We start from the raw sequence: 57,671 nt of genomic DNA, 5'->3' as shown, positions 1-57,671 counted from the left end.
TGGAATTTGATTATGTAGGCGTAATAATCGGTGATGATATGAGATATGAGAATGGAGAAATCGTTACAGACTATTCAAAACGTGCAAAAACAGACCAATCTATGAAGGGAATAAAAGGTTTGGCAAAAGATGATCCTGAAAAGGCAAGTCAATTAGCAGACGAAATCATAAAGAATACATATCGAACCTTAATGACCAGAGGAATGAAGGGATGCTATGTATATTGTACAGATAGTGAACTGGCGGCATATTTAAAAGAAAGATTAAAAAGTAGAGGATAAGAATGACACAGGAAACAATTAATCAGATTCTAAAATTTAGAGATGATCGTGACTGGAAACAATTTCACAATCCTAAAGATTTGGCAATTTCTATTTCTTTGGAGGCAGCAGAACTATTAGAGGTATTTCAGTGGAGCGGTTCTGATACTTCTTGCGAGCGAAAGCAGGATAAGATTAAAGAGGAGCTTGCCGATGTAATCAATTACTGCGTACTTATGGCGGATGCTTGTGGATTGGATATAGATGAAATAGTACAGGAAAAAATAAGAATTAACAACGAGAAATATCCGGTCGAAAAGGCAAAAGGGAAGAGCGATAAGTATAGTAAATTATAAATATTTCATGTGATAATGCACTTTTTATAAATGCTTCTATAAAAATGATGTGATCTTATGAAGGGTGCTAATATCCCTTAGCAACTAAGGGCGCACTTCTATACCTACCTAATGGCAGGTATGGGTGCGCCTTTTCTCATGCGAAAAGGGATTGCGGGAGTTCTCCCGGACAAGCCCTGCGGCTTGTGATTACTTTTTCTTTTTCCCACGTCCGTTCCCTTTCACCGGTTTGCAGAAATCAGAGTAGCGCTGCAGGATATCCGTGAAGGTCTTAAACTCATACGGATCCATTTTTGTGAAGTTGATTTTGAAAAGCTTGCTGTACATAACCATCTGTGCCTGGGTGGCATTATCTGCTTTTCTTAGTTCATCAAAGGTACCAAGCATATCTTCAACCGGGGTAATCTGGTCACCGGTATCTGCGTCTTTCTCATGCGCTTCTCTTAGGTCTTTTGCAATTTTTACAATATCATTTCCAAGAAGATTGTTAAAATAGTTATCTTCGTTGATGGAGGCCGCCTCCAATGTTTTCATATAGTGATCACTGTCATGGATTCCGTTATTCTGTAAACGCATTCTGGTCTGCTCAATCATTGTATTCATATTTCGAATTTGCATTCCGGCCAGATTGTCAACATAGATTTCCAAATCGGAAAGGAAATTGATAAATTCCGGATGCTTGATCATTTCGCAAATCAGCCGGACATTCAGTTTGCCGCTTTTCAACAAATCTACAGTAGCGTCATCCAATCCCAGTTCATCTACAGCAAAAGGATGTTGCTCCTGATTCTCTGTAAGTCCCAGTAAATAATCTGAAGTTACTCCATAAAAATCAGCCAGAATAACAATCGCCTTATGTGTGATTTCTTTATAGTCATCTGTTTCATAATTGCCAAGAGCTGCTCTGGATAGCCCGGTCTGTTCTGACAGTTCCTGTAAAGACAAGCCTCTTTCAATTCTTAAATCTTTTAACTTTTCCTGTATCGATAATTTGCATTTCATAAATTCATTCCCCCAATTTAGTCAATAAAGTTTTGCAAACAAGCAATGTATTCATATAACTGTTCGAATGGAAGCGCTATTTCCAAAAGCTTGGATATTTTCACTTTTGGATTGTATTTCCTACCTTTTGGATATACGGGATTAGGCCTGTGATTTTGAGAAAATCAGTTTATGACAACTGAATGAGCATTCCAAATCACTACCGTTTCGGGGAAGCTAAGCGATGATCTGTAGGTCAGGGAGCGAGCCAAGGGCGTGATAACGGCACAGTCCAAAACAGTCTATGAGGCTAAAGAACCCAGAGGTTACCTGCCAGGAATTGATTTGGGGAAATGACAAGGAACCTATGAAATATCAAAAAAATGGGAGGAACACAGATGGTAGAAAACAAGAATCTTAATGAACTTCGAGATGAACTGGAGCAAGCAAAGCAAGAAAAGCTTCAAGCAGAGCACCAGCTTCAAAGAAAGAAAAATCAGCTTTCCTATCGAGAAAGCTATAGCCGGAAAGAGCGCAGTCACAGACTGATTGTTTGCGGAGCGATTTTTGAAAAGTATTTTCCGGTAATCAAAGACTTATCGGAAAAGGAGTTGAGCGAGGCATTAAGTATGGTGGATGTTGCAAGATTTACCAAGGAACTTGGGGTAGCGATTGATCAGGTCAGAAAGGAAGTGATGGACTGATGGCACTTTATCATTTCCATGTATCACGAGTCTTACGAAGCAGAGGGCAGTCCTCTGTGGAGGCAGCTGCCTACCGAGCAGGGGAAAGATTGGAAGATCATTATTATGGAAAAATTGCAGATTACACTGCAAAGGGTGGTGTGATTTGTGCTGAGATTATGGCTCCGGACTATGTTCCGGAGTCTTTCCATAATAGAGAGTATTTATGGAATGCAGTGGAGGAAGTTGAAAAACACCCGAAAGCACAGCTTGCATATAGTTTTGATATTGCTCTTCAGAATGAATTCACGATAGAAGAGAATATTGCAATAGCAAGGCAATTTGTTATGGAGAATCTTGTGGCAAAGGGCATGATTGTGGACATGGCAGTTCATGATCCGGATAAGGGAGAAGGGATTCCAAATCCACATATTCATGTGATGTGTCCCGTTCGCCCCATGAGAGAGGATGGAACCTGGGGGGAAAAACAAAAGCGAGAATACCTGTTTGATGTAGATGGCAATCCGATTCTTGATGAAAAAGGAAAGCAGAAATTCAATGCGGTACCTACAACAGACTGGAATAGACCGGAAGTGCTGGAGCAGTGGAGAAAGGCATGGGCAGATTTGGTAAATGAAGAATTTAGGAAACGTGGAATCAAGGAACAGATTGACTATCGCAGTTATGCGGAACAAGGAATTGATTTGATTCCGCAGGTGCACGAAGGTCCTCATGTACGAAATATGGAAGCAAAGGGAATTGTCACAGAGAAGGGGAATCTGAATCGTTGGATCAAAGAAGTCAATAAGGGAATCCTAATGCTTTCAAAGCAGGTGAAGGATATTCTGGCTAATATTGCTGAACTTATGCGACTGATTGCAGAAAAAGAAGCGGAAGCGAAACAGCCGGATCTTGCAGACTATATAAATTCTTACTTCGCAAAGAGAAATGAAACAGCAGATACATTCTCACGAGGCAGGCAGAAGGCAAAAGCAACGAATCTTAAGATGCATGCCACTGTGATCAATTACCTGATGGCCAAGCATATAGCTACCTTGGAGGATTTTAAAAGCTTTCTTTCTGAAAAGCAGAGTGACATTCATGATTTGAATGAATCCATGAAAGTGAAGTCTGCCAGAATGAAGGAACTTAAGGATATGATCCGCTATGGGGAATGGTATCAGGAAGCACAACCTATTTTGAGAGATCTTTGCTCTACAAAGAATGGAAAACGAAAGGCGCAGATTAAATCTGAAAATGATGAGGTGCTTCGAAGGTATCCTATAGCAAAGCGTATCCTGTTTGAAGAGAAGAAGATTGACAGGGTGGATGTGAGTGAATGGAAATCAGAAGTTGCTTCCCTTCAGGATCCTTATCAAGAAGAATATGAAAAGTATAAGAAACTGTCGTCGGAGACGAAGTTGCTTCGTGATATCAATAAATATATTGATGATGCAATCTGTAATACTCAGCCAAGAAGAAAGGAAGCGATACGATGAATCATATGAATCAGATTATTTTGAATATGGAAAATAGTATTACCCCGAAAGCGATACCTGTTATTGTTCCCCTGGCATATCAGGCGATGCTGAATTTACAGGAGAAAATCAATCAGGCAAATGCAGTGTTGATAAAAGCGGGGAGGGGAACTTCTAAAAGGGATGAAGACGGAATCCCGTTATGGCAACGTTATTCGCTGAGTGTACCGGAAGCTGCTAAGTATTTTGGAATCGGAGAGACAAGGCTCTATCAGATTGTCTCAGAGCATCCCGGTGCAGATTTTATTTTGGAAATTGGGAGCCATGTGAAAATCAAAAGAGTCTTGTTTGAAAGATTTTTAGATGCTGCTAGTTGTGTCTAATGCTGAAAGCATTGTTCCCGAGAAGTCAATGCATGATACAATTCTGCTATGGAGAAATGGCAAAAATATTAAAAAGTGATGTGTTTTTGGACTGTTCTATGATAGAATCATATCTATCGAGGGCAGTCCTTTTGTTTTAGGAAAGGAGTGTCTATTATGTCAAGTAAAAGAAAGGATAACAAAGGCCGTGTACTACACAACGGCGAGTATCAGCAGTCAAACGGTCGCTATCGTTACAAATATTATGATGGCACCGGAAAGGCAAGATATTTATATAGCTGGAGATTGGATAAAAACGATCGAATGCCGGATGGAAAGAGACAGGGTAAATCACTTCGGGAACAGGAGAAGGAACTGCAAGCTACCCAGTTTGGGCATATTGCTTTAGACGGTGGCAATCTCACGGTACTGGAGTTGGTTCGGCGTTATACCGCAACTAAGATTGGTGTGAGAGAATCTACGAAGGCAGGCTATCAGACAACCATTAACTTTCTGGAGAAGGATCCCTTTGGTCAGAGACGTATCGATACCATCAAGATTTCCGACGCGAAGCTTTGGCTGATTACCCTGCAACAAAGACAGGGAAAAGGCTATAGCACGATCCACACCATCAGAGGGATTTTGAGACCGGCTTTTCGATTGGCTTATGATGATGACCTGATTCGAAGAAATCCCTTTGATTTTGAACTTGCTACGGTTATTGTCAATGACAGCGTGACAAGGGAAGCGATTACCAGGGATCAGGAGCGTAAATATCTTGAATTTGTCAAACAGGATAAGCATTTTAGCAGATATTATGAAGGCATCTTTATTCTGTTCAATACCGGACTGCGAATCTCAGAATTTGTAGGACTTACAACAAAAAATATTGATTTTAAGCATCACAAAATCATCGTTGATCATCAGCTGATCCGCAGTTCCAAAATGCAGTATATGATCGAGGAACCAAAGACAGAAAGCGGTGTACGAGAGATACCAATGTCTGAGGAAGTGGAGGCAGCATTTAGGGCAATTCTTGCAAAGAGAGTAAAGCCAAAGGTAGAACCCATGATTGATGGCTACAGCGGCTTCTTATATCTTGATAAAAACAATATGCCTATGGTGGCTCTCCACTGGGAGAAGTACTTTCAGCACATTCTTCAGAAGTATAACAGCATCTACAAGGTTCAGATGCCGAAAGTAACACCCCATGTATGCAGACATACCTTTTGCTCCAAGATGGCAAAGAGTGGCATGAATCCCAAGAGCCTGCAGTATATCATGGGACACTCGGATATCAGCGTTACACTGAACACTTACACTCATGTAAAATTCGAGGATGCAGAGGCGGAGATGAAGAGGGTTGCAGCAATCTAAACGGCTTGAATACTACAAAAAGTACGGGGGTACGATTGGGTATTTGTACCCCCATTTGTACCCCTGTTGTACCCCTTTTTCCTCAAAAATATAGGATTTTATGAGAAATTATGCGATGATACATGAATTTGAAAAAACGACGCAAAGCCAGTAAAATCAAGGCTTGCGGCGATATGAGAGGTTATGAGAGATTATGATAAAAGTGTTATTCATCTGCCACGGCAACATCTGTCGTTCCCCCATGGCAGAATTTGTTATGAAAAAATTGGTATCCGACGCGAATCTCGCTGATCACTTCCAGATTGCTTCCGCTGCCACCAGCACGGAGGAGATCTGGAACGGCATCGGGAACCCGGTCTATCCGCCGGCGAAGGCGGAGCTTGCCAGGCACGGGATCTCCTGCGATGGGAAGCGGGCCAGGCAGGCAACGAAGGCGGATTATGCGGAATATGATTATCTGATCGGTATGGACAGCGCGAATATCCGCAACATGCTGCGGATATTCGGCGGAGATCCGGATGGGAAAGTAGCCAGGCTTTTATCCTATGCCGGTTCGGAGCGGGATATATCGGATCCATGGTACACGGGAGAGTTTGGGACGACCTACAATGATGTCCTGGAAGGCTGTACCGCATTTCTTCGATATTTACAACAAAACGGAAGAATCGACACGTAAGTTGACACTTCCAACATAGTACACATGACAGAAATGTCATACCTGAAAAGTTCACAGAATCACCACATTTTTCTCACAATTCCTTCGCAGATGACCTTTACCATAAGAGGCAGATAAGGGGAAGTAAATATTCACAAGTTTTTTAAGGAATGAATGGAACAGGAGGAATGAGAAGATGAGAAGATGGAATTTGCCTCAGGCGAATACAAAAGTAATGTGCGCAGTGTTGACTGCTGCCATGGTGATGACCGGATTTACAGCATGCGGAGGAACAACATCCGCGGGCACGGAGAGTGCAGCAAGTGAATCGGCAGAACAGAAGGAGACGATCGTGCCGGAGAGCACGACGGAACAGAGCACGGTGGAGCAAAGTGTGGCAACAGAATCAGGTGAAGAGAAGGTGGAATCTTATCTCGGTCAGATCACTGCCATTGACGGCAATGTGATCTCCATTGCACTGGCAGAGAAGCCGGAAGCCCCGGACGGTCAGAAACCCGAGAAAGATATGTTAGATGAGATGACCTTAACCCTTAGCGGTGACACTATGACTATCACGGTCAATGATGATACGATCATCACGATTGACGGAACGGATGCCACGCCGGATGACCTCCAGGTAGGTGATACCGTATCTTTCTTCCTGGATGGCGAGGCCGTGACTTCATTAAGTGTAGGCATGCCGGAGCCGACACAGCCGGGACGGTCTATGCAGGCTCCGGAGCAAAAGTAAGCTGACGCACAAGCATGTTTCCAAGAATCCCTGCCATTTCTTCCGGAGACTGGGGAGTGGCTTCTTTCAGCCAGGTCTCTACGACACCGACACAACCGGTAATGATGAAGGAACAGAGATATTCATAGTTAGCATCGGATTGCGCACTTTCCAGAAAGCGGAGAGTGCGCTTTTTGATCTGGTCCTTTAGGCGGTTAACGAAGGTGAGATCTCCATGGGGGCCGATCATGACTCTGGCGAGATCTCTATGGCGGTCTAAGAAGCGGAAGAACTCTAACAGAAGACCGTCAGAGGACAATGTGGGAGTACCTAGCGGTTCCTGCTCCATGATCTCGTTGAACTCTCGGAACATTTCATCTTCCACCTTATGGAGCATATCGTAGATATCATCATAATGCAGATAGAAGGTTCCGCGATTGATATCTACCAGCTCTGTGAGTTCTTTGACGGAAATATCTTGAATATCGTGGGTTTCCATCATTTTGACTAATCCCTGCAGCAACAGGGCGCGGGTTTTGCGCACGCGGCGATCCATTTTTTCCATACGGCAATTCTCCATCCTTTCCGGGAAATGATCATAATATCTAATACGTATCTAATGCAAATCTGAATTTTTTCTAAAACAATGAACACACATCAATACAATGTTCAAAAACAGACATATCAACACAATTTGTGGCTTGCTTTTTCTTCCCTATTATTATATTTTGCTTGTGTTAGAAAATCAACACGAGTTCATTAGATGACAGTAATACAATTTTTCATCTTTGTAGTAAGGCTTTACAGAAGCGGGAAAAACTCTTAAACTAAGAATAGAAAAATCAGATACATAGGGGTACAAAGAGAGACACAGTAGGAGGAAACTATGGCAGCAGACAACACAGAAAAAGACAAAAAAGATAACTCCTTTATGATGAAACTTGCCACGCTTATCGTAGATAAACGAAAAGGATTCTATCTGATCTTTATTGTTTTATGCATATTTTGCGTATTATCCATGAATAAGGTCAAAGTAAATAATGACCTGACCACATATCTGCCGGATACGACAGAGACCAGAAGGGGACTGGATCTGATGGATTCGGAGTTTACGACCTACGGTTCCGCCCGGATCCTGATCTGTAATGTGACTTTTGATGAGGCACAGAAGCTGGCGGATCAGGTGGAAAAAATGGATGGTGTCAGTATGCTGGATTTCGATGACACTGAGGAGCATTATCATGACATGGAGGCTTTATTGTCTGTCACTTTTGATGAGGAAGCGGATACGGAAACCACACAGCAGCATCTCACCGAGGTACTGGATGCACTGTCTGATTATGATGTTTATTATTCTTCAGATATCGGTCAGGAAGAGCGTGATGCGGATGACCTGAATAATGATATGATCGTCATTCTGCTTCTGGCAGCTGTGGTTATCGTAGCCGTGCTGCTATTTACTTCCACAACTTACGCGGAGATCCCGGTATATCTGACCACATTTATCGTGGCAGCTATTTTAAATAAAGGAACGAACTATTGGTTCGGTACTATCAGCTTTGTGACGAACTCTATCGCAGTGGTGCTGCAGTTAGGTCTGGCAGTAGATTATGCCATCATTTTGGCACACCGTTTTATGGAGGAGCATGAGGACAAGGATGCCAGAGAGGCTGTAATAGTGGCTTTGAGTAAGGCAATCCCGGAGATTTCTTCCAGCTCCCTGACCACAATCTCAGGTATGGTAGCCATGATGTTCATGCAGTTCAGAATTGGTTACGATATGGGTATTATCCTGGCGAAATCCATTATTTTCAGTATGGTAGCGGTATTCTTCCTGATGCCGGGACTGCTGCTTACCTTTTCTAAGGCAATTGACAACACGCATCATAAGAGCTTCGTACCGAAGATCACGGCAGTGGGAAAATTCTGTGTGGCTACCCGCTACATTGTACCGCCGATTTTGATCGTGGGTGTTATTGCAGCATTTTTTCTGTCCAACAAGGCGAATTATGTATATGATGTAAATACACTGGAATCCAGCAGTATGAGTGATAATAAATTCTCAGTCAGCATGGTCAATAAGGAATTTGGCATGGTGAATCAGCTGGCGGTCATTGTGCCCAACGGTGATTATGAAAAAGAGGCACAGACCCTGAAGGCACTGGAAAAGTTGGATGTGGTAAAATCCGTTCAGGGACTTGGCAATATTGAAGCTATGGATGGTTACATGCTGACCGACAAACTGAATCCCAGACAATTTGCAGAGCTGATCGATCTGGATGTGGAAGTGGCGGATATGCTGTATTCGGCATATGCCCTGGATCAGAGTGATTACGGTGCTCTGGTCAGCGGTGTCAACGATTACGAAGTACCTTTTATCGATATGTTCCTGTTCATATATGATCAGAAAGAAAGCGGCAACATCACGCTGGATGATGATCTGGAGGAGACTTTATCGGACGCACATTCCAAGATCATGATTGCAAAGGATCAGTTGTTGGGAGAAGATAATTCTCGTTTCGTTCTGGAACTGAATGTACCTTATGAAGGAGAAGAGACCAGCGCTGCGCTGGATCAGATACGCAATACCGTGGCGAAGTTCTATAATATAGATGATATTCTGTTAGTCGGAAATGCCACCAGTGATAAAGATCTGGGAGATTCTTTCGCAACAGATAACACGATCATCACTGTACTGACGGCATTGTTCGTTATGATCATCCTGTTGTTCACTTTCCAGTCTGCCGGCTTGCCGGTATTGCTGGTAGTAACGATTCAGGGTAGTATCTGGATGAACTTTTCACTGCCGTATCTGCTGAGTGAAAATGTATACTTCCTGGGATATCTGGTAGTGTCCGCCATCCAGATGGGTGCGACGATCGACTACGCTATCGTTATCACCAGCCGTTATATGGATCTGAAGACGTACATGCCGATCAAAGAAGCTGCCATCGAGGCGCTGAACCAGGCGTTCCCCACGATTGTTACCAGTGGTTCCATGCTGGTGGCTGCTGGATTCATTATCAGTTATGTATCTTCTAATGCAGCGGTAGCAGCGATCGGACTGGCGCTGGGACGTGGTACCCTGACCTCTATTTTATTAGTGTTGCTGGCATTGCCCCAGACACTGCTGATCGGAGATATCATTATTCAGAAGACGGCATTTACTTTAAAGCGTGATCTGGCGAAGCCGCTGCCTTCTGCCGGTAGGATCCGAATGAACGGTCATATCAAGGGTTATGTCAACGGTGTGCTGGAAGGTGATTTCATCGGTGTCATCGACGGTGAGATGGGAGCGGTGGTGCGTCCCAAGGATACCGTGACCATGGAGCGGGAGGATGCAGCGGAGAATGCGTACCCCAGGTTGGAAGCACAGGAGTTGTCTGAGGATGGAGAATCCTGTCGGGATAATGAGACTGGAGACAATGCACCGGGAACCGATGAGAATCATGCAGATAAGAATACAGCAGAAAGCGAGGGAACAGAAGATGAACAGTAAGAGATTATTATGTTTCCTGCTGGGAGCGGCATTACTGCTGCAGACACCGGCAACCGCTTATGCGGAAGAGACGTTAACCTATGAACAATATAAGGGCGGCAACGGTTATAGAAGCACCGCGCAGGAGCAGGATTATGCAATTGTAGAGATCAGCACGGAGGAGGATCTTCGCAGGCTTGCGGAGAACTGTGTGCTGGACAGCTGGTCCAGAGGCATCAAAGTAGTGCTGTGCAACGACATCGTTCTGAGCATGGAAAGTGAATTCAATATCCCAACATTTGCGGGAATTTTTGATGGTAATAGTTTTACGATCTCCAATGTAAAGCTTACGGGGAATGGTTCTGCGGCAGGTTTTTTCCGTTATGTGCAGGAAGGTGCCAAAGTACGTAATCTCACGGTGAGCGGAGAAATATCTCCCTCCGGAAGCCAGAATCAGGTCGGCGGCATCGTCGGGGTGAATTACGGCAGCATTGAGAATTGTAAGTTTTCCGGTAATGTGATCGGCGATAATGAAGTCGGTGGCATTGCGGGTGTGAATGAAGAGACTGGCGAGATCCGCAGATGTGAATCCAACGCAAATGTCATTGGCAATCATTCTGCAGGTGGTATTGTCGGGAACAATCACGGTATCTTAAATAACTGCAGCAACAGTGGCTGCATCAATACCTATAGCACAGAAGTGACCTATGATCTGGATGATATTACCATGGACAATCTGGAGCAGATCAACAGTACTTCCAATGTGACTGCGCATACGGATACCGGCGGTATCGCAGGCATCTCTGATGGTAAGATCTATTACTGCTCCAATTCCGGAGCCATTGGCTATCAGCATGTGGGTTACAATACCGGAGGCATCGTAGGCAGACTGCATCAGGGCTATCTGCAGAATTGCACCAATACAGGTTTCGTGCAGGGCAGAAAAGATGTGGGCGGTATCGTAGGCCAGATGGAGCCTTTTCTGGAGATCCAGTATCTCAGTGACAGGCTGAAGGAACTGGACACAGAGACGGATAAGTTCCTGGATATGCTGGATGCGACACAGAAAGATTTCAGCAATTACAGCAGACAGGCATCCGCGCTGACCAAAAGTATCAGTACGAATCTGAAGGAAGCCAATAGCGCGGGAAATTCCCTTACCGGAACCACGAATGATTTGTGGTATATTTACAATCAGGAGCTGAACGGTGTCAGCAACGACCTGAAGGTTTTGAATAATGACCTGAACAAACAGGCCGAGGACGATAAAAATAACGGTAACAGACATGATATTACGCTAAGCGGTAATGATCTGAGCGGAGGTGACATTACGATCACCGTACCGGATGACACAGAGAGTTATAAAACAGCTCTGAAAAAGTTTGGTGAAAATGCCACGAAGCATCTGGATAATATGACCAATGCATCCACGGACCGCAGTGGTGGTATTAAGAATAATCTGGATACACTGAATCAGAGCTTGGACAAAGCATTTGACCAGCTGGGCCAGTTGGGAGATGTGCTCCAGGCAGGGTCAGACAGTACCAGCGCACATATGGATGAATTGATGGATCAGGCGAGGGTATTGCGCAGACTGGTCAGCGAGATCCGAGATGATCTCTTCCGTTACGAAGGGATTTCTGTGGAGGATACTTCGGATGAATCCGCCAGCAAAGGGGAAGTGAATCCCGGAGATCCCGATGCTGAGGCTGGTGAGGCAGAACCGGAGAGAACCGAAGAAGCATTATATGACACATCCAGCTTCCAAAAAGGTAAAGTCACACTGTGTGTAAATCGTGGTACGGTAGAGGCGGATACCAATGTCGGCGGTATCGTCGGACAGGTGGCAACGGAATATGATTTTGACCCGGAGGATGACATCACCTTGACCGGAACGGAGAGCTTCGATGTGGAGCAGACCATCAAGGCAGTCGTAAGAGACAGTCGCAATTTCGGTGATATCACCGGTAAAAAAGATAACGTGGGAGGTATCGTCGGCAAGGCGGAATACGGAGCAATTATCTCCTGTGAATCCTATGCACCCATTGAAAGTACCGGAGGCAGTGATGTGGGTGGTATTGCCGGATCTGCCAGCTATGCGATCCGCAGCTGCTATAGCATGGGCAGGATCACCGGTAAAAATAATATCGGCGGTATCGCCGGAGAAGGCTGCGATATTTTTTACAGTTATGGATACAATGATCTGGATATGTCCGGAGAAAATCAGGGCAGCATTGCAGGTAAAGTCAGTGATGACGGCAGCCTGTACGGCAATTATTATGTAGAAGGCGGTGTCGGCGGTGTAGACGGCATCGGTTACCAGGGCGGAGCGACCCCGTTGTCCTATCAGGAACTTTGCGCAAAGGATGGAGTGCCGGAAGCTTTTTCGCAGTTTACGATCACTTTCCTGGCAGATGGCGAGGAAGTGGCTTCCTATAAATGTAATTACGGAGACTATCTGTCTGCAGATCAGATTCCGGAGGTGCCGGAGAAGGAAGGCTATTACGGGGTATGGCCGGATTATGATTTCAGTTATATTACCGGCAATCGTGTACTGGAAGCGGAGTATCAGGAGTGGACCGCATCCATTGCTTCCGCAGAGAAAAATGATGCCAACAAACCTCTGGTCATGGCAGAGGGTAACTTCTATCCGAATGCTGCATTGCATCTGCAGATAGAGGGGGACACATATAAGGTCTCCATGACCAACTCCATGAAAGAGGACGCACCGGACTATACCGGAGAAGCAACCTTACGTGTCTACTGTGAGGATGCCGACAATACGGTGGTTTTGGTAGAACAGGACGGCGAATACAGAGAAGTGGAATCCACGGTGATCGGCAGTTACAGACAGTTCACCATGGAGGTACCCGGCAGCTTCCGTATCGCGGAGGCAGAAAGCAGCCATACCCGGATGATCGCAATGTGCATCATCGGAGTAGCAGTAGGGATACTGCTGATCGTATTACTTGTGAAAAAGGTGGCAAAACGCAGGAAAAAGCGTAGACAGGAAAAAGCGGAGCACGCCGGGCAGGCGGATGATACAGAGGGACAGTTATGATCCGGGCAGTAATTTTTGACATGGACGGTACGTTGATCGATACCGAAAAATATTACCGTATTTTCTGGCCGAAGGCATTGGAGGCTTACGGCTACACGATGACGGATGAGCAGGCACTGACGATGCGCAGTCTTGGAAGGCCTTTTGCCCCCAGACAGCTTGGGGACTGGTACGGCGAGGAATTTGATTATTATGCCGTACGGAAGAAACGAAAAGAATTGATGGAGGAAGCGCTGGATCGGGATGGTATCAAATGCAAGCCAGGCGCGGTGGAACTTCTTGAAGATCTGAAAAAAAGACACATTACCACAGCTGTTGCCACAGCAACGGATCTGGAGCGGACCGAAAAATATCTGACGCTTACAGGGATCAGACCTTACTTTGAAAAATTGATCTCCGCTACCATGGTAGCGGAAGGTAAGCCGTCTCCGGACATTTATCTCTACGCCTGCGGGCAGCTGGGACTCGCCCCAGAGGTGTGCATGGCGGTGGAGGATTCTCCTAACGGTGTCTTAAGTGCATACCGTGCAGGCTGCAAGGTTGTCATGGTACCGGATCAGACGCAGCCGGATGCAGAACTCAAAAAGTGTTTATATGCCTGTGTCCCGACTCTGGCAGAGATCAGCCACCTCGTTTAGAGGTGGCTTTTTGTATGTATCCGCGTATGCACTTGATTTTTATATATTACTGTGTTATTATTTTAACGATTAGAGTCACCGGCACAGATATGAACAAAAATAGCTGCAAAGCAGCGGAGAGTGCGATCGATCGCACGATTTTGCGAATGGCTGTGGCTGCTGGAAGCCTTGAGAAGGGGCAGAAAGGATATGGAAGAAATGAATTTTGATGACATCGTAGCAAAAGTAAAAGAATGTGGGAAGAAGACGGTTGCAGTCTCCGTAGCACAGGACAGTGCGGTACTGGAAGCTGTACATGAAGCCAAGAGACTGGGCATTGCAGATGCAATCCTGGTAGGTGATGAGGCGAAGATCCGTGAGATCGCAGCAGGACTGAATATGGATCTCTCCGATTATGAGATCATCAATGAGCCGGATATGATCGAAGCCTCCCTGAAAGCTGTAAAGCTGGCACATGACGGCCGTGCAGATATGTATATGAAGGGTCTGATCGACTCTAAGAATTTCTTAAAGAGTGTACTGAACAAAGAAGTAGGTCTTCGTACCGGTGGAACCCTGTCTCATGTATGTGTGTTTGAGATTCCCGGCATTGACAGACTTCTGTTCCTGACCGATGTTGCATTCATGACCTATCCTACACTGGAGGAGAAGGTTCAGATCATCAAGAACACCATTCCGGTATGTAATGCCTGCGGCGTTGCAGAGCCTAAGGTAGCACCTTTAGCAGCAGTTGAGGTTGTAAATCCCAAGATGCCTGTTACCGTAGATGCGGCAGAACTGACTAAGATGTGCGAAGAAGGACAGATCCCCGGCTGTATCGTAGACGGACCGCTGTCTCTTGACCTGGCGATCGATCCCGAGGCAGCCAAGCATAAGGGCGCAACCGACCGTAAGATTCAGGGTGATGCAGATGTATTGCTGTTCCCGGATATCCATGCCGGCAACCTGGTATACAAAGCAATCGTACATATGGTAAAAGTAAAGAACGGATGCATCCTGACCGGTACCAAGGTGCCTGTTGTCCTGACCAGCCGTTCCGATACCTTTGAGACCAAGGTATACTCCCTGGCACTGGCTGCAGTTGTAGCAGAAGAGATGAAAAAGAATCAGAAATAAGCTATGGATATCGTGATCGAAGCCGCTGCGGAAGCTGCGGGAGAACTGCTGTCGGCAGGTATAGATGCTGTAGTGGACAAAGCGGCAAAGCATAAGAGCGAATATAAGAGTGAATATAGGAGGAAACACACAATGGCAATCAAGAGTCTGATCATCAACCCCGGTTCCACATCCACCAAGATCGGTGTATTTGAGGATGAGAACTTATTATTTGAAGAAACTCTGAGACATTCTACCGAGGAGATCTCCAAATACGATACTATTTTCGAACAGAAGGATTTCCGTAAGAAGATCATCACCGATCTGCTGGCAGAGAAAAACTGCGATCTGAAGAGCTTCAACGTGATCGTAGGACGTGGCGGTCTGTTAAAGCCCATCCCCAGTGGTACCTATGCGGTAACCGATGATCTGCTGGAGGATTTAAAAGTAGGTGTACAGGGTCAGCATGCTTCTAATTTAGGCGGTATTCTGGCAAGAGAGATCGGTGATGAGATCGGAGTTCCTTCTTACATCGTAGACCCTGTTGTAGTAGATGAGCTGATGCCCATCGCAAGATATTCTGGTCTGGAAGAGATCCCCAGAGGAAGTATCTTCCATGCCCTGAACCAGAAGGCAGTTGCCAAGAGATATGCAAAAGAGGCCGGCAAGCCTTATGAGTCCCTGCGTCTGATAGTAGTGCACATGGGCGGCGGCGTATCCGTAGGCGCACATGAGGACGGCAAGGTTGTAGATGTATTCAGTGCATTTGACGGTGACGGTGCATTCTCTCCGGAACGTGCAGGCGGTGTGCCTTGTGCAGCGCTGGTAAAAATGTGCTTCTCCGGAAAATATACCGAGAAGGAGATCAGTGCAAAGCTGATCGGCAAGGGCGGCCTGAATTCTTACCTGGGTACCAATGATATGCGTGAAGTTACCAAGCGTGCCAATGAAGGCGATGCCAAGGCAGCGGAGGTGAAGCAGGCATTTCTGTTACAGGTAGCCAAAGACATCGGTGCTATGGCCTGTGTGCTGAACGGCAAGGTAGACCAGATCGTTATCACCGGAGGCATTGCATATGGTGAGGATGTAGTGGCTAAGCTGAAAGAGAGATGCGGCTGGATCGCTCCTGTGACCGTATATCCCGGAGAGGACGAGCTGTTAGCTCTGGCTCAGGGGGCTCTGCGTGTCATGAACGGCGAAGAACAGGTGAAGCAGTACTAATTTAGAGTAAAAATATAGAACTCCCGGTGGAATGATTCCATCGGGAGTTTTTTCTTTAGGGAATAGAACTAAAAATCAGCTTTGACAGAGTCCCCAGTACCAGCATGTGTACCGGATAAAAGGCATAGCAGGCAAGCTGGATCTTGCGGTTATGCGCGCCCTGGCGTCCATGGTAGCACCACAGAAGCGGCAGACACAACAGCGCCAGCCCTTGTTCTGAAATCTCGAAGGCATGACCGAAAAGCTGTAATGGAATCTGCATTCCTGCCAACAGCATGACATTGATCCAGTAGAGTCCGGCAAACTGTCCGGCAAGCTGCCACCATTTTTTCCCATGGAAGAGATAGAATACGATAACAGTCAGAACGCCTTCCCCGTAATAGTCGAACATAAGGAGGGTTGCCAGCACGTAGCCGACTACAGATAGCAGCAGGATCGCCGGAATCCACAGCCAGACCGGACATTTTTTCCGTATCGTATCCATTGCCCAGATACACAGGAAGCCTGTGAGCAGTGTCCAGATCACGTTCTGATGAAATGGGTAGAATAACAGTCCGCTGTACATCAGATTGATGGGAAGCTCAGACAGAATGGCCAGAAGAAGCAGGCGCATGCAATATTTTTTCTTATCATGGGTATGGAAGAAGCCTTCCACCAGGAAAAAGGCAAACATGGGAAATGCCAGTCTGCCGATGCCAGTCAGCCACCAGGCATCTCCGGCGAGGGTAGCCCACAGGTGATCACAGAACATGAACGCCATAGCGAGGATATGCAGCGTCAGAGCACTGAGATCCGGTGGGAAAATAGAACAATGGGATCCTTTGTTTTGCAAAATAAAACTCCTTTCAAAATTCCTTACGGAAGGATATAGTTGCATTATATCTTGTTTATGCGCTATAGTAAGGATGATTATAATTCGTCATATAAATCCATAAACAGGAAAGGACAGGAATGAAACAATGTATACAGACGGACAGATCTATATGGGTCTGGCAGATGGCCAGCGTGTGAATATGCAGCTGAATATGAGTAACCGTCATGGACTGATCGCGGGAGCCAGCGGCACCGGCAAGACCATTACGATGAAAGCTATGGCGGAATCATTTTCCGACGCGGGAGTTCCGGTATTTTTATGTGATGTCAAGGGAGATGTCTCCGGCATTGCCACAGCGGGTGTTGCTTCGGAGTCCATGGACAAGAGGATCGATAAATTCGGTATCCGCGACAGCTTTTCCTATAAGGCTTATCCGGTTTGCTTCTGGGATATCTATCAGGAGGGCGGACATCCTGTGAGAGCCACCATCTCCGATATGGGACCGGAGCTGTTATCCCGTATACTGGGGCTCACCGCCGCTCAGGAAGGTGTATTGAATATTGTCTTCCGGATCGCGGATGACAAGGGACTTTTATTGATCGACTTAAAGGATCTACGTATTCTGCTGAATTATGTGGCAGAACACAAGGATGACTATCTGACCACCTACGGAAGTATCTCCAAGCAGTCCGTGGGCGGTATTCTGCGGGCGTTACTGCCTCTGGAGAATCAGGGCGGAGACCTCTTTTTCGGAGAACCGGATCTGGATATTTATGACTGGATGCGTACGGATGTGTACGGCAAGGGTATCGTCAATGTGCTGAATTGTGTAAAGCTGGTGCAGAATCCTACGTTATATGCCGGCTTCCTGTTATGGATGATGTCGGAACTGTTCGAAAAGCTTCCCGAGGCGGGAGATCTGGAAAAGCCGAAGCTTGTATTTTTCTTCGATGAGGCACATCTGCTGTTCGCCGATGCACCGAAAGTACTGGTACAGAAGATCGAGCAGGTGGTAAAGCTGATCCGCTCCAAGGGTGTGGGCATCTATTTCGTGACCCAGAGTCCCAGTGATATCCCCGATTCCGTACTGGCACAGTTAAGCAACCGGGTACAGCATGCCCTCCGGGCGTATACCCCGGCGGAGCAGAAGGCTGTCCGGGCGGCAGCACAGTCTCTGCGGGCCAATCCGGCGTTTAAGGCAGAGGAAGTGATCATGGAGTTAGGTGTGGGAGAAGCACTGACCTCTTTCCTGGACGAGAACGGCGTGCCCGGCATTGCCCAGCGTACCTCCATCATCTGCCCTCAGAGTTTTATGGGACCGGTGGACGAGACGGAGCGCCGGAACCTGATGGCGCGGGACGGCATGGGACGCTATGATGAAGCAGTGGACAATATTTCTGCCTACGAAGTGCTGACAGACACTATAGAACACGAAGCAAAAGCACAACAGCTTGCCGCAGAGCGCGCCCAGCTGGAGAAGGACAAAGAAGCTTTGGCGAAGCAGCAGGCAAAGTTTCAGGAATCTGCTGTGAAGCAGAAACAGAAGGAATGGGAAGCCGCTCAGAAAAAGAAGGAAAAAGCAGCAGAGCGCAGACAGGCCCAGATCGAGCGTCAGCTCATCAACACCGGTGCCCAGGTCATCAAGAGAGGCATTCTGAGCACGCTGTTTGGAAAATAAATGCCGGAAGAAAGCAATATAATACTGCCTGGAAAATGGTTTTAAAAATCCAGGCAGTATTTTTATCAAGGAATTCATGAAATATTTTCTAAGATCACGGTTTCTGAAGCAAAAAACTTATTTCAAGGGTATCATATCCGAATAGGACACATTCCCCTGGGAATCATTCATGAAGAAGATGCACACGTAATTCTCCGGATGATCCAGTGGCTGTACCACGGTCCGATAGTCGGAGGTCAGATCCACCTCAAACCCCATCATCCATTTCGATGTCTCCCAGTCAAAGAAATCCAACAGATCCCCATTCTCATCCCGGGTCACGTAACTACAACGTGCTGCCACGGACATATTCGCATAATCATCCAGACGGATCAACTGCTTGCTGGCGCTTTGCACATCGTCGTCGTCATCGCTTAAAGGAATCGCATTTCGGATGATACCATCCGGATAATCTTCATTTACCGCAATCTGCAGCTTCACAGCCTGGGATTCCCAATTATCGAAATTCATCAGTACTACAAATGACAGATAACGATTCTCCACGTCACTGATATCCGATTCCGTCAGAATCATAGGAATATCGGATACCCCATCATCATCCTCCATATACAGCGCATTGTTTTTATATGCCGCATGCAGTACCCCATTTTCATCCAGTGTTACGCGTTTGCTTCCCTGAATGAACAGATACATCTCATCAGCTCTGGGATCTTCTTCGGAAGTAATGTAACCTTCTTCTTTGGCCTTGCAGAGAATGTAATAGCCACCGGAAGCAAAATTAGCCTGCTGTTCGGGAGTGAGCTGCAGCGTGATGTCGCTTTCATCATAGGTGCCGTCGTTTTCTGTGGTGACAGTAGTGTGCGCATTGGAAATCTCACGATCTGCCAACAGGGTATCACCGTCTTGAATTGCATAGAAATCCTGTAAAAAACGGGTGTAATTCGGAGCAAATCCAAGATACTCCTGCATTTTAATGCAGGCATCCCGGTAGTCTTCGTCTGTCTGATAAGGATAACAGATGGAGATACCACCGGCATTTTCCATATTGGTATCGGAATATGCAATACAGCTTTCCACTGCCCGGGTGGCAGCTTTGGCAGTGTCCGAATTATCTCCCAACAGTTCCAGCATATGTAGTACATCGACCATGCCGTAATTCATATCGGAGGAATAGCTTCCGAAGTCTCTGACTTTGGCACGATTACGAACCAGTTTCGGATAGTTTTGCACATCCAGAGAGGTATCCAGTTCCGCAAAATAGGTATTCAGAGCGTCTTCCGCTTCTGCGTAAGCGTTCAGGTCAATACATGACAGCGTAAGATCGGAATACAGATTCGGATAATAGTCAAAGACATATTCACCGTAATCCATATAAGAATCTACAATGTATTCACCCATCTCGTCTCCGGGAATCGCTCTGTCCGACAGGACGGAGAGAAAAGAGTAATTCCATCCCCAGCCGGGTTCGGTCTCCTGGGATGCAATCATATAATCTGCATAGGGAGCCAGCACGGAAGCCACTTCCAGAGAACTCATAAGGCAGGCGTCGAAGCCGATCCATTCTAATTTCGTCATGTGGGCTCCCACAGAATCTGCAAGTGCTTCGGACAGTTCATCCAAAGTCAGCAGATCTCTGTAATTTTCATCCACACCATATCCCAGTACGGGTCCGCCGCCGTGATCCCACAGAAGCAGACTGTAGGAATCTGCGGGGAAAAAGTCAAAGCAGTAATTCATAAAGCTGCTTAAAGTCAGGGGATCTCCCATATTTTCCGCAGGATAAGTATCCAGCGGAGCAAAACCGTCTTCGGTCAGGAGCAGTGTGGTACAGGCATCGCCATCCAGACTGCGATCCTGCCATTGCGAAGCACCTCCGGCATATACAATGACATTATTATGAGCGGTATCGACGCCGGCCGCTTCCATTTCGTCCATATCCAGACTGGCATTTCCGTAAGAGGATTCCAGATCGGATCCTACCATGTAGATCATGATCGTCTGCACGGTGCCAATGTCTCCGAGAGAATCATAATCTATCTGCGGCTGTGGTGTGGAAGCCGGTTCCGAATGATAAGTGCCGTGGTGAGACGATTGTGACGAGCTGCTTCCGGAAGCACTGGCGTATTCCAGAATCTGGGCGAAGACACCGAGTGGCGTCGTCTTGATCCGGCATCCTGTCAAAAAGACGGGAATCATCAGCAGACACACAAAAGTCCGTAGCTTTCTCTTTGTTTTTTCCTTCATAAGAACCTCCTCATAATTGAACTTACAAAATTTATTATTACATGAAAAAAGAGGTCCGTCAAACACTATAATCTCTTACAGCCGAAAAAAATACTAAGGAAGACTTTTTCAAAAAAACAGCATAAAAATGAAATGATCCGGGCATTCTGTGATCATAGAAACCAAGTAATTGTTCCGACAGAGCAAGGATAGGAGGATGGATATGGAACAAAAGGAAATTCCTCATATGCCGGCAGATTCGATACAGCCGGATGCGCAGCAGAAGCAGGAATACGAACAGTATGTAAAGTCGGTCACACCGACACACAATCTGTGGGCGCAGATGGGGAAAGCATTTCTGACCGGAGGAATCATCTGTTGTATCGGACAGGGAATTCTGAATTATACCGGAAATGTGCTGGGGATGGATCCGCAGACTTCCGGAAGCTGGTGTTCCCTGCTTCTGGTATTTTTGTCTGTAGTACTCACGGCGTTTCATATTTACCCCAAGATTGCAAAATGGGGAGGCGCCGGTGCATTGGTGCCGATCACCGGATTCGCCAATTCCGTGACGGCTCCGGCGGTGGAATACCAAAAGGAAGGTCAGGTATTCGGCATCGGCTGCAAGATATTTACCATTGCGGGGCCGGTGATATTGTATGGGATTTTTTCCAGCTGGGGGTTGGGGTTGATCCTTTGGGTGTTGCAGATGCTTGGAATCCGTGTGGGGTAGTCTGAAAGGCGCGGATAGATTCCGGCGGGAACGTGCACAGTGGTTGACCGGTTGAAATAGAAGAGAAAACAGTGTAAAATAATTTTATCCGGGCACGGTTTCGGGCAGAAACGGGTCAGTACGGAAAAAGATAAAGGAGAGGTTACCATGCAGATAGGAAAAGAGATGGCGATTCCGTCCATTTTGAAGATCGGAAACGGCGCATTAGGCAAAATCGGCGGTTATTTGAAGGCGGAGAATCTGGACCAGGTCGTGTTATTTTTCGGCAACGGACTGATTGACATGTTTGGGGAACTGGTGATGAATTCCCTGAAGGAAGCAGAAGTGAATGTCCTGGAATATAATGAACTGGACACAGTAGATATTGATGATATTATTACGCTGGCTTTTGCCATTCCCAATAAGGCAAAGGCTGTGATCTCCATCGGCGGAGGTAAGGTCATCGATGCCGGAAAATATGCGGCTTTTCTGCGGAATCTTCCTTTTATCAGTGTGCCGACTTCCAGCTCCAGTGACGGATTTTCCAGTGCCAGTGCCTCTCTTTTGGTACAGGGGAAGAGGACATCTGTTCCTGCGAGACTGGCATATGGTATCATCGTGGATACGCAGGTGATCCGTACCGCTCCGGAGAAGTTCATTTACTCCGGCATCGGCGATATGATCTCCAAGATCACAGCGCTCTACGACTGGATCTTTGAAGAGAAGGCAGGCTGCGGCGAAGTGAATGATTTTGCAGTCATGATTGCGAAGAAAGCGGTGAACAGCTTTGTCCGTACCCCTTACGAGAGCATCAAGGATGAACTGTTCCTGAAGGAACTACTGGATTCTCTGGCCATGAGCGGTATTGCCAATGAGATCGCCGGCAGCAGTGCTCCCACCAGCGGCAGTGAGCATCTGATCTCCCATGCACTGGATAAGATTCTGGAAGTACCGCAGTTACATGGTATCCAGGTAGGCATTGCCACCTACATTATGGCAAAGCTACAGGATCACCGCTATATCCGTGTCAGCACAGTGCTTCAGGATACCGGCTTCTGGGACTATGTGGCAACTTTACATATGAAGAGATCCGATTTCCTCAAAGCCATCGACATGGCACCCTCCATCAAACCGCACCGCCATACCTATCTCCATGAGGAAAAGTACCGCGAAGCCGCGAAAAAGCTGGTGTTGGAGGATGAAGTACTGAATCGGGTACTGGAGGATTGACGGAGTTTATAAAGAGTTTATATTTTTTTTCTTGCAAACGTAAAAGATTGCGTTATAATGTTAGATAGCTAACAAAAATAGTTAGCTATCTAACATTTTTTATTTACGTAAGTAGAGAAGCGAAAGTTGAAGATAGGGAGGCAGAATGGACGAGGAAGATGTATTGACGAACCGCCAACTTGGATTCGAGCTCAAGGCCGCCAACAACATGATCCGCCGGAAGATGGAAGTGATCTTCGCCCAGCAGGATAGTCATGAACTTAACGGAATGCAGGGACCGCTTCTGGGATATCTGTATCATAAGAGCAGGAACGGTGATGTATATCAGAAGGATGTGGAGCAGGAGTTCCGGATCCGCAGATCTACGGCGACGGTAATGCTGCAGAGCCTGGAACAGAAGGGATATCTTATCCGGGTAGCGTCGACGGAGGATGCCAGATTAAAAAGGATTCTTCTGACAGAGAAAGCAATCGAGCATCATAATATGATCGAAGAGCAGATCCGGATTTTCAACCGGGAGCTGGAGGATGGTATTACCGAAGAAGAGAAACGGACATTCTTAACTATTTTAGATAAGATGGTGCAGAATCTGGGAATGGAAGGTGAGCGCGTGGAAAGTTCCAACGTACCATGCCGAAATGAGTGATGACAGCAGTTATTCCAGACAGGCAGATCACCGAGTATTTAGCAGAGCAGAAAAAGCAGAAAGGAAATCAGCTATGATTAAAACATTAGCCAGACAGATCAAGGAATATAAGCGTGCATCCTTTGTCACACCCATATTCATGATCCTGGAAGTAGCCATGGAAATGGTGATTCCGCTCCTGATGGCATCGATCATTGATGACGGTGTGCAGGCGGGAGATATGAAACATATTTTTGTCATCGGTTGTTATATGGTCCTGGCAGCTATTGTCGGATTGTTCGCCGGTGTCATGGGTGGTAAATACGGTGCGAAAGCATCCACCGGATTTGCCAGAAACTTAAGAGAAGCCATGTATGAGAACATTCAGACCTTCTCTTTCTCCAACATTGATAAGTTCTCCACCGCAGGACTGGTCACTCGTATGACTACGGATGTTACCAATATCCAGAACGCTTACCAGATGCTCTTACGTATGTGCTTCCGTGCACCGGTCAGCCTGATCTGCGCCATGCTGATGGCGTTTCTGATCAACGCGAAAGTGGCAAGCATCTATCTGGTAGCCGTGGTATTTTTGGGAATCATCATGATTTTTATCATGAAAAAAGTATCGAAATACTTCAGTGAAGTATTCAAAAAATACGATGACTTAAATGCCAGCGTACAGGAAAACGTAGCGGCGCAGCGCGTGGTAAAGGCTTATGTGCGTGAGGACTACGAGATCGACAAGTTCCACAAGGCCAGCTACAACATCTACAAGATGTTCAAAAAGGCAGAGTGTACGATGGTCACCATCTGGCCCGTCATGCACTTTACCGTATATGGCTGTATTCTGGGCATCAGCTGGCTGGGTGCGCACATGATCGTTGCCAGTCAGTTGACCACCGGTGAACTGATGAGTCTGTTGACCTATTGTATGACGATCCTGATGAATCTGATGATGTTAGCCATGATCTTCGTTATGATGACCATGAGTGCTGCCAGTGCCAAACGTATTGCGGAAGTACTGGAAGAGAAGGCAGACATCACGAATCCCGAACAGCCTGATTATGATGTGACGGACGGAAGCATCCGTTTTGATCATGTAACCTTCCGTTATAATAAGCAGAGTGAAAAGCCGGTGTTAGATGACCTGAATTTCGAGATTAAAGCCGGTGAGACCATCGGCATCCTGGGTGGTACCGGAAGCTCCAAGACCAGTCTGGTGAACCTCATCAGCCGTCTGTATGATGTCAATGAGGGTACCGTTTATGTCGGTGGCAAGGACGTCAGAAACTATGATCTGGAAACCTTACGTAACGAGGTATCTGTGGTGTTGCAGAAAAACGTGCTGTTCTCCGGTACGATCTTGGAGAACCTCCGTTGGGGCGACGAGAACGCTACCGAAGAGGAGTGCATCCGTGCCTGCCGTCTCGCATGTGCCGATGAATTTATTGAAAAGATGCCTGGAAAATATAATACTTATATTGAGCAGGGCGGAAGCAATGTATCCGGCGGACAGAAGCAGAGACTGTGTATTGCCAGAGCACTGCTGAAAAAGCCGAAGGTACTGATCCTGGATGATTCCACCAGCGCCGTGGATACCGCTACGGATGCGAAGATCCGCAAGGCATTTGCCACGGAGATCCCCGGAACGACGAAGATCATCATCGCGCAGCGTATCTCCAGTATTCAGGACGCGGACCGTATCATCGTAATGGATAACGGCAGGATCGATGCATTCGCACCTCACGAAGAACTGCTTCGTACCAATAACATTTATAAAGAAGTATATGAAGCCCAGACCCAGACGGGTGGCGGCGACTTTGATGAGAATGGAGGTGAGTCATAATGCCAGGACCTATGGGCGGCAGAATGCGTGGACCCGGCAGAAGAATGCAGGGTGGCACACGTATTGAAAATCCGGGAAAAGTATTTAAAAGACTGATGGCATATATTTTCAAAAACTATGCCATTCACTTCATTTTTGTGTTGATCTGTATCGTACTGAGCGTTGTGGCAAGTATTCAGGGTACTCTGTTCATGCAGAGGCTGATCGATGACTACATCATGCCCATGATCGGACAGGAGACTCCGGACTTTGGCAATCTGTTCCGGGAAATTGTCCGTGTGGCAGGCTTTTACCTGGTGGGTGTAGCGGCTACGTATGCTTACAACCGTATCATGGTCACGATAACGCAGGGAACCTTGAAGAGTCTCCGTGATGATCTGTTTGAACACATGGAGAAGCTGCCAATCAAGTATTTTGATACCCATTCCCACGGGGATATCATGTCCATCTACACGAATGATATTGATACTCTGCGTCAGATGATCAGCCAGAGTATACCGCAGGTATTTTCCAGTTTTATTACCGTAGTGGGTACGCTGGGAAGTATGCTGGTACTGAGTATCCCGCTGACAGCAGTCAGTCTGATCATGGTGGCACTGATGATGTTTGTCACCGGTAAAGTAGCGGGACTGAGCGGAAAATATTTCGTAAAGCAGCAGAAGAATATCGGTACCGTGAATGGCTATATCGAAGAAATGATGGAAGGTCAGAAGGTAGTCAAGGTATTTTGCCATGAAGACAAGAGCCTGGAAGAGTTCAAAAAGTTGAACGACGAGTTGTGCGAAAGTGCTTATAATGCAAATAAGTTTGCCAACCTGATGGGACCTATCAATGCACAGTTGGGTAACTTAAGCTACGTGGTATGTGCTATCGTCGGCGGTGCTATGGCACTGGGCGGCTTTGCAGGATTGACCTTAGGTAAGCTGGCCAGCTTCTTAACCTTTAACAAGAGCTTCAACATGCCCATCAGCCAGGTCAGTCAGCAGTTGAACAGTATCGTCATGGCACAGGCAGGCGCTAAGAGAGTTTTTGATCTGCTGGATGAAAAAGTAGAGACCGACGAAGGCTATGTAACTCTGGTACGTGCGAAAAAGGTAGACGGCAAGATCGTAGAGTGTCCCGAGAGAACCGGTATGTGGGCATGGAAGCATGTGCATCAGGCGGATGGTTCTGTAGATTATATTGAGTTACAGGGTGAAGTGGTATTTGACGATGTGGACTTCGGCTACAATGATGACAAGATCGTGCTGCATAACATCGAGATGTATGCAAAGCCCGGTCAGAAGATCGCATTCGTAGGCTCCACCGGCGCCGGTAAGACCACGATCACGAACCTGATCAACCGTTTTTATGATATTCAGGATGGTAAGATCCGTTACGACGGCATCAATATTAACAAGATCAAGAAAGCGGATCTAAGAAAATCCTTAGGTATCGTACTGCAGGATACCCATCTGTTCACCGCTACCGTTATGGAAAATATCCGTTTTGGTAAGCTGGATGCTACGGATGACGAAGTCATTGCCGCAGCGAAGTTAGCAAATGCGGATACCTTTATCCGTCAGCTTCCGGATGGCTACAACACAGTCCTCACCGGTGACGGTGCGAACTTAAGCCAGGGACAGAGACAGCTTCTGTCCATCGCCAGAGCCGCAGTAGCGGATCCTCCGGTACTGATCCTGGATGAGGCTACCAGCTCCATCGATACCCGTACTGAGAAAATTGTACAGGACGGCATGGATAAGCTGATGAAGGGCAGAACCACATTTGTCATCGCCCACAGACTGTCCACTGTCAAAAACAGTGACTGCATCATGGTCCTGGAACAGGGTTGCATCATCGAGCGCGGCAACCATGATGAACTCATCTCCCAGAAGGGCAGATATTACCAGTTGTATACCGGTAATGCCATCGCTGAAGGCTAAGAGAATTTATGATTTGATAGTGAAAAGTGCCCGGATCAGGGAAGATATGATCCGGGCACTTTTTTTATGGATATGTGATGTTTGTGTCTGGCGGAGCCGGACGAGGGCACAGCCATCGCCGCAAGCCTGTGCTGTGCCCATGAAATGGAACCAGGAGGGCACAGCCATCGCGGTAGGCCTGTGCTGTGCCCATGAAATGGAACCAGGAGGGCACAGCCACCGCCGCAAGCCTGTGCTGTGCCCATGAAATGGAACCAGGAGGGCATAGCCATCGCGGTAGGCCTGTGCTGTGCCCATGAAATGGAACCAGGAGGGCACAGCCATCGCCGCAAGCCTGTGCTGTGCCCATGAAAAAATAAAGGTTTACAACTTGATAGAAATATGATGTAATATTGTTACATTTCATCTGATCATGAAACTCTATTTACAACTCTTGTGAAAATCCAGCTGGTTTCAGCAGAATTTCAACAAAAAGTAACTGATCAAATCACAATAAAATAAGAGAAAGGCGAAGTCATGCTATATCACCAGATGCTAAGAGAAAAAGAAGTGCTGGACCAACGGGAAAAAAACATTTTGGAACGACTGCAGACATATCCGGCAGGTAAACTGATCTATTCTCAAAACGGTAAGCATAAGAAATGGTACATATCTTGTGATGGACAGAAAATTTATATTCCTAGCAATGAAAAAAATACCGCTGTCTCTATGGCGGAAAAGAAATATTATGAAGCAATGCTTCAGGATATAGTGCAAGAAAAACGAGCAATACAAAGTTATTTGGATTTGTGTAACAAAGAGCAAACGGGAGAAGAACAGTTGCTTGAGACTGCTGTATATGCAGAACTGTTGAAAAAAGTATTTACTTCAGTAAATACAGAAATTGCTGAATGGGAAAAGCAGGATTATGAGAGATGCCCCAAATATCCGGAACAACTGATTCATCCTATTTTCAACGGACAGAAGGTGCGTTCCAAATCAGAGGCAATCATTGCGACGATGCTGCATGTGAACAGGATACCATTTCATTACGAGGAAGCATTACATTTGGGAAAGAGAGTGATCTATCCGGATTTCACCATAAGGCACCCGGTAACAGGCCAAGCCTATTACTGGGAGCACTTTGGTATGATGGATAATGAAAATTATGCGCAGGCGGCTTTTCAGAAAATGCAGCTCTATAATATAAATGGAATTATGCTGTCGGATACACTTCTGGCTACCTACGAATCAGAAGAATCTCCTCTAAAATCCAACATCGTAGAAAATATGATACAGCAATATTTTCTATGAAATTTCTTACATGATCTGTTTCCACCTGAAATATCTCACAAAATACAGCATCATAAGCATGGATGAAAAAAGTAATATGGGAAATTGACGGTTTTCATGACGTTGTAGCCAATCACCTTCAAGCTGAAACAATGTCAGGGCAGACAGGGTATAGTGTCCGGCACTGATCAGCCAGATTGGGGAGTAGGCCAGCAGGAAAAAGGCAGAAGCAATCCTTTTACTATGATTTTTTAGGTAAAGAGTGAACGAGACAATATTTACCTATTACATAATAAAAATAAACCAGACAGCCAACAATACCGGCAGCTACCAGTCGAATCATCGGTTTGTCATTGTGGTATACGAAGTCACCATAATTTCTCAGAACCCATCCGATATTGTAAAAGGTGAGGAAAGAAAATCCTCCATAACAGATCCAGATGGGGATTATCGGTTTGTAAATCAGCAAAAACACCAGTAAAACAATACCCGGGAAAATATATCGTTCATGCATCCGTACAGAGAATGTGAACATTGTAAGTATGATAAAAGCACTTAATAAATAGTATTTATAGGGTGCATCCTGACAATGCTTTGCAATAATAAAGGTAAAAAGAACAATCAGCAGGATGGCAATGCTTCCCCAGATCCTGGCGGGAAGGAACAGAAAATTACTGTCCTGTTCGACCCCGTTCATGCCTATAAGCGCCCAAAAATTGAAGCCATTGACGGTTGCAAAGGAATAGGAGCCAAGGGTAGAGGTGTATTGTGCAATTACCTTGGTCAGACCAAAGGGAATAGAAAACATCACCATTCCTGCAATCACACAGAGTCCACTGCCGAGATGACAGAAAAATTTTTTCCATGAAAAGTCTTTTAGGAAAACATGATCCCAAATACCTACTAAAAGTACAGGGGTAAATACTAACATCTGCGGTTTGGATAAAACACCGATTCCATAAATAGCGTATGCAGGTACCAGCCAATGATTCTTCAGGCAGATGCAAAGAACAACGATAAAGAGTGCCAAAATGGAATCTACCTGTCCCCAGCAGGCGGAGTCCAGAATGACTACAGGATGGAACAAATAAACAGACATCATACAAATAGACTGAAGCTCTGATAATTTGGCTGTCTTGCGTGATTCCCAATAAATTAAAAAGCTACATAGAATATCGCAACAAATGGCGGGAGATTTCAGCATCAACAGATCCATAGCTGAAAATTGCGCAATATGGAAGTGAGCTCTGATGCGTCCTATGACATACAGCACATACATATAGAGCGGTGGATAATCGGTTAACATATCTTCAGTATAGAAACCGGAAGGACCATACTGTATCATACGGGCAGACCAGTCGGAGAAAAAGATAATATCAAATCCGTAACCGAAGACCTTGATAGCCAGGATCATTCGAATCAAAAGTCCAAGACACAGAAGCACACAAACGGGAATAAAGGGGTGGAGTGTAGTCTTGGAATGCTGAAAAATAAAGTAGCAGGTGAAAACTAATAGTATACTCAACAGAGCAAAAACGTGTAGATACATAAAAACCTCCTAAAGTAAAATGTTTGTATTTATAAAAATTGATTAACCAGAGATCAATACCCAGGTCGGTCTCCAACGTAAGTATTTTATTACAAAATCCACATCCACCGGCTGTCCGGACAATACCGGATAGAACAGCAGGAACAGGGCAAACGCCACCGTGGCATAAGCGCAGCAGCCGATAACAAAGGCGCGGTCGGATACATGTTTTTTCCACTGCATCAGGCTGTACACGATCATTAGTACCACAAAAGGAACACTGGGGAAATAGTGGTAGATGAAAGTGATCCTGGTGACAAAGAACCAGGGCAGGTACTGCGCCAGGTAGCCGACTGCCAGAAAAGCAGCTGTTGCATATTCTCTGTGGGACAGGGTAATTGCAGTATCTGTGGAGCTCTCTGTTTTTGTGTGTCCTGTCAGAGAACAGAGAAACGCATTATTGCGAATTAACAGGTACAGGATGTAAATAAATGCCGGAATACCGATCCACCATACAACAGGATTGCCGAAAGCGCTGATCCCCTCTTTGATTGCATCGGTCACATATCCCGAATAATACCAGATCGGACGTACCATGGTCGGCCACTCATACCAGGAGGAAGAGTAGGGATGTGTCGCCTCCAGGCCACTGTGGTAATTGAACATGGAAGTCTGGTTCGCCAGCATACGGTCAAGCAGGCCGGGATGAGCAGTATTCACAAACGGCAGGTAGGACAGCAGATAGATCACTACCGGGATCAATACGAAAAAGGTCAGACAGAAATCGATGGTCTTGATCGTATAGTCAGGGAAATTCTTCACTATATATTTATGATCGATACCGTTTGTGCTTTTGCCGGGATGCGCTTTGGCGTAAAGGTATTCCCGGTAGCGACGCAGCAAATGCGCGAAAAACAGCAGTGCCAGACCACATCCGGCATAGACACCGGTCCATTTGCAGGCAATGCCAAGTCCCATGCAGACACCGCACAATCCTAATGGAAGGAAGGTCTGATACAATGGTGTGTCATAAAAACTCATGGAGCAATAACTATACATAAAATAATACATGGCAATCACGAAGAACGTGATATAGACATCGATCGTTGCAATTCTCGTCTGTGTAAAATGCATAAAATCAAAGGCAAACAGGAAGCAGGCGAGAGCCGCTGCAGGGGTATTGCCGGTCATTTTCTTCCCCAGCAGATAGAGGAAGGGCAGCATGGCGATGCCAAATAAAGTACCCATGATCCGCCAGCCGAAAGGATTCATCCCGAAAATAGCGATACCCACAGAGATCAGAATTTTGCCTAGAGGCGGATGCGTATTTTCATAAGTGGGCAGTCCGTGGAGGAATTCATAAGCCGTACGGGCATGATAGATCTCATCGAAATACATACTGTTACGGAAAGAATAGCGTTCCGGGTAGCAATCGCTCTCATCGAACAAAGTCTCGTAAGCAGAGGCATTCACAGGGCGCAGGATTTCACCGTCCGCATTCGTGAAGACCAGTTCGATCAGAGACGCATCCGTATCGGTCAGTGTGAGACGCAGGCAGCGGGCATCTGTTACGCCTGCCTGACTAGTCAGATCTTCCAGAGACACATCCTGCCAGGTGAAGACATTATTCAGAATGATCTCGCCCAGATACGTCCAGTCCTCGGCCTTTGAGCTACGGACTTCAGCCGTAAAATGCCGCTGATGCCAGGGCGCGATGTAACTTGCCAGGGTAACGGGAGCTGTATTTTCCGGAAAATCCAGTTCGATGACCTGATTCTGTGTCATGTCGTAGGTTGTCTCGGGAGCCTTGCGGTCGCCCAGGTCATAGAGTGCAAAAAAGCTGTAGAGAGCACAGATTGTCAGCAACAGACACAGGTCTGCTCTCGTGAAGCGCACCTGCTCCTTAGAAGGTGTGGGCGCTAAGGGGGAGAGAAAATGTTCCCGGAAGTGGGAGCCGAGGTCACCCGCGGTTGTGGCGGCAACAGTCACCATTTCCCCATGAATATAATATTTCCAGATGATTTTGTAGAAATCATACAGACAATATAACATGCCTGCGGATACCAGCAGAATTATGGGAGCCTTGCGGTCATAGTTCTGCGGATCGTAATGGTACAGCACGTTGGCAGTGTTGTAGAAATGCAGCGCGGCGAAACCGGCATAACATTTCCACAGGGAACCGGCGGGTTTATACAGACAGCAGAACAGCAGCAGTGCAAGCCCCGGATACATATAGCGTTCGTGCATTCTGACAGAAAACAGGAACATAGTCAGAATGATAAAAGCACCGAGGCAAAAATAGCGTGAAGGTTCTTTTCGGCAACGCAAGGCAATCAGAAAAGTAAAAAGAACAATCAGCACAATGGCAATGGATCCCCAGGTTCGGCAGGGAAGGAACAGAAAGATCGTGTTCTGGTCCACCCAGTTCATGCCTAACAGCCCCCAGAAATTATAGGCATTAACCGCCGCATATTCATAGGAACCCAGCGTGGAAGTATACTGCGAGGTAGCGGCATCCAGACCGAAGGGAACGCACAACAGAAGCATGCCGCAGATCACAGCCAGACCGCCGCACAGATTATAAGAAAATTTCCTCCAGGAAAAATCCTGCAAAAATACATGATCCAAAATGCCGACCAGAAGGACGGGAGTGAAGATCAGTGTCTGCGGCTTTAACAGAATTCCAATACCGTAGATCGCATAAGCCGGGAGCATTTTGCCGTCCATAAGAAACAGGCACATCAGGATCACCACCAGGGTGTGAACGGAATCCACCTGCCCCCAGCAGGAAGAATTCAGGATGATTGCCGGCTGGAATAGGTAAGCACAAGCTACACATACAGATTGTATTTCGGAAAAATGCAGTCTTTTTGTCGCCTCTTTGTAGAGCAGATAGCCGCAGGCCATGTCGCACAGAATAGCAGGCAGCTTTAACAGCATGATATGCAGGCCGGAATAATAAGGAATCCCAAGCAGGGAACGCAGCGCTCCGATGAGATACAGGACGTACATGAATCCGGGCGGATAATCGGTAAAAGTCTCTGTGGAATAGAATGCCCCGGGACCTACGGTGAAGATCCGGTCAGCCCACGCAGCAAAACAGGCAATATCATTGCCGAAACCGTGGGTGGTATAAGCAAGGATCAGACGAAGCAGCAGGGCAGCCCCGAAAATGATCCAGACGAACCGGGTAATGTTTTGGAATTTACATTTGTCTTCCCCTTTTTGGAAACCGGTATAGCAGACACCGCACAGAAGCAGTGAAAGGATAGCAAAAAAATGTATCATAAGATATAATTCCCCCCAATAGTTTTATGATCACAACTTAAAAATATCAAAAAATGAGTCTTTCGTAAAGACGAATACTTAAAAATAAGTTATAATCATTAGTAAATTCAGACAGATGCAAAAAGGGGACAAACATGAAGAATAAGAAAGTGGAAAATATCATCACAGCAATACTGGCGGCAGCAGTTCTGATCACCGGAGGGATGAGCCTGTATTCCTATCTGTCGGAGCAAAAGGCGAAAAACGAATATGATACCATAAGACAGGAGGCAGTGGTGGAAGATTACCGGGTGGAAGAGACGGAAGAAGTACAGGTGAAAAACTACCCCGATCTGCAGATTGATTTTGCAAATCTCAAGAAGACCAATCCGGATTTCAGAGGCTGGCTTTATTTTCCGGCGCTGGATATCAGCTATCCGGTGGTACAGGGCGAGGACAACAATTATTATCTGAAGCACTCTTTTGAGGGAGAAAGTGTAAATGCCGGATGTATTTTCATGGATTGTGAGGCTTCGGCGGACTGGTCGGACCGGAACACCTTCGTCTTCGGACATAATATGCGGGATGAGAGCATGTTCGGTAGTTTTAAAAATCTGTTGAAGGGGACCGCAAGCTGCGAGGAGAATCCGTATTTCTATATCTATACGGAAGATAAGGTCTATATTTATGAAATCTTTGCTTATTACGAGACCAGAAGCACCAGCGACCGCTTCGCAACCTTTACCTCGGATGCTTCCTATGACGATTACGTGCAGTGGGCGACGGAACATTCCCTGTATGCCTCGGATGCGGACTTAAGCGATAGGGGGAATATTGTGTCGCTGTCCACCTGCTATGGCTCCGCAGGCACGAAGCGGAGAGCACTGCTCCATGGAGTACTGACGGAAACGGCCGCTTATTAGGACATTGGTACCACAAATGGACAACCAGAGAACAAAAATAAGCAATAAATCACAAATTTAATAAAAAATCTGAACCTTTTTTATGAGACCCATAGTCTTAATAGATGTAAAGAAGAACGAAAACGTTTAAGTGCGTTGGGAGTAACACATGGGGTTTCATAAAGGGAGAAATCAGATGAGCAGACTTAGTAAGTATGTAAAAGAAAAAATCGTAAAGGTTCTGGTGGCAACGCTGGTAGTGGGAACTGTCGCAGGGAACGAGGGGATTATTGCGCAGGCAGCTGAGAAAAATGCTAATATTAAGAACTTTTTAGGAGAAGCAATTAATTATGGTATAGTTGCAAATGAGTACATGCAGGCAAATCATATGCAGACCAATTTTGCTGTAAAAAAGTATAGCACCAAGGATATACAGGGATGTGGTGATGATATTTCTTCTAAAGAAGTAATAAATATTGTATTTGGAAATGTTATGACGGAAGGTCCTAATCCAAATGAATATAGATATATACTTGATGATGGAGCCGGTGAATTCCGATTAAATGGAGGTTGTCAGAAGAGTACTGTTATATATTCGGGAGGAAAAACTCCTAACGGCAGCAGCATTGATGACTATATAAATGGAATGATTCAGTATGCAGCAGGGAAGAGCCAGGAAGCAAAGAATCTTAATAATATAGAAGGCGAATGGCAGAACGGAAACTATATAATTGACGTGACGAAAAAATCCGGAACAACTTTTTATGTGGATGTAACAGATATACTGAATGGCCTTAACGGAGATTTTGGAAAATTGACAGTCAATGCGAATGCGGGACAGACAGTGATTTTAAATGATCTGTCTGAAAAGATTGAATTACATCGCTCCACAATTAACGGAAAGCAGTGGGGATCATTTGATGAGATAGCAAATAGAGCAGATAAGGTGATATATAATTTCCCAAATGCGACAGAAGTAACTGTAAGTGAGTCAGTAATGGGTGCAATCGTAGCACCTAAGGCAAAGGTAACTGTAATTATAACCAGTGCTTTGTGGATTGTTGCAGACTATGTGACAAACACGAATGGAGAAATTCATAGAGTAAAAGATGCTACAGATGAGCCGACACCGGCACCTACAGCAGAGCCCACGGCAGCACCTACACAGGAACCTACAGCAGAGCCCACGGTAGTACCTACACAGGAACCTACAGCAGAGCCCACGGTAGCACCTACACAGGAACCTACAGCAGAGCCCACGGCAGCACCTACACAGGAACCTACAGCAGAGCCCACGGTAGCACCTACACAGGAACCTACAGCAGAGCCCACGGTAGCACCTACACAGGCACCTACAGAAGAGCCTACGGTAGCACCTACACAGGAACCTACAGCAGAGCCCACGATAGCACCTACACAGGAACCTACAGCAGAGCCCACGGTAGCACCTACACAGGCACCTACGGCAACACCTACGGCAACACCAACGGCAACACCAACGGCAACGCCTACGGCAACACCTACGGCAACACCAACGGCAACGCCTACGGCAACACCTACGGCAACACCAACGGCAACGCCTACGGCAACACCTACGGCAACGCCTACGGCAACACCTACGGCAACGCCTACGGCAACACCTACGGCAACGCCTACGGCAACACCTACGGCAACACCTGACAACAACCCGACACCTACTCCGACTCCGGATACCCCGGATACGACGCCAACCCCGGATGATCCAGGAACTCCTGACGATCCCGGTACTCCGGACGATCCTACAGATCCCGGTACCCCTGCGGATCCTGTAACACCCGAGGCACCGCAGGTACTTGGTGCGAGACGCCGCAGAATGGTGACGATCGAGGATGATCCGACACCTTTGGCAGATAAAGCAGTCCTCGGAGCATCGAGACGGCCGCAGACCGGCGACGCTTCCGATGCATGGAATCTTGGATTTGCCTTATCCTTGACAGGTCTGGGAGCATGGCTTATCCTTAAGAAGAAGCAATAAGAACAGTAATGACATATATTTACCATAAAATTCATGAAAGAGGGTAAACAAATGAAAAAAAGATGGATGAGTCTGATTCTGACAGTAATCATGATGCTTAGCCTGGCAGGCTGCGGCAGGAATGCAGATCTGTCCTCTGTCAGTCGTGATCCGGCGGACAGTGACGGAACCGTATGGTTCGATGAAGAGGCGGTGGCGCTGGCAGGATCTGTACAGAGAGCCGGCATGAGCGAAGCAGAGATTGCACGTGCAAATGAACTTCGCACCATGGCAACCGATGCACTGGCACTGGTGAATGCGAAGAGAGCAGAGAATGGACTTGCGGAGCTTACCTGGAGCAACGGACTGGAGTCCTGCGCTATGGTAAGAGCACAGGAAGCTGCTTCCAGATTCTCTCATACCAGACCGAACGGCAGAGACTGGTATACCGTGAACAGTGAACTGATGTGGGGTGAGAACCTGGCGAAGGGATATGATTCCGCACAGAGCGTGGTAGATGCCTGGATGGCTTCTCCCACCCATGCAGCGAATATCCTGGCAGGCGATTTTACGACCTGCAGCATTGCTGTCTATGAGACAGGTGGAAAACTGTATTTTGCACAAGAATTTGGTTATTGATCCAAAAAGTTTCTGCCTAACAGGACAGAAAAATATAAATAAACAGACAAAACAGGGGAAGAGTTGATATTTTTTGAAATATTAACTCTTTCTTTGCACTCATAAGGTAGTAAAAAGGTTCGGAAAATGTTATAATGGTGATACAGCAGTAGTGTTAGCAGCATTGCAGAAAAATGCCGGCTTGAGAAGGTGGAGAGACATCTCACCGGAGAAAAGAGGTACATTATGAGTGAAAAAACTACACAGAAGGGACAAAAGCGTCAGACCAATGGTAAGACCACGATCCGCGAGCGGCTGCAGAAGGCAATCCGGCAACTGGTATTGCTATCGATCGTATCATTGGTCATTGTGTCTATGATCATGAATCTGTCAGGTACCCTGAGCAGACTGAAAGCTGATATGCAGGAGATTGCAAAGCTGTCAGCGGACCGGATCCGTCAGGAATTAACGGTATCGGAGACGATCGTATCTGAGCTGGGATGCAGCTATCAGCTTTCCGCGGCTGTATTTACACCGGCACAGAAGCAGGAGTATATTAATCAGCGCGTGGAAGCTTATGGAATGGTCAGGGGGAAGCTGATCGGAAGTAATGGTATCTGTGCCGCTGACGGAACGGATTATAGTGATCGTGAGTATTTTAAACGGTCCATGCAGGGAGAAGTGGTGGTATCGGATCCCGTAATTGCCAAGACAGACGGAAAACTCAGTGTGATCATATCTGCACCCGTCTATGAAGGCGGAGATAAAGATGGTGAGATCATCGGCGTGGTATTCGTAGTACCGGATTCGGAGTTCTTAAATGATATTTGCGCAGCCATTTCTATCAGTGAGCATTCCGGATGCTACCTGCTGGGGTCTACGGGTACTACGATCGCACATAGTGATTCCGCCATTGCCCAGGAGCAGAAAAATAATATTGAATTGTCACAGACAGACAGCTCACTGAAGGGAATTGCTAAAATAGAACAACAGATGCTTAAGGGTGAGACAGGATACGGAACCTATTTCAGAAAAGGTGCGTATACATTACAGGCGTATGCCCCGATTGATGGTACTAACGGCTGGATGGTGGCTGTAGATGCACCGGTTACGGATTTCCTGGGTTCCATTGTAATAGGCATTATCATAGGTTCTGCGATCGGTGTGATCGCAGTGGCATACAGCATTTACAAGGCAAAACAGATCGGACAGCGTATCGGGGAGCCGGTGGCACAGTGCACAGACAGAATACAGCTGTTAGCACAGGGAGATCTGCATACTCCGGCACCGAAGGTAGAGACCGGCGATGAGCTGCAGATACTTGCGGAGGCGACCGCCAGCCTTTCCGATAATTTGCAGCAAGTAATCGGTGATACGGACTATCTGTTGGGAGAAATGTCTGAGGGCAATTTTGCAATCGTAAGTAATTGCAGGGAAGCCTACATAGGAGATTTCAGCGGATTACTGGAGTCTATCCATAAGCTGAATCATAAGCTCAGTGAGACACTGGGTGAGATTAAAAATGCGGTAAGCCAGGTGTCTGCCGGCGCGGGTCAGATGGCGGATGCCGCACAGGGACTGGCAGAGGGTGCTACAGACCAGGCCGGTTCCGTGGAGGAACTGCAGGCGACCATTACGAACGTCACTGAGATCGTGGAGAAAAATGCCAAGGCTCTCGGAGCATCTTATGAGAAGGCAATGGAATATCAGCAACAGGCCAGAACCAGTGGAGAAGAGATGAAGGGACTGACCGATGCCATGCAGCGGATCAATGAGACTTCCAAGCAAATCAGTGATATTATCGGTGAGATCGAGGATATCGCATCCCAGACGAACCTGTTGTCCCTGAATGCAGCAATTGAAGCTGCCCGAGCGGGGGAAGCCGGAAGAGGTTTCGCCGTGGTGGCTGAACAGATCCGGAAGCTTGCGGATGACAGTGCACAGTCCGCGGTACATACCAGGGAACTAATCGAAACCTCGTTGCAGGAGATCGAAAAAGGAAATCAGATCACGGATAAAACGGCGGAAGCTTTGCAGAAAGTGGTGGAAGGTATTGAGGATCTGGCGAACGAGTCCAAGAAAGCCATGGAAGAATCCAATGCACAGGCAGATGCCATGGCCCAGATCGAACAGGGCATCGAGCAGATATCTACGGTGGTACAGAACAACTCCGCTACCGCAGAGGAGACTTCCGCTACCAGTGAAGAACTGTCTGCTCAGGCGACCAACATGAACGAACTGACAGATGCTTTCCGGTTAAGAAGCGAGAAATAATCGGTGACGGTTATCATCAAGCCGGACATTTCCGCATACAATGCATAGAAACAAGCATTGGAGAGCAGCCGTGTTCGAGAAGCAGAATATACAGGAAACCATAAGTAAACTAAATAGTGACACAGTGAAAGGTCTTACCGAAGGTGAGGCCTTTCGTCGTTTACGGCAAAATGGCAGGAACGAGATGAGAGTTGCGCGGAAAAAGACAAAGATACAGCTTTTTCTGGAGCAGTTGAAGGATCCGCTGATCTACATATTATTGATTGCAGCGGTGGTATCCATTCTCCTGGGAGAAGTCAGCGATGCCTTGATCATCGGTACGGTGGTCCTGGTAAATGCGCTAGTGGGAATGCTCCAGGAGGGAAAAGCTCGAAAAGCACTGGAAGCGTTAAGAAAACTTACCACTCCCCGGACGATCGTGATCCGCGACGGCATCCGAAGAGAGATCCCCGCGGCGGAACTGGTGACGGGAGATCTGGTGGAGCTGGAGGCAGGGGCACGGGTTCCGGCGGATATCAGACTGACCAGAAGTGCGAACCTCCAGGTGGAAGAATCCGCACTCACCGGAGAATCCGTCCCGGTGGAGAAAGATGCCCTGTTCCTGGCAGACTGCAGGCAAGAGATCCCGTTAACCGAACGGGTCAATATGGTCTATATGTCCACAGTGGTGACGAACGGTCATGGGGAAGGGCTGGTGGTGGCCACCGGCATGGATACGGAGATCGGCAGGATCGCTTCCATGATTACGGATACGGAAGATGAGATGACACCATTACAGAAGCGGCTGGGAGATCTGGGGAAGCTATTGAGTATTCTCTCTCTGGGGTTGTGCGCCGGACTGTTTTTGCTGGCGGCATTTCAACATAGAAATATTCCGGAGATGCTTCTGGTAGCAATCTCACTTGCGGTTGCCGCAGTACCGGAAGGGCTGCCGGCAGTAGTCACGATCTGCCTGGCCCTGTCAGTGACCAAAATGGTCAAAGTGCACACCATCATTCGAAGACTTCCTTCGGTGGAGACACTGGGAGCGGTCAGTGTGGTCTGTTCGGATAAGACAGGAACACTTACCCAGAACCGACTCACTGTGGAGAAATGCTGGTGGTACGACGTGATGGAGGATGTCACGGGGACAGGTGGCAGAGGGGAACACCGCATTCTGCCGGAGCTGTTGAGAGGGATGCTTTTGTGCAATGATGCTTCGCTGCGGGGAGAGCAGCGCATCGGAGATCCCACGGAGCTGGCACTTTTAGACTTTGGGGCGAAATACGGTTTGCAGAGAGAGCGGCTGGAGCGGCAGTATCCCCGCTTTGATGAGATCCCCTTTGATTCCGAGCGGAAAATGATGACGACCTGTCATAGGCTTCCCGGTGGCAGATCCGGGAGAGTGATTGCCTATACAAAAGGGGCTCCGGATGTGATCCTGCAGCACTGTACCCATATTTTACAGGAAGGAAGGAGCATTCCCATGACCTCCACGCAGCGGAAGCGGATAGGTGAGGCTGTGGAACGGATGAATTCCCTCTCTCTTCGGACACTGGCAGCGGCACAGAGTGAAGAGTGCAGAGGTGGGGAAGAGGGAATGACGTTCCTTGGTATCGTGGGAATGCGGGATCCTGCCAGACCGGAGGCTGGGGAAGCCGTGGAGATCTTCCGTCATGCGGGGGTGACCACGGTGATGATCACGGGAGATCATGTGGATACTGCCTATGCCATTGCCAGACAGCTGGGGATCGCGGGACACCGCAGCCAGTGTATTACGGGCAGAGAACTGGAACGGCTGGATGACACTTCTTTTTTAAAGAGAATTAAGGACTTAAGAGTCTATGCAAGAGTCACGCCTGCACAGAAGGTGCGGATCGTGAAAGGGCTACAGCTAAATGGGGAGATCGTGGCGATGACCGGTGACGGGGTCAATGATGCCCCCTCCTTAAAAGCGGCGGACATTGGTGTCGCTATGGGAACCGGAGTGGATGTCGCCAAACAGGCAGCGGATATGATCCTTGCAGATGATAATTTTGCCACCATTGAAAAAGCCATCGAGGAAGGCAGAGGTGTCTATGAGAATATCCGGAAATCGGTGATTTTTCTGCTATCGTCCAACTTGGGAGAACTGATGACCATGTTTGTGGCGGTGGCAATGGGGCTGGCATCTCCATTAAAATCCAGCCATATTCTTTGGATCAATCTGATCACGGATTCCCTTCCGGCACTGGCGTTGGGAGTGGATAAAAATGACAGCAAAAGCCTGATGCGCTGCCCGCCCAGAAAAGCATCGGAGAGCCTGTTTGCCAGAGGAGGAATAGCATGTACGTTGTTCTATGGAGCATTGATCACCGTGATCGGACTGGCGGCATTTCTGGTGCTTCCCTGCGGGATCCTGGCGGCGGAAGGGGAGCTTGTGGGCAATCCGTTTACCTGGGTAGAACGCTTCAGGGAACTGATGTCCAGGGAACAGATACTGGCAAAATCGCAGACCTATGCATTTACTGTGCTGGGAATGTGCCAGCTATATCATGCCATCGGCATGCGTGATGTACAGAAGTCCGTATTTGCCATGAGCCCCCGGGATAATCTGCTGATGGTGGCAGCATGTATCATCGGTTTCATCCTGCAGTTTGCCGTGACGGAGATTCCATTTCTCATCCGGGCTTTCGGCACGTCGCATCTGTCGGGACAGGAGTGGCTCCTGTTAAGTGTACTGGCAGCATTTCCCCTGTTTGCCCATGAGGTGATAGTGGTATTTCGGAATTAAAAATGCTTATCCGGGCTTACCGACTATTCAGAACGCTAATTCGCAAAAGCGCTTCTGCGAAGCTTTCTTTTTGCTCATTATCGTTACTTCGCCCTATAACTTCAGGCAGGTATTCTTGCGTATGCGAGCATCCGCCGAATACCGTACCTGAAGTTACATGGCTCTGAATAGTCGTAATATTTACAAAAAATTAACAAAATCCTCGCATGGAGTTTATGGTCAATTGTTACAATAAAAGTGATCATAAACTATCGTGGGAGGGCAAAATGATGAAAACAATCCGGAAAACAGCAATTGTAATGCTTCTGTTCGTTTATTTTCTGACCTATGGTGTGCTGCCGCAGGTGTTGGCAGCCGGTATAGACACTCCCATGATCGTGGTGGCTCACCGAGCAGGGGCTAAGGTAGCCCCGGAGAATACGCTCGCGGCACTGGAGCAGGCCATCCGGGACGGAGCCCCCATCGCCGAGATCGATGTACAGCAGTTATCCGACGGGACACTGATCGTGATGCATGACAGCAATTTCAAGCGTACTGCGGGCGAGGATGTCTGTGTGTGGGATACAGAGGCAGACGTGCTTTCTACACTGGAAGTGGGAAGTACATTTTCTGCAGCATACCGAGGAGAACAGATCCCGACACTGGAAGAGATGCTTGCCTGTGCCGGGGAGCGGATCACATTGATGATCGAATTAAAATACACCGGGCAGGAACAGGAGCTGGAAGAGAGTGTTCTTGCACTGCTTCAGGAGTATGATATGGTGGACGAATGCATCATAGGATCCATGAATAAGGGAATCCTGCAGAGAGTAAAGGAACTGGAACCGGACATCTCCACGGTATATATTGCCCATGATCTGGGAGAGGATGACTATGATCTGGAGTATGCGGACAGTTATAGCATTGAAGGGAAGAATCTTACAACAGACATGGTGGAAGCCATCCATTACGAAGGAAAATCCGTATATGGCTGGACCGCTAACACCTCCTGGGCCATGCGGCAGATCGTGAATAGCGGAGCGGATGGCGTTGTCACGGATGATGTGCGCTTGTTGCAGACATTTTTAAGAGAAAATGCTTGTCGAAAAGCGTTTAAAAGTGTATACTAAATCATTAGGTATAGGGGATGAAAGAGGTTAGACATGGGAAAAATATGGGAATTTTTTGAAAATCTGGATGAGTATGTGTATGTATCGGATCCGGAGACGAATCAATTAGTATATATGAATCAAAAGGCTCTGAAGAGTTATGGGTTTCGGAGTAAGGAAGAGATTGTCGGGTTAAAGTGCTATGAGGTATTACAGGGAAATTCTGCACCCTGCAGTATCTGCAATAATGAGCAGCTCAGACCCGGCTATTTTAAGGAATGGGAATATTACAATCCAGTGGTAAAGACGGATTTCCGCATCAAGGATACCCTGGTGGAAGACGAAGGCAGAATGCTGCGTCTGGAGATCGCCATTGACTGTGGACATTCCGGGGACAGGGAAACTTCTATGGATTACCATAAAATGGAAGCAGCAATGAATCAGGCGATCCGTGTTGCACTCAGACAGGAAACTCCGAATCAGACTTTGGAGGTATTGCTGGAGCTTCTCGGAAAAACAATGGAGGCAGACCGTACCTATATTTTTGAAAAAAATGATCATGGTCATGATGATAATACATATGAGTGGGCGGCAAAAGGTGTGACACCGGAAAAGGATAATCTGCAGGATCTGCCTCCGGAGGTTTGTGACCAGTGGTATCAGAAGTTTGCGGGGTATCAGAATATTGTGACAGAGAACCTGGGCGAGATCCAGGATACAGATCCCGAGATGTATGAAGTACTGTCGAGACAGAATATTCATTCATTAGTAGTCGTACCATTATATGATGATGAAAAAGTGATCGGCTTCTATGGAGTGGATAACCCTCCGGCAAAATATATCGATTTTGCATCGGAGATCCTACAGATCATGGGACATTTTATTGTATCTTCCATAAGACGACGTAATCTTGTGAGAAAACTGGAGATCATGAGCTATACGGATCCGCTGACCGGATTTGGGAACCGTTATGCCATGGAAAAATATGTGTCGGGGATTCTTCCTCAGACGAAGATCGGTGTGGTATATTGTGATGTTACCGGTCTGAAGCGTGTCAATGATGAAGAAGGACATTCGAAAGGAGATCAATTGATCCTCAGAGCTTGTGACTGCCTGAAGGGAACCTTGAAGGAATTCGAACTGTTCCGCATCGGCGGAGATGAACTCGTAGCTCTGTGCAGAGGCATGGAGGAGGGAGAGCTGTACCGTGAAGTAGAGGAGCTTCGGGCAGAACTGGACCGGGAGCATGTCACCATGGCGGTCGGTGCCGCAGTGAATACGCTGGGGGCAGTCGGATTTGATCATCTCCTGACAGAACCGGAGAGACGAATGTATCAGGACAAGGCGGAATATTATAGGCAGAGCGGATTGAACCGTAGAAGACAGTAATTCCACATATAATCATAGGAGAACCGGATGAAAATAGCGGTATGTGATGATGACAAAAATTGTCTGGATAGTATAAAACGGTTACTTGCCGAATATCCCGGAATCAGCAGAATAGAATATTATCAGGAACTGTCACAGTTGTCGGAAGCGCTGGAAAACGGCACGACATATGATCTTGTATTGATGGATATTGAATGGGAAGGCAATGAGCAGGATGGGATAGCGTATGCAGCGCAATATAACGCACGCAGTCCACAGACCCGGTTTATTTTTGTGACGGCATATAATGACAAATTTTCTGAGAAAATCTTCTGGGAGAAGGTCAATCTCTGCGGTTTTCTTGTAAAACCGGTCAAAAAGGAAAATCTGGAAAAGCTTTTGGACAAAGTCAGAGAAAAAATATTCAGTAGCGAGGCACTGATCCTGCAGCATGGAGGGATCACGGAGAAAATTGCCAACAGTCAGATCCGGTATATAGAGAGCAATGCGCATCAGCTGTTGATACATACAATTTCCGGAGAAGTCTCTTTATATGAAAAGCTGGATGTCTATGAGAAAAAGCTGCACAAGGATTTTCTGCGGGTACATAAAAGCTTTTTGGTGAATATGCAGTATATCCGCAGGATTGAGATGAAGGAGGTTACACTGCAGGACGGGACCGTGCTTCCTGTCAGCAAGACCAGATACAGTGCTTCCAGAGATAAATATTTTCGTTATATGAGGGCAATGCTATGATATGCTATATAATGTGTATCCTGTTGTGGATCGCGTATCTGTGGCTGGACTGCATGGTGGTTGCTTATGCGTTTGAACCGCGCAGGGATAGTGTCAGACAGGCAGGCATCATTCTGGGCCTGATGGCAGCACAGCTGCCGGCAGCTGCACTGAAATTTTTGTTTAACGATAATGTGCTTGTTCGTTATGGCACCATGATAGCGGTCGGTATCGTCACCGTAGCATATGCAGCTGTATTTCTGAAAGGAACGATAGGCCAGAAAGTGCTGTTTATGCTATGCGAATATCTGACAGCTATGCTGGCGGAAATGCTCAGTATCGGTATTTTGAACAAGTATATGGAGCAAAAGCCACAATTGTCTTACTATACACCGACAATGGTATTGCTGTTATCGGTAGTATTGACAGTGACAGCCATATTTTTTCTGATTTTTCTGGTCGTATGGAAGAAAATTGTCGAAAAAGAATCATTTGACGTCAGTATTATTATTGTGTTCAGCGTATTTCCTGTCAGCCAGTTGCTTATGATCACTGCGATCAATGAGCAGGCATTCCGGAATATGACGCTGTATACCGGGTGGATACTGGCAGCAGCAATCCTGGGCTCCGTTGCAGACGGTGTGCTGTTGTATACCCTGCTTCGCCAGCAACAGCTGCAGGAGTTGAAACTTCGCCTCAGCGAGGTACAGAGTACCTGGGAAATTGCCGAGAATCACTATCATGAGATTGAAAACAGGCGGGAAGAATTCGCCAAGATCCGGCATGACATGCGCAACCAGCAGATGGTGCTACAGGAGCTGTTGCATCAGGGGGAATATGAGAAGGCGGAAAAAATGCTGGAGACATTGACCGATACGGTGGCGGCTACGACGGAATACCTCTATTGCGGTGACCCTGTATTCAATGCCATCATGGGGGAGACCGAGAAGGCCTGCCGGGAGAAAAGGATTGCCTTTAAATACGATCTGGAGATTCCTCAAAAGCTGAAGCTGGATCCGGTGGCAATCTGCAGTATACTGTCAAACCTGACCAGAAATGCTGTGGCAGCAGCGGAAATGACGGAGAGAGAAGAAGCGTTTCTGTCCGTAAAGGCGGCAGTAAAAGGGGACTATCTGCATATCTGCGTGGAGAACAGCAGAGCAAAAAAGCTTCTCGGAAGGCCGGGGAGAAAAGGCTATGGACTGGAGATTCTGCATGACCTGGTGGAACGCAATCACGGACAGATCGATGTACAGCCCGGTGAAGGAAGCTTCCGGGTGGATATTACCGTTGAAAATTTTTGAAGCATTTATTATTTTTTAGCGCCGCTGATATAATAGCGTTCCTGCTCCACGGTCTCGGGAATGGGAATGTTGCTGTTTTGCAGCTTACGCGTCAATACATCTAAATGATGCAGTCCCTGTGCCATCTTGATCTTACGACGGTCCAGAAGCTCGCTGTAGATCGGATTCTGTGCCAAAGTGGAACAGATCTCTTCCGGGAACGGACAGTAGGTGAACATGATCTGCCGGGCTACTTTATTCAGCCTGGGAGATCCGGCTCCCTCGAAGAGAACCCATATCATATAATCTCTTACAAACATTTCTTTAAAACTGTTCTTCGCACGCTGCAGGCTGGATTTGATTTTTTCCTTAGCTTCAGTGCTCAGATCATGATTCTTGCGATAGAACTGAATATAATCGAAATATTCGCTGGTCATGGATCTGACGGAGACATCGTTCCAGCGGTTGCCCTGTACTCTCTTGCACAGCTCCCAACGGAATTCACCAGTGAGATGCGTGAAGGTAGTCTTCAGATCTTCGAGATGGAAAATGGAGAATACCATACGCCCCGGACTGTTGCGGCGCTTTCCTTCAATTTCCTGCCACATGACTCCGCGGATGCCGACATTCGGCATGAGGACGATATCCGGCAGATATTCTAAATGTATCGTTTCCTTGCCCATGACATCCAAATGCGCCATGTCCAGACTTTCCCGGTAGAAAGCAGTGTAATCCACCAGACGGATCTCTTCGAGGATCTGTGACACACGGGATACAGTGACATAGGAGCTTTCCAGATCTTTCAGTACATCGTCTGCGCAGAACAGCGGACAGAAGGTAGTGATCCGTCCGAAGGTGATCTTGTTGACCTGCGGGAACATATTTTTAAGCTCGTAATTGACCTTTGCCATGGCGTTGTTCTCCAGGGCTCTCAGCTCAGCATCGGTAATGTTGCCGCCCACTTTCTGCTTATGGATATAGTCGGAATAATCCTGATCGAATTCGTTCCGGCTGGGAGACTTCTGCCCGCGGAAGATCGCCATCAGCCAGTCGTAAAATGTGTAGACGCCGGCGGTACTGTGATCGGTCATGGCTTCTGCCAGACGATACAGGATCACAGCATTTTTCAGACCTGCCAGCTCTTCATCCACATAGCCGAAATATAAAAACATCCGTACCGGCATGGGAATATCCGGCTGCTCCAGTGTCTGTGTGAACAGAAGAGAATACAGCAGATAGAATTCCTCGGTCAGCTGCCGGCGAAGCAGTGTGACCTCCTGGTCCTGCGAACTGCGGTCGGAGAGCAGCTTGTAAGCATGCACATGTTGACGGAAACTGGCCACAGTATCCAGATCGGGACCGGCATATTCCAAAATCGTATTCAGAGAACCTGCCAGCCTGCCGAGAATCTCGGAATCATCTGAAGAACCGGAATCCGCGGAGTCTGCCGATCCCATAAGGCTCAGACTGCTCTGGAAACTCTGGGCTCTGGAGGTGAACAGATTCTGATCTATGAAAGAGAGATCTCCGGCCTTGGACAGCATCCGCTGAATACGATCGTACACTACTTTACTGTCTTCGTTATCCTGCCCGAGCTTGTAATACAGCGAGGTGTAAAAATCAAAAAGGTCATTGCCGGATTCCCGGAAGTAAAATCCACCGATCTGCTGCAGATAGTGGAACTGCTCCTCCAGACTCTGATAGGTGCGCCGGAAATCCAGACTTCCCTTGCGGAGCATGCCGATGGGAAGATCCGCTTCCTGAACCATGATGCGGTAATTGTCGGAGGCCAGGATGTGGTTTAAACCCATGTAATACCCATTCAGCCAGATATCCGGTGAATCGTCTCCCAGAAAAGCATTGAGTTCATCAAAATGCTCCAGAGAACGTGCCGGTATGCGATAGCGGTCACACAGGGATTTATAGGTGGAGATATCATCGATCAGGGTGCGGTAGAGCTCACTGCAGTTTAACTCAGAGATCGAGCTACGGTTTAACAGAATATTGATCTGTCGAAAACAGGACAATAAAAAAAGTCTGGCTACATCCGGATGCTTTTGCAGAATATCGTTCAGGGAATCCAGACTGGTCAAAGGATAGGTCAGGATCGTGGTATCCTCCAGAGTGGTGTAACTGAGCAGATGGATCTCGGAGCAGATCTCACAGATGCCGATGACATCTCCCTTGCCCAGCGGATAAGAACCGCCCGGATAGGAGACATCCACCCTGCCGTTTGTGATCAGGTGCAGTGCCGTCATTGGCTGCCCATAGCTATATATAGTTTTACCTTTCTCTAATACAATTCCAGCCATTCCAGTACCTCTTCTTCATTCGGAAACCTCATGATAATCAATTATACACCATAAGACCAACAATTTTCTACTGTACTTTTGATAGAAATGTGATAAAATAAAAATACATATGTGTCACTTTTATATCGACCGAAGAAAAAAGTGATGTTTTCAGTAGAAAACGGTGTACGGAAAGGTATGTTGGGGTTATGGAACAGAGCAGTGAATACAGAGAACAATTGCTGGAATCATATAAGCAGGCGGTGAGACCGTTACTTCCCTATCTGCCGTGGCTGGAACAGAGCGCCGGCAAAAAAGCCAGTTCGCTGTACAGCGGTCAGGATATCGGAGTCAATTCTGTGTCATTCCCGGTATATGACGGAACGCTTTTGAATTTCGTGCGGGAAGCCGGGAAGAGTCCTCTGATGGATCGCAATTATGCGTATATATATACCAGACATCGGATCCGTACCCATCAGGACGAACGGAATATGATTCAAAAAGCCGGCTGGAAAGAATGGGACATCTTAAGAGGCATTCTGTCGAAGTATGTTTTAGGCGGCAGGACCAAGGGGAATCTGTGGAGTGAAGCGGTATCGGAGCAGATTTTCTACCTGGTCATCAGACAGATGCAGGAAATTATAGAATTTTGGGATAAATCACCGGCAAACGGTAAGATCTGAGTGGGGAAAGGCAGGACAAGGTTCATGGGAGAAAAATCAGTACAGAAAAAGCGGTACATTGTAGAAAAAGCCAGAGATGTCTTTATGGAGAAGGGCTTTAAAAAAGTAACAATGAAGGATATTGTGGAAGCCTGCGATATCAGCCGCGGAGGTCTTTATCTGTATTTTGAGAGTACAAGTCAGATTTTTATGGAAGTGCTACGCATGGAGAGTGAAGAGGCGGATGATGTGTTTTCCGACAGCATTACGGAGGATGCTACCGCAGCAGATATTCTTCTTCTGTTTTTAAAGGAGCAGAAAAAGGAGCTTCTCCGCAAAAAAAATACGCTGACACAGGCAACCTATGAATTTTATTTTGAAAACGATCTGCCCAAGCGGGATAACATTCTGAAGAAGCAGTTTGATTCCGCAGTGAAGATCATAGAGAAATTGATCGAAGCCGGAGTGGACAACGGTGAATTTTTGTGTGAGGACTGTGAAGGAACCGCGAGAAATATCATGTTTGTCCTGGAAGGACTGAAGATCTCGGCGCAGACCATCGGTGTGACAGCGGAGGCAGTGGATCGTGAGATCCTGTATCTGTTACGTGGATTAGGTGTGGAAGAATAAGCAGACAACGTTTGATGATGCTTCAGGGAAGATTTCCTGGAGCATTTTCACTGTAAAGGAAGGTAAGCAGAGAGGTGAGCTATGATAGAATCGATCATCAGTATGGAACTTCCGGCAGGAGGGCATTTGGCAATCCGCAGGAACCGGATCTGTCCGGAGCAGGAGACGAAACAGTGCCGCCGGATCAGCCTGGTCTCCGGTATCCACGGAGATGAACTGGAAGGGCAGTATATCTGTTATGAGACGGCGAGAAGAGTAAAGGAGCATCCGGAATATCTGAAGGGGATCGTGGACATCTATCCGGCATTGAATCCGTTAGGGATCGATATGGCGAGCCGCACGGTGCTGAGACTGGAGATGGACATGAACCGCATGTTCCCGGGAGATGCTTCGGGGGACATGATGGAGCGGATCACTGCAGCAGTGGTGGATTCCATTATTGGATCGGATATCTGCATGGATCTGCATGCCAGTGATATTTTCGTGCGTGAGATCCCACAGGTACGACTCAGCGAGGATTTCGCCGAGGCCCTGCTTCCCTATGCGAAAATGACCAACGCCGATATGATCTGGATGAATGCTACCGCCACGGTGCACGAATCCACCCTGGCGCATTCCCTGAATCTGCTGGGTGTTCCCACACTGGTACTGGAAATGGGGCAGGGGCATGATATCCACAGATCCTTCGGCAATCAGATCGTGGACGGAATTTTTCACATCATGAGTGAAATGGGCATCTGGGAGGGACCGGAACCTGTAGTACAGGAGCCTGCGGTATCCAGTGACGGCGAAGTGGAATTTATCCGCAGCGCGGTGGACGGTGTGTTCCTGCCGTTGATCGAGCACAACCATTATGTGAAAAAGGGAGATCTGATCGGGGAGGTAGTGGACCCGTTTGAGGGCACGGTAAAACAGCAGATCCGTACCGAACGAGGAGGACTTCTGTTTACACTGCGGGCATATCCGGTGGTCTATGAAGGAGACCTGCTGGCGAGAATCCTGACGGAGTGAGAAAATTATGTTTGAAAGAGATATTTATACCATACATTCGACTTACAGAGAAGATATGCATATAAAGGGCTTCCAGTTCGGCAAGGGGGAAAAGTCGGCATGCATCGTGGGAGCAGCCAGAGGTAATGAGATCCAGCAGATGTATATCTGCTCCCAGCTGGTGAAGACACTGCGGGAGTTGGAGAATAACGGCTGCATCAGTGCCGGGAAACAGATTCTGGTGATCCCAACCATTAATGCCTATTCCGTGAACATCAGCAGACGTTTTTTCGGCGTTAAGGAAGTGGACATTAACCGGAGTTTTCCGGGCAATGATTATGGGGAACCGGCTGACCGGCTGACCAATGCACTGCTTACGGAGATCAAAGATTACGTATACGGCATCCAGTTTACGTCCTTCTACCGGCCGGGAGAGTTTGTACCGCATGTGCGTATGATGGAGACGGGATACCAGAATACTTCTCTGGCAAATCTGTTCGGACTGCCCTATGTGGTGGTGAGAAAACCGGTGCCCATTGATACCAAGACCCTGAATTATAACTGGCAGGATGAGATGACGGCAGCTTTTTCCGTTTATACGAACCAGAACAGCCAGATCAATGAGGCAAGCGCAAGGCAGGCTGTGGCAGCGGTCTTACGATTCTTAAAACGGATGGGACTGATCCGGTACGAGAGCCATTCCGGCTATATCAGTCATGTATTATATGAAAAGGACTTAAGCGATGTACATACGAACCGGGCGGGAATTTTCCGGGGAAAGGTACATGCGGGAGATGATGTACGCTACGGCAATGAGATGGCAGAGATCATAGATCCTTATGATGGATCTGTGCGGGAGACCATTCTGGCACCCACCGACGGCATTGTATTTTTTGCCCATACGGAGGCACTGATCAGCGAGAAGGACATTGCCTATCGGCTGATCCACAGACTGCACGAATGACGAACCGCTCAAAAAGGCAGGTAAAATCGATCTAAATTTGTTGTTTTCTGCTATTGTGGGAAAAAAGCTATAATGGTATGATACTATTCAGAGTCATGTTAATTAAAAACTTTATCGGAGGAGAGACATGAGCAACGTAAGACGTATCTATGTAGAGAAAAAGGAGCCTTATGCTGTCAAGGCAAAAGAGCTGCACGACGAACTGAAAAATTATCTGGGCATCGATGTGGCGAAGGTTCGCGAATTTATCCGCTATGATGTGGAGAATATTTCGGATGAGGTATTTGCAAGAGCCTGCAAGACCGTATTTTCCGAGCCTCCCGTAGATGATCTGTATGAGGAGACGATTGAGATCCCTGCGGACGCAAGAGTATTTTCCGTAGAGTTCCTTCCCGGACAGTTCGATCAGAGAGCGGATTCCGCAGTGCAGTGCGTGAAGTTCTTAAAAGAGGACGAAGAACCTGTGATCCGTACCGCTGTGACCTATATGATCGAAGGACAGGTGTCCGACGAAGAATTTTCCAAGATCAAATCTTACTGTATCAACCCTGTGGATTCCAGAGAGACCGACATGGAGAAGCCGGATACTCTGATCACGGTGTATGATGATCCCGCTGATGTTGCCGTGTTCGATGGCTTCAGAGATATGGATGAGAGCAGCTTAAAGGCTCTGTACGAATCTCTGGGACTTGCCATGACATTCAAAGATTTTAAACATATTCAGAATTATTTCCACGATGATGAGAAGAGAGATCCTTCCATGACGGAGATCCGTGTACTGGATACCTATTGGTCCGATCACTGCCGTCATACCACTTTTTCCACCGAACTGACCGACGTGGAATTTGGTGAGGGCTATTATCGTTCTCCCTTAGAGACCACTTACCAGAGCTATCTGGATACCAGAGAAGAAATTTTTAAGGGCAGAGAGGACAAGTTCGTCTGCCTCATGGATCTGGCACTGATGGCAATGCGGAAGCTGAAAAAAGACGGCAAACTTGACGACATGGAAGAATCCGATGAGATCAATGCCTGCTCCGTAGTGGTTCCCGTGGAGATGGATTACGGTGACCACAGAGAGACCGAAGAGTGGCTGGTATTTTTCAAGAACGAGACCCACAACCATCCTACTGAGATCGAGCCTTTCGGTGGCGCTGCCACCTGCTTGGGCGGTGCTATCCGTGATCCTCTGTCCGGTCGTGGCTATGTATATCAGGCGATGCGTGTCACCGGTGCGGCAGATCCTACCGTTCCCGTATCCGAGACACTGCACGGCAAGCTGTCCCAGAAGAAGCTGGTAAGAGGCGCAGCAAGCGGTTATTCCTCTTATGGCAACCAGATCGGTCTGGCTACCGGATTTGTAAAAGAGATCTATCATCCCTCTTACGTGGCAAAGCGTATGGAGATCGGTGCTGTTATGGGCGCTGCTCCCCGCAAAAATGTCATCCGTGAGACCTCCGATCCCGGTGATATCATCATCCTCCTTGGCGGACGTACCGGACGTGACGGCTGCGGCGGTGCTACCGGATCCTCCAAGGTACATACCGATACTTCTATCGAGACCTGTGGTGCCGAAGTACAAAAAGGTAATGCACCTACCGAGCGTAAGATCCAGAGACTGTTCCGCCGTGAGGAAGTCAGCCGTCTGATTAAGAAATGTAACGATTTCGGTGCCGGCGGTGTCTCCGTTGCCATCGGTGAGCTGGCAGACGGTCTGACCGTAGATCTGGACAAGGTGCCCAAAAAGTACGCCGGACTGGACGGCACGGAACTTGCCATCTCTGAGTCCCAGGAGCGTATGGCAGTGGTTGTAGATCCTAAGGATGTGGATACCTTCTTAGGCTATGCCAAGGAAGAAAACTTAGAGGCTGTTCCCGTGGCAGTGGTTACCGAGGAGCCGAGACTGGTACTGAACTGGAGAGGAAAGCCTATCGTAGACCTGAAGAGAGCTTTCTTAGATACCAACGGTGCGCACCAGGAGACCAAAGTAAAAGTAGATATTCCTTCTGAAGAAGAGAATTATTTCGATAAATGGGCTGTTCCCGCAGTAGGCGAGAAGCTGGAAGAGGGCGACGTGAAGGGTGCCTGGGTGGCACTGTTAAACGACCTCAATGTATGTTCCCAGAAGGGTCTGGTGGAGATGTTTGACTCCTCCATCGGTGCCGGCAGCGTACTGATGCCTTACGGCGGAAAATATCAGCTGACCGAGACCCAGACCATGGTAGCCAAGCTGCCCGTACTGGAAGGCAAGACCGATACCGTGACCATGATGAGCTACGGCTTCGATCCTTACTTGTCCTCCTGGAGCCCTTATCATGGAGCTGTCTATGCAGTGACAGAGTCCATGGCGAAGATCGTGGCTTCCGGTGGTGATTGCAGTAAGATCCGTTTCACTTTCCAGGAGTACTTCCGCAGAATGACCGGTGATCCCGAGCGTTGGAGCCAGCCTTTCGCAGCGCTCTTAGGTGCTTACGATGCACAGATCGGTTTTGGCCTGCCCTCCATCGGCGGTAAGGACAGTATGTCCGGTACCTTCAATGACATTGATGTACCGCCCACACTGGTATCTTTTGCAGTGGATGTGGCAAAATCCGGTGATATCGTTACTCCGGAACTGAAGACACCCGGCAACAAGCTGGTGCGCTTCTCCATTGACAAAGACGATTTCGACATTCCCATGTATGAGAATGTGGCAGAATTATATGGCAAGATTCACGATCTGACCGGGAACGGCACCATCGTATCCGCATATGCTTTGGATTCCAAGGGTGTGGCAGCAGCTGTATCCAAGATGGCATTCGGCAACAAGCTGGGTGTGAAGATCGATGATGAGGTCACCACAGACGACTTGTTCGACAACGGACTGGGCGATATCCTGGCAGAGATTCCTGCAGACAAACTACCTGCACTGGATGAGAAGGAACTGGATTACACTGTCATCGGTACCGTGACCGAGGAACCTGCATTCGTATACGGTGATGCGAAGATCACCATGGATGAGGCACTTGCTTCCTGGACCTCCAAGTTAGAGAAGGTATTCCCTACCAAGGCAGTGAAGGGTACCGAGGCAGTGGCAAGTGATGTCTACAAGGCAGACAGTATTTATGTATGTAAACACAAGGTTGCAAAGCCTACCGTATTCATTCCGGTATTCCCCGGAACCAACTGTGAGTACGACAGCACCAAGGCATTTGAGCGTGCCGGAGCCCATGTGGAGACAAGAGTATTCCGCAATCTGACCGCAGAGGATATCCGTGAATCCGTAGAGGAATTCGAGAAGTCCATCGCACAGGCGCAGATCATCATGTTCCCCGGCGGCTTCTCCGCAGGTGATGAGCCTGACGGAAGTGCGAAGTTCTTCGCAACCGCATTCCAGAATGCGAAGCTGAAGGAAGCTGTCATGAAGCTGTTAAATGAGAGAGACGGTCTGGCACTGGGAATCTGTAACGGATTCCAGGCACTGATCAAGCTGGGACTGGTTCCTTACGGCGAGATCACCGGTCAGAAGGAGGATTCTCCTACCCTGACCTTCAACACCATCAACCGTCACATCTCCAAGATGGTATACACCAAGGTTGTATCCAACAAGTCTCCCTGGTTACAGGGCGCTACGCTGGGTGCTACCTACTGTAACCCCGCATCCCATGGTGAGGGTCGTTTCGTAGCACCGAAGGAATGGATCGACAAACTCTTCGCAAACGGACAGGTTGCTACCCAGTACGCTGACCAGAACGGCAATGTATCCATGGATGAGGAGTACAACATCAACGGATCTTACTGTGCAATCGAGGGTATCACCTCTCCCGACGGCAGATGCTTCGGTAAGATGGCACATTCCGAGAGAAGAGATGCTGCGGTAGCCATGAATATCTATGGTGAGCAGGATATGAAGATCTTCGAGTCCGGCGTGCAGTATTTTAAATAAATTGAGAGTTAGTTGAATACATTGGCAAAATCCACGAACTCCCGGAGCATGCGATACACATGTCTTGATGTAAGGTCTCCGGATGTGAATTTTCTACGAAAAGTGATGAGTAGTTCTCGTCATGACGGGGACGCCTACAGTCGACATCCATGTCGACAATCGGCTGACGCGGACATCGTGTCCGCTTTCCCCCTGTCTTTCAGCACTTTTCTAGAAAATATCAACATCCTCCGACAAACATCTTCGACATGGCACCGCATGCTCCGGGAGTTCTGCGTTTTGAAAAGCTTTCAAAAACCAGTAGCTCTGGCTGGGTATAAGAATAAGCAGTGCCGTAAGCAGACGTCGGTACTTAGCGGTCGTATTGTGACCGCTTATGTACCGCTACGCTCTGCGACAGAGCGCGAGCGTGCCGCGTTTCTTATACCCTGCCAAGGGCTACGGGATTATTTCATTAACTCTCAATTTACAACATCTCTGTGCTGATAGTACCACTTGTAAAGTCCTGTCGGAATCGGTATAATATAGGTAATTGGGAGGTAAAAATATGCTGCTTACATTAGTACCGCTTTTTGATGAAAATATGGCCGTATGTGCCTATTCCTTTTTTACCCAGAGAGAAAATTACCTGTTGAATCCGTTGCTGCTTGGGACAGCACAATTTGATGGGGCATCACAGATCACCGGATTGGAATTGATCCAAAAGATGGGAATCGATACATTGTCTCAGGGAAAAGAGATTTTTGTACCGATCACCAATATTTCTATTTTTGCGGATATTACGGAGCAGTGCGATGCACCTCATGAAAAAATCGTACTTTTGATCGATAATACCATTCCGCCGATTGAAATGTATGTCAATCGTCTGAAGGAATTGAAACAGCAAGGCTATAAACTTGCCATTCGTAAGCTTGCGGTCAGTGATTTTGAAAATTACAGAGAAGTCCTGAAGCTGATGGATTATGTCCTTCTGAATAACCGTAAAATAGCCATTGATAAAGCCAAGATTTATTTCGGGAAGTTATTCCCGAATATCAGTCTGTGTGCCGGTAATATTGATACCATGGAGGACTTCGAGAGACTGAAGGAGACCGGCGGATATCGTTTCTATGAGGGTAAGTTCTATCGTGTTCCCATTACGAAGGGACAGACAGATGTGGCACCCTTGAAGGGTAACTATATTGACCTGCTGAATATTGTGAACAACCCGGATTTTGAACTCACAACAGCGGCGGATATCATCAGCCGTGATACCGCACTCACGATCGATCTGCTGAAAATGGTTCAGCCACTGGCTGTAAATTCGGAGATTACGTCTATCCGTCATGCGGCTGCCATGCTGGGACAGCGGGAACTGAAAAAGTGGATCAACACGGCAGTAGCCAATGCTTTGTATGCGGATAAGCCGAATGAGGTCACCAGATTATCTCTGCTTCGTGCGAAATTTGCCGAGAATCTGGCGGAAGCGTTTGGTCTGAAGGCGCAGAAAGATGAATTGTTCCTGATGGGATTGTTCTCCGTGCTGGATGTGATCCTCGAGAAACCCATGGCAGAGGCTTTGAAGGTGGTCCATGTGGCTGGCGAGATCAGCAATGCACTGATCTACCGCATCGGCGCACTGGCACCGGTGTACGATTTTATGCTGCAGTATGAGACAGCCAACTGGGCGGAGGTATCCCGCCTGATGCTATTAAAGAA

The 57,671-nt window shown here is 47.3% G+C and carries 44 protein-coding genes (2 of these 44 cut by a window edge); 37 read left to right on the top strand and 7 right to left on the bottom strand.

Annotated features, from left to right (window positions below; translation table 11 throughout):
• Together FYJ59_RS05545 and FYJ59_RS05540 are read left to right on the top strand one after the other, a co-directional pair.
• Positions 1–281 carry the 3' end of a DUF2075 domain-containing protein gene (locus FYJ59_RS05545; RefSeq protein WP_154495824.1) on the top strand. The gene continues 1,594 nt to the left of window position 1, outside the view, so only the last 281 of its 1,875 coding nucleotides appear in the window; the start codon falls outside the window, past its left edge; the stop codon is at positions 279–281.
• A 2-nt stretch (positions 282–283) separates the two neighbouring features.
• On the top strand, positions 284–616 hold the full coding sequence (locus tag FYJ59_RS05540; RefSeq protein ID WP_154495822.1) for a nucleotide pyrophosphohydrolase: 333 nt from the start codon (positions 284–286) through the stop codon (positions 614–616).
• Positions 617–805: 189 nt separating this feature from the next.
• Here the strand turns inward: FYJ59_RS05540 and FYJ59_RS05535 are convergent, their stop codons facing one another.
• Positions 806–1,618: a helix-turn-helix domain-containing protein gene (locus FYJ59_RS05535; RefSeq protein WP_154495820.1), complete on the bottom strand. Its 813-nt coding sequence runs from the start codon at positions 1,616–1,618 to the stop codon at positions 806–808.
• A 377-nt stretch (positions 1,619–1,995) separates the two neighbouring features.
• Between FYJ59_RS05535 and FYJ59_RS05530 the strand changes: the two genes are divergently transcribed.
• From FYJ59_RS05530 to FYJ59_RS05505, 6 genes are all read left to right on the top strand, one after another.
• A complete protein-coding gene (locus tag FYJ59_RS05530) occupies positions 1,996–2,301 on the top strand; it encodes a DUF3847 domain-containing protein (protein ID WP_205839464.1) in 306 nt (101 codons plus the stop codon).
• Positions 2,301–3,779 carry a MobQ family relaxase gene (gene mobQ / locus FYJ59_RS05525; RefSeq protein WP_154495816.1) on the top strand — a complete coding sequence of 493 codons (1,479 nt, stop codon included), beginning with the start codon at positions 2,301–2,303 and terminating at the stop codon, positions 3,777–3,779. Before FYJ59_RS05530 ends, mobQ begins: the two co-directional genes overlap by 1 nt.
• On the top strand, positions 3,776–4,141 hold the full coding sequence (locus FYJ59_RS14060; RefSeq protein ID WP_235897930.1) for an excisionase: 366 nt from the start codon (positions 3,776–3,778) through the stop codon (positions 4,139–4,141). Before mobQ ends, FYJ59_RS14060 begins: the two co-directional genes overlap by 4 nt.
• A 156-nt stretch (positions 4,142–4,297) precedes the next feature.
• Positions 4,298–5,497, top strand: a complete 1,200-nt coding sequence (locus FYJ59_RS05515; RefSeq protein WP_154495814.1) for a site-specific integrase — start codon at positions 4,298–4,300, stop codon at positions 5,495–5,497.
• 193 nt (positions 5,498–5,690) lie between these two features.
• A complete protein-coding gene (locus FYJ59_RS05510; protein ID WP_154495812.1) occupies positions 5,691–6,173 on the top strand; it encodes a low molecular weight protein-tyrosine-phosphatase in 483 nt (160 codons plus the stop codon).
• Positions 6,174–6,348: 175 nt separating this feature from the next.
• On the top strand, positions 6,349–6,903 hold the full coding sequence (locus tag FYJ59_RS05505; protein WP_154495810.1) for a hypothetical protein: 555 nt from the start codon (positions 6,349–6,351) through the stop codon (positions 6,901–6,903).
• Here the strand turns inward: FYJ59_RS05505 and FYJ59_RS05500 are convergent.
• Complete coding sequence (locus tag FYJ59_RS05500) at positions 6,878–7,447, bottom strand: TetR/AcrR family transcriptional regulator (RefSeq protein ID WP_205839463.1); 570 nt, start codon at positions 7,445–7,447, stop codon at positions 6,878–6,880. The two genes, FYJ59_RS05505 and FYJ59_RS05500, sit on opposite strands and share 26 nt — an antisense overlap.
• Before the next feature lie 321 nt (positions 7,448–7,768).
• Here FYJ59_RS05500 and FYJ59_RS05495 point away from each other — a divergent pair, with 321 nt between their 5' ends.
• The 6 genes from FYJ59_RS05495 to buk all read left to right on the top strand — a co-directional run bounded on the left by FYJ59_RS05495 (position 7,769) and on the right by buk (position 16,375).
• Positions 7,769–10,381, top strand: coding sequence for an efflux RND transporter permease subunit (locus tag FYJ59_RS05495; RefSeq protein WP_154495805.1), 2,613 nt, complete (start codon positions 7,769–7,771; stop codon positions 10,379–10,381).
• A complete protein-coding gene (locus tag FYJ59_RS05490; protein ID WP_205839462.1) occupies positions 10,371–13,421 on the top strand; it encodes a right-handed parallel beta-helix repeat-containing protein in 3,051 nt (1,016 codons plus the stop codon). The genes FYJ59_RS05495 and FYJ59_RS05490 overlap by 11 nt, the downstream gene beginning before the upstream one ends.
• Positions 13,418–14,059: an HAD family hydrolase gene (locus tag FYJ59_RS05485; protein WP_154495801.1), complete on the top strand. Its 642-nt coding sequence runs from the start codon at positions 13,418–13,420 to the stop codon at positions 14,057–14,059. Before FYJ59_RS05490 ends, FYJ59_RS05485 begins: the two co-directional genes overlap by 4 nt.
• 14 nt (positions 14,060–14,073) lie before the next feature.
• Positions 14,074–14,268, top strand: coding sequence for a hypothetical protein (locus tag FYJ59_RS13900; protein WP_205839461.1), 195 nt, complete (start codon positions 14,074–14,076; stop codon positions 14,266–14,268).
• A complete protein-coding gene (gene ptb / locus FYJ59_RS05480) occupies positions 14,249–15,175 on the top strand; it encodes a phosphate butyryltransferase (RefSeq protein WP_331464286.1) in 927 nt (308 codons plus the stop codon). Before FYJ59_RS13900 ends, ptb begins: the two co-directional genes overlap by 20 nt.
• Positions 15,176–15,307: 132 nt before the next feature.
• Positions 15,308–16,375: a butyrate kinase gene (buk, locus tag FYJ59_RS05475; RefSeq protein WP_118547874.1), complete on the top strand. Its 1,068-nt coding sequence runs from the start codon at positions 15,308–15,310 to the stop codon at positions 16,373–16,375.
• Between the two features lie 55 nt (positions 16,376–16,430).
• Here buk and FYJ59_RS05470 read toward each other — a convergent pair whose 3' ends face one another.
• A complete protein-coding gene (locus FYJ59_RS05470; RefSeq protein ID WP_235897928.1) occupies positions 16,431–17,207 on the bottom strand; it encodes a TraX family protein in 777 nt (258 codons plus the stop codon).
• Between the two features lie 127 nt (positions 17,208–17,334).
• Between FYJ59_RS05470 and FYJ59_RS05465 the strand changes: the two genes are divergently transcribed.
• A complete protein-coding gene (locus FYJ59_RS05465) occupies positions 17,335–18,867 on the top strand; it encodes a helicase HerA-like domain-containing protein (protein ID WP_154495797.1) in 1,533 nt (510 codons plus the stop codon).
• 117 nt (positions 18,868–18,984) lie between these two features.
• Here the strand turns inward: FYJ59_RS05465 and FYJ59_RS05460 are convergent, their stop codons facing one another.
• Positions 18,985–21,111 (bottom strand): clostripain-related cysteine peptidase, encoded by a 2,127-nt coding sequence (locus FYJ59_RS05460; protein ID WP_154495795.1) that lies wholly within the window; start codon positions 21,109–21,111, stop codon positions 18,985–18,987.
• 202 nt (positions 21,112–21,313) lie between these two features.
• On the opposite strand from FYJ59_RS05460, the gene FYJ59_RS05455 reads away from it, so the two are divergent.
• The 7 genes from FYJ59_RS05455 (at position 21,314) to FYJ59_RS05425 (ending at position 28,724) form a co-directional block, all read left to right on the top strand.
• Positions 21,314–21,823, top strand: coding sequence for a SpoVA/SpoVAEb family sporulation membrane protein (locus FYJ59_RS05455; RefSeq protein WP_235897927.1), 510 nt, complete (start codon positions 21,314–21,316; stop codon positions 21,821–21,823).
• Positions 21,824–21,970: 147 nt separating this feature from the next.
• The gene (locus FYJ59_RS05450) at positions 21,971–23,032 is read left to right on the top strand and encodes an iron-containing alcohol dehydrogenase family protein (RefSeq protein ID WP_154495793.1); all 1,062 of its coding nucleotides are present in this window, start codon (positions 21,971–21,973) and stop codon (positions 23,030–23,032) included.
• A gap of 145 nt (positions 23,033–23,177) precedes the next feature.
• Positions 23,178–23,678 carry a MarR family winged helix-turn-helix transcriptional regulator gene (locus FYJ59_RS05445; RefSeq protein ID WP_154495791.1) on the top strand — a complete coding sequence of 167 codons (501 nt, stop codon included), beginning with the start codon at positions 23,178–23,180 and terminating at the stop codon, positions 23,676–23,678.
• A gap of 73 nt (positions 23,679–23,751) precedes the next feature.
• The gene (locus tag FYJ59_RS05440) at positions 23,752–25,506 is read left to right on the top strand and encodes an ABC transporter ATP-binding protein (RefSeq protein WP_154495789.1); all 1,755 of its coding nucleotides are present in this window, start codon (positions 23,752–23,754) and stop codon (positions 25,504–25,506) included.
• Positions 25,506–27,431 (top strand): ABC transporter ATP-binding protein, encoded by a 1,926-nt coding sequence (locus FYJ59_RS05435; protein ID WP_154495788.1) that lies wholly within the window; start codon positions 25,506–25,508, stop codon positions 27,429–27,431. The genes FYJ59_RS05440 and FYJ59_RS05435 overlap by 1 nt, the downstream gene beginning before the upstream one ends.
• A 13-nt stretch (positions 27,432–27,444) precedes the next feature.
• Complete coding sequence (locus FYJ59_RS05430; RefSeq protein ID WP_154495787.1) at positions 27,445–27,678, top strand: hypothetical protein; 234 nt, start codon at positions 27,445–27,447, stop codon at positions 27,676–27,678.
• A gap of 269 nt (positions 27,679–27,947) precedes the next feature.
• Positions 27,948–28,724 (top strand): ATPase, encoded by a 777-nt coding sequence (locus tag FYJ59_RS05425; RefSeq protein ID WP_154495785.1) that lies wholly within the window; start codon positions 27,948–27,950, stop codon positions 28,722–28,724.
• A 220-nt stretch (positions 28,725–28,944) separates the two neighbouring features.
• Here FYJ59_RS05425 and FYJ59_RS05420 read toward each other — a convergent pair whose 3' ends face one another.
• Both FYJ59_RS05420 and FYJ59_RS05415 read right to left on the bottom strand, forming a co-directional pair.
• Complete coding sequence (locus tag FYJ59_RS05420; protein ID WP_154495783.1) at positions 28,945–30,009, bottom strand: hypothetical protein; 1,065 nt, start codon at positions 30,007–30,009, stop codon at positions 28,945–28,947.
• A gap of 285 nt (positions 30,010–30,294) precedes the next feature.
• The gene (locus tag FYJ59_RS05415; RefSeq protein WP_154495781.1) at positions 30,295–33,519 is read right to left on the bottom strand and encodes a phospholipid carrier-dependent glycosyltransferase; all 3,225 of its coding nucleotides are present in this window, start codon (positions 33,517–33,519) and stop codon (positions 30,295–30,297) included.
• Between the two features lie 134 nt (positions 33,520–33,653).
• Between FYJ59_RS05415 and srtB the strand changes: the two genes are divergently transcribed.
• The 9 genes from srtB to FYJ59_RS05370 all read left to right on the top strand — a co-directional run bounded on the left by srtB (position 33,654) and on the right by FYJ59_RS05370 (position 46,532).
• Positions 33,654–34,421: a class B sortase gene (srtB, locus tag FYJ59_RS05410; RefSeq protein WP_154495779.1), complete on the top strand. Its 768-nt coding sequence runs from the start codon at positions 33,654–33,656 to the stop codon at positions 34,419–34,421.
• Between the two features lie 175 nt (positions 34,422–34,596).
• Complete coding sequence (locus FYJ59_RS14220; RefSeq protein WP_205839460.1) at positions 34,597–36,414, top strand: collagen-binding domain-containing protein; 1,818 nt, start codon at positions 34,597–34,599, stop codon at positions 36,412–36,414.
• 51 nt (positions 36,415–36,465) lie between these two features.
• Positions 36,466–37,032, top strand: coding sequence for a CAP domain-containing protein (locus FYJ59_RS05400; RefSeq protein ID WP_205839459.1), 567 nt, complete (start codon positions 36,466–36,468; stop codon positions 37,030–37,032).
• Positions 37,033–37,257: 225 nt separating this feature from the next.
• Positions 37,258–39,285 (top strand): methyl-accepting chemotaxis protein, encoded by a 2,028-nt coding sequence (locus FYJ59_RS05395; protein ID WP_154495773.1) that lies wholly within the window; start codon positions 37,258–37,260, stop codon positions 39,283–39,285.
• Positions 39,286–39,325: 40 nt separating this feature from the next.
• The gene (locus FYJ59_RS05390; protein WP_154495771.1) at positions 39,326–42,037 is read left to right on the top strand and encodes a cation-translocating P-type ATPase; all 2,712 of its coding nucleotides are present in this window, start codon (positions 39,326–39,328) and stop codon (positions 42,035–42,037) included.
• 266 nt (positions 42,038–42,303) lie between these two features.
• A complete protein-coding gene (locus tag FYJ59_RS05385; RefSeq protein ID WP_205839458.1) occupies positions 42,304–43,146 on the top strand; it encodes a glycerophosphodiester phosphodiesterase in 843 nt (280 codons plus the stop codon).
• Between the two features lie 33 nt (positions 43,147–43,179).
• A complete protein-coding gene (locus FYJ59_RS05380) occupies positions 43,180–44,514 on the top strand; it encodes a sensor domain-containing diguanylate cyclase (RefSeq protein ID WP_154495767.1) in 1,335 nt (444 codons plus the stop codon).
• A 27-nt stretch (positions 44,515–44,541) separates the two neighbouring features.
• Positions 44,542–45,249, top strand: coding sequence for a LytR/AlgR family response regulator transcription factor (locus tag FYJ59_RS05375; protein ID WP_154495766.1), 708 nt, complete (start codon positions 44,542–44,544; stop codon positions 45,247–45,249).
• A complete protein-coding gene (locus FYJ59_RS05370; protein ID WP_154495764.1) occupies positions 45,246–46,532 on the top strand; it encodes a sensor histidine kinase in 1,287 nt (428 codons plus the stop codon). The genes FYJ59_RS05375 and FYJ59_RS05370 overlap by 4 nt, the downstream gene beginning before the upstream one ends.
• 8 nt (positions 46,533–46,540) lie before the next feature.
• On the opposite strand, the gene FYJ59_RS05365 is transcribed toward FYJ59_RS05370, so the two are convergent.
• Positions 46,541–48,823: a cyclic nucleotide-binding domain-containing protein gene (locus FYJ59_RS05365; RefSeq protein ID WP_154495762.1), complete on the bottom strand. Its 2,283-nt coding sequence runs from the start codon at positions 48,821–48,823 to the stop codon at positions 46,541–46,543.
• Between the two features lie 188 nt (positions 48,824–49,011).
• Here FYJ59_RS05365 and FYJ59_RS05360 point away from each other — a divergent pair, with 188 nt between their 5' ends.
• The 6 genes from FYJ59_RS05360 to FYJ59_RS05335 all read left to right on the top strand — a co-directional run.
• The gene (locus FYJ59_RS05360; protein ID WP_118546548.1) at positions 49,012–49,485 is read left to right on the top strand and encodes a hypothetical protein; all 474 of its coding nucleotides are present in this window, start codon (positions 49,012–49,014) and stop codon (positions 49,483–49,485) included.
• 24 nt (positions 49,486–49,509) lie between these two features.
• Entirely contained in the window at positions 49,510–50,094 is a 585-nt protein-coding gene (locus FYJ59_RS05355) for a TetR/AcrR family transcriptional regulator (protein WP_022154532.1), read from the top strand.
• An 81-nt stretch (positions 50,095–50,175) separates the two neighbouring features.
• A complete protein-coding gene (locus FYJ59_RS05350) occupies positions 50,176–51,105 on the top strand; it encodes a M14 family metallopeptidase (RefSeq protein WP_154495760.1) in 930 nt (309 codons plus the stop codon).
• Between the two features lie 7 nt (positions 51,106–51,112).
• Positions 51,113–52,048, top strand: a complete 936-nt coding sequence (locus FYJ59_RS05345; RefSeq protein ID WP_154495758.1) for a M14 family metallopeptidase — start codon at positions 51,113–51,115, stop codon at positions 52,046–52,048.
• Between the two features lie 127 nt (positions 52,049–52,175).
• Entirely contained in the window at positions 52,176–55,973 is a 3,798-nt protein-coding gene (locus FYJ59_RS05340) for a phosphoribosylformylglycinamidine synthase (protein WP_154495756.1), read from the top strand.
• Between the two features lie 547 nt (positions 55,974–56,520).
• On the top strand, positions 56,521–57,671 hold the 5' portion of the coding sequence (locus FYJ59_RS05335; RefSeq protein ID WP_154495754.1) for an EAL and HDOD domain-containing protein. The gene runs 67 nt beyond the window's last position; 1,151 of the gene's 1,218 nt are visible here — the first part of the coding sequence; the start codon lies at positions 56,521–56,523; its stop codon lies beyond the right edge, outside the window.

Source organism: Waltera intestinalis, from assembly GCF_009695995.1.
Classification (GTDB): domain Bacteria; phylum Bacillota; class Clostridia; order Lachnospirales; family Lachnospiraceae; genus Acetatifactor; species Acetatifactor intestinalis.
This window is presented reverse-complemented; position numbering and strand designations above follow the sequence as displayed.

Bases quoted from the DNA above. Each gene is read 5' to 3' on its own strand.
- FYJ59_RS05400 (WP_205839459.1), top strand. From the start codon at position 36,466: ATGAAAAAAAGATGGATGAGTCTGATTCTGACAGTAATCATGATGCTT.
- FYJ59_RS05365 (WP_154495762.1), bottom strand. From the start codon at position 48,823: ATGGCTGGAATTGTATTAGAGAAAGGTAAAACTATATATAGCTATGGG.
- FYJ59_RS05345 (WP_154495758.1), top strand. From the start codon at position 51,113: ATGTTTGAAAGAGATATTTATACCATACATTCGACTTACAGAGAAGAT.
- FYJ59_RS05395 (WP_154495773.1), top strand. From the start codon at position 37,258: ATGAGTGAAAAAACTACACAGAAGGGACAAAAGCGTCAGACCAATGGT.
- FYJ59_RS05460 (WP_154495795.1), bottom strand. From the start codon at position 21,111: ATGAAGGAAAAAACAAAGAGAAAGCTACGGACTTTTGTGTGTCTGCTG.
- FYJ59_RS14220 (WP_205839460.1), top strand. From the start codon at position 34,597: ATGAGCAGACTTAGTAAGTATGTAAAAGAAAAAATCGTAAAGGTTCTG.
- FYJ59_RS05425 (WP_154495785.1), top strand. From the start codon at position 27,948: ATGCTATATCACCAGATGCTAAGAGAAAAAGAAGTGCTGGACCAACGG.
- buk (WP_118547874.1), top strand. From the start codon at position 15,308: ATGGCAATCAAGAGTCTGATCATCAACCCCGGTTCCACATCCACCAAG.
- FYJ59_RS05495 (WP_154495805.1), top strand. From the start codon at position 7,769: ATGGCAGCAGACAACACAGAAAAAGACAAAAAAGATAACTCCTTTATG.
- FYJ59_RS05465 (WP_154495797.1), top strand. From the start codon at position 17,335: ATGTATACAGACGGACAGATCTATATGGGTCTGGCAGATGGCCAGCGT.
- FYJ59_RS05530 (WP_205839464.1), top strand. From the start codon at position 1,996: ATGGTAGAAAACAAGAATCTTAATGAACTTCGAGATGAACTGGAGCAA.
- FYJ59_RS05515 (WP_154495814.1), top strand. From the start codon at position 4,298: ATGTCAAGTAAAAGAAAGGATAACAAAGGCCGTGTACTACACAACGGC.
- FYJ59_RS05450 (WP_154495793.1), top strand. From the start codon at position 21,971: ATGCAGATAGGAAAAGAGATGGCGATTCCGTCCATTTTGAAGATCGGA.
- FYJ59_RS05355 (WP_022154532.1), top strand. From the start codon at position 49,510: ATGGGAGAAAAATCAGTACAGAAAAAGCGGTACATTGTAGAAAAAGCC.
- FYJ59_RS05540 (WP_154495822.1), top strand. From the start codon at position 284: ATGACACAGGAAACAATTAATCAGATTCTAAAATTTAGAGATGATCGT.
- FYJ59_RS05455 (WP_235897927.1), top strand. From the start codon at position 21,314: ATGGAACAAAAGGAAATTCCTCATATGCCGGCAGATTCGATACAGCCG.
- FYJ59_RS05380 (WP_154495767.1), top strand. From the start codon at position 43,180: ATGGGAAAAATATGGGAATTTTTTGAAAATCTGGATGAGTATGTGTAT.
- FYJ59_RS05510 (WP_154495812.1), top strand. From the start codon at position 5,691: ATGATAAAAGTGTTATTCATCTGCCACGGCAACATCTGTCGTTCCCCC.
- FYJ59_RS13900 (WP_205839461.1), top strand. From the start codon at position 14,074: ATGTATCCGCGTATGCACTTGATTTTTATATATTACTGTGTTATTATT.
- FYJ59_RS05500 (WP_205839463.1), bottom strand. From the start codon at position 7,447: ATGGAAAAAATGGATCGCCGCGTGCGCAAAACCCGCGCCCTGTTGCTG.
- FYJ59_RS05420 (WP_154495783.1), bottom strand. From the start codon at position 30,009: ATGTTAACCGATTATCCACCGCTCTATATGTATGTGCTGTATGTCATA.
- FYJ59_RS05375 (WP_154495766.1), top strand. From the start codon at position 44,542: ATGAAAATAGCGGTATGTGATGATGACAAAAATTGTCTGGATAGTATA.
- srtB (WP_154495779.1), top strand. From the start codon at position 33,654: ATGAAGAATAAGAAAGTGGAAAATATCATCACAGCAATACTGGCGGCA.
- ptb (WP_331464286.1), top strand. From the start codon at position 14,249: ATGGAAGAAATGAATTTTGATGACATCGTAGCAAAAGTAAAAGAATGT.
- FYJ59_RS05390 (WP_154495771.1), top strand. From the start codon at position 39,326: ATGCATAGAAACAAGCATTGGAGAGCAGCCGTGTTCGAGAAGCAGAAT.
- FYJ59_RS05370 (WP_154495764.1), top strand. From the start codon at position 45,246: ATGATATGCTATATAATGTGTATCCTGTTGTGGATCGCGTATCTGTGG.
- FYJ59_RS05350 (WP_154495760.1), top strand. From the start codon at position 50,176: ATGATAGAATCGATCATCAGTATGGAACTTCCGGCAGGAGGGCATTTG.
- FYJ59_RS05340 (WP_154495756.1), top strand. From the start codon at position 52,176: ATGAGCAACGTAAGACGTATCTATGTAGAGAAAAAGGAGCCTTATGCT.
- FYJ59_RS05445 (WP_154495791.1), top strand. From the start codon at position 23,178: ATGGACGAGGAAGATGTATTGACGAACCGCCAACTTGGATTCGAGCTC.
- mobQ (WP_154495816.1), top strand. From the start codon at position 2,301: ATGGCACTTTATCATTTCCATGTATCACGAGTCTTACGAAGCAGAGGG.
- FYJ59_RS05385 (WP_205839458.1), top strand. From the start codon at position 42,304: ATGATGAAAACAATCCGGAAAACAGCAATTGTAATGCTTCTGTTCGTT.
- FYJ59_RS05490 (WP_205839462.1), top strand. From the start codon at position 10,371: ATGAACAGTAAGAGATTATTATGTTTCCTGCTGGGAGCGGCATTACTG.
- FYJ59_RS05415 (WP_154495781.1), bottom strand. From the start codon at position 33,519: ATGATACATTTTTTTGCTATCCTTTCACTGCTTCTGTGCGGTGTCTGC.
- FYJ59_RS05535 (WP_154495820.1), bottom strand. From the start codon at position 1,618: ATGAAATGCAAATTATCGATACAGGAAAAGTTAAAAGATTTAAGAATT.
- FYJ59_RS05505 (WP_154495810.1), top strand. From the start codon at position 6,349: ATGAGAAGATGGAATTTGCCTCAGGCGAATACAAAAGTAATGTGCGCA.
- FYJ59_RS05435 (WP_154495788.1), top strand. From the start codon at position 25,506: ATGCCAGGACCTATGGGCGGCAGAATGCGTGGACCCGGCAGAAGAATG.
- FYJ59_RS05440 (WP_154495789.1), top strand. From the start codon at position 23,752: ATGATTAAAACATTAGCCAGACAGATCAAGGAATATAAGCGTGCATCC.
- FYJ59_RS05360 (WP_118546548.1), top strand. From the start codon at position 49,012: ATGGAACAGAGCAGTGAATACAGAGAACAATTGCTGGAATCATATAAG.
- FYJ59_RS05485 (WP_154495801.1), top strand. From the start codon at position 13,418: ATGATCCGGGCAGTAATTTTTGACATGGACGGTACGTTGATCGATACC.
- FYJ59_RS14060 (WP_235897930.1), top strand. From the start codon at position 3,776: ATGAATCATATGAATCAGATTATTTTGAATATGGAAAATAGTATTACC.